Annotated in this window: 44 protein-coding genes (1 of these 44 cut by a window edge); 17 read left to right on the plus strand and 27 right to left on the minus strand. The window is 39.9% G+C overall.

All coding sequences use genetic code 11. From position 1 onward, the window contains the following. Together L1286_RS14840 and L1286_RS14845 are read right to left on the minus strand one after the other, a co-directional pair. Positions 1-242, minus strand: partial view of a hypothetical protein gene (locus L1286_RS14840; protein ID WP_235407839.1) — the 5' portion only. It extends 1 nt beyond the left edge of the window; 242 of the gene's 243 nt are visible here — the first part of the coding sequence; its start codon is at positions 240-242; the stop codon is cut by the window's left edge — 2 of its three bases fall inside, at positions 1-2. A gap of 26 nt (positions 243-268) precedes the next feature. Then, positions 269-541 carry a hypothetical protein gene (locus L1286_RS14845; RefSeq protein ID WP_235407840.1) on the minus strand — a complete coding sequence of 91 codons (273 nt, stop codon included), beginning with the start codon at positions 539-541 and terminating at the stop codon, positions 269-271. A gap of 213 nt (positions 542-754) precedes the next feature. Between L1286_RS14845 and L1286_RS14850 the strand changes: the two genes are divergently transcribed. From L1286_RS14850 to L1286_RS14870, 5 genes are all read left to right on the plus strand, one after another. Then, positions 755-1,258: an RNA polymerase sigma factor gene (locus tag L1286_RS14850; protein WP_235407841.1), complete on the plus strand. Its 504-nt coding sequence runs from the start codon at positions 755-757 to the stop codon at positions 1,256-1,258. After that, positions 1,258-1,815: a hypothetical protein gene (locus L1286_RS14855; RefSeq protein WP_235407842.1), complete on the plus strand. Its 558-nt coding sequence runs from the start codon at positions 1,258-1,260 to the stop codon at positions 1,813-1,815. The genes L1286_RS14850 and L1286_RS14855 overlap by 1 nt, the downstream gene beginning before the upstream one ends. A 637-nt stretch (positions 1,816-2,452) precedes the next feature. Beyond that, positions 2,453-2,647 (plus strand): hypothetical protein, encoded by a 195-nt coding sequence (locus L1286_RS14860; protein ID WP_235407843.1) that lies wholly within the window; start codon positions 2,453-2,455, stop codon positions 2,645-2,647. A gap of 512 nt (positions 2,648-3,159) precedes the next feature. Then, a complete protein-coding gene (locus L1286_RS14865) occupies positions 3,160-6,108 on the plus strand; it encodes a hypothetical protein (protein ID WP_235407844.1) in 2,949 nt (982 codons plus the stop codon). 716 nt (positions 6,109-6,824) lie between these two features. Next, a complete protein-coding gene (locus L1286_RS14870) occupies positions 6,825-7,610 on the plus strand; it encodes a hypothetical protein (RefSeq protein WP_235407845.1) in 786 nt (261 codons plus the stop codon). 125 nt (positions 7,611-7,735) lie between these two features. On the opposite strand, the gene L1286_RS14875 is transcribed toward L1286_RS14870, so the two are convergent. After that, on the minus strand, positions 7,736-8,275 hold the full coding sequence (locus L1286_RS14875) for a TetR/AcrR family transcriptional regulator (RefSeq protein ID WP_235407846.1): 540 nt from the start codon (positions 8,273-8,275) through the stop codon (positions 7,736-7,738). A gap of 139 nt (positions 8,276-8,414) precedes the next feature. Here L1286_RS14875 and L1286_RS14880 point away from each other — a divergent pair, with 139 nt between their 5' ends. From L1286_RS14880 to L1286_RS14920, 9 genes are all read left to right on the plus strand, one after another. Then, complete coding sequence (locus L1286_RS14880; protein ID WP_235407847.1) at positions 8,415-8,933, plus strand: HPP family protein; 519 nt, start codon at positions 8,415-8,417, stop codon at positions 8,931-8,933. 29 nt (positions 8,934-8,962) lie between these two features. Further along, positions 8,963-9,352: a tautomerase family protein gene (locus L1286_RS14885; protein WP_235407848.1), complete on the plus strand. Its 390-nt coding sequence runs from the start codon at positions 8,963-8,965 to the stop codon at positions 9,350-9,352. A 1-nt stretch (position 9,353) separates the two neighbouring features. Further along, positions 9,354-9,758 (plus strand): cupin domain-containing protein, encoded by a 405-nt coding sequence (locus L1286_RS14890; RefSeq protein WP_235407849.1) that lies wholly within the window; start codon positions 9,354-9,356, stop codon positions 9,756-9,758. A 1-nt stretch (position 9,759) separates the two neighbouring features. Further along, complete coding sequence (locus L1286_RS14895; protein WP_235407850.1) at positions 9,760-11,226, plus strand: malonate decarboxylase subunit alpha; 1,467 nt, start codon at positions 9,760-9,762, stop codon at positions 11,224-11,226. A 10-nt stretch (positions 11,227-11,236) separates the two neighbouring features. After that, positions 11,237-12,763, plus strand: a complete 1,527-nt coding sequence (locus L1286_RS14900) for an FAD/NAD(P)-binding protein (RefSeq protein ID WP_235407851.1) — start codon at positions 11,237-11,239, stop codon at positions 12,761-12,763. A 28-nt stretch (positions 12,764-12,791) separates the two neighbouring features. Then, positions 12,792-13,907 (plus strand): pyridoxal-phosphate-dependent aminotransferase family protein, encoded by a 1,116-nt coding sequence (locus L1286_RS14905; RefSeq protein WP_235407852.1) that lies wholly within the window; start codon positions 12,792-12,794, stop codon positions 13,905-13,907. Between the two features lie 503 nt (positions 13,908-14,410). Continuing rightward, on the plus strand, positions 14,411-15,406 hold the full coding sequence (locus tag L1286_RS14910) for a serine hydrolase domain-containing protein (protein ID WP_235407853.1): 996 nt from the start codon (positions 14,411-14,413) through the stop codon (positions 15,404-15,406). A gap of 243 nt (positions 15,407-15,649) precedes the next feature. Then, entirely contained in the window at positions 15,650-16,102 is a 453-nt protein-coding gene (locus L1286_RS14915; RefSeq protein ID WP_235407854.1) for a hypothetical protein, read from the plus strand. A 475-nt stretch (positions 16,103-16,577) separates the two neighbouring features. After that, positions 16,578-17,753 (plus strand): flavin monoamine oxidase family protein, encoded by a 1,176-nt coding sequence (locus L1286_RS14920; RefSeq protein ID WP_235407855.1) that lies wholly within the window; start codon positions 16,578-16,580, stop codon positions 17,751-17,753. A 249-nt stretch (positions 17,754-18,002) separates the two neighbouring features. Here the strand turns inward: L1286_RS14920 and L1286_RS14925 are convergent, their stop codons facing one another. The 9 genes from L1286_RS14925 to ggt form a co-directional block, all read right to left on the minus strand. Beyond that, a complete protein-coding gene (locus L1286_RS14925; protein ID WP_235407856.1) occupies positions 18,003-18,482 on the minus strand; it encodes a hypothetical protein in 480 nt (159 codons plus the stop codon). Between the two features lie 88 nt (positions 18,483-18,570). Further along, positions 18,571-19,143, minus strand: a complete 573-nt coding sequence (locus tag L1286_RS14930) for a tRNA-(ms[2]io[6]A)-hydroxylase (protein WP_235407857.1) — start codon at positions 19,141-19,143, stop codon at positions 18,571-18,573. 81 nt (positions 19,144-19,224) lie between these two features. Further along, positions 19,225-19,860, minus strand: coding sequence for a sulfotransferase (locus L1286_RS14935; RefSeq protein ID WP_235407858.1), 636 nt, complete (start codon positions 19,858-19,860; stop codon positions 19,225-19,227). Then, the gene (locus tag L1286_RS14940; RefSeq protein WP_235407859.1) at positions 19,857-20,231 is read right to left on the minus strand and encodes an MAPEG family protein; all 375 of its coding nucleotides are present in this window, start codon (positions 20,229-20,231) and stop codon (positions 19,857-19,859) included. The genes L1286_RS14935 and L1286_RS14940 overlap by 4 nt, the downstream gene beginning before the upstream one ends. Before the next feature lie 94 nt (positions 20,232-20,325). Further along, a complete protein-coding gene (locus L1286_RS14945) occupies positions 20,326-21,024 on the minus strand; it encodes an SIMPL domain-containing protein (RefSeq protein WP_235407860.1) in 699 nt (232 codons plus the stop codon). A 139-nt stretch (positions 21,025-21,163) separates the two neighbouring features. Continuing rightward, positions 21,164-21,970, minus strand: a complete 807-nt coding sequence (locus tag L1286_RS14950; protein WP_235407861.1) for a hypothetical protein — start codon at positions 21,968-21,970, stop codon at positions 21,164-21,166. A 524-nt stretch (positions 21,971-22,494) separates the two neighbouring features. Further along, the gene (locus L1286_RS14955; RefSeq protein WP_235407862.1) at positions 22,495-23,322 is read right to left on the minus strand and encodes an ABC transporter substrate-binding protein; all 828 of its coding nucleotides are present in this window, start codon (positions 23,320-23,322) and stop codon (positions 22,495-22,497) included. Between the two features lie 130 nt (positions 23,323-23,452). After that, positions 23,453-25,147, minus strand: a complete 1,695-nt coding sequence (locus tag L1286_RS14960; RefSeq protein ID WP_235407863.1) for an NAD-dependent malic enzyme — start codon at positions 25,145-25,147, stop codon at positions 23,453-23,455. A 172-nt stretch (positions 25,148-25,319) separates the two neighbouring features. Beyond that, positions 25,320-27,089, minus strand: a complete 1,770-nt coding sequence (gene ggt / locus L1286_RS14965; protein ID WP_442961735.1) for a gamma-glutamyltransferase — start codon at positions 27,087-27,089, stop codon at positions 25,320-25,322. Positions 27,090-27,171: 82 nt separating this feature from the next. Here ggt and rrtA point away from each other — a divergent pair, with 82 nt between their 5' ends. Beyond that, positions 27,172-27,771 carry a rhombosortase gene (gene rrtA / locus L1286_RS14970; RefSeq protein WP_235407865.1) on the plus strand — a complete coding sequence of 200 codons (600 nt, stop codon included), beginning with the start codon at positions 27,172-27,174 and terminating at the stop codon, positions 27,769-27,771. A 41-nt stretch (positions 27,772-27,812) separates the two neighbouring features. Here the strand turns inward: rrtA and L1286_RS14975 are convergent, their stop codons facing one another. From L1286_RS14975 to L1286_RS15000, 6 genes are all read right to left on the minus strand, one after another. Continuing rightward, positions 27,813-29,072 carry a hypothetical protein gene (locus L1286_RS14975; protein WP_235407866.1) on the minus strand — a complete coding sequence of 420 codons (1,260 nt, stop codon included), beginning with the start codon at positions 29,070-29,072 and terminating at the stop codon, positions 27,813-27,815. 303 nt (positions 29,073-29,375) lie between these two features. Beyond that, positions 29,376-31,862, minus strand: coding sequence for a prolyl oligopeptidase family serine peptidase (locus tag L1286_RS14980; protein ID WP_235407867.1), 2,487 nt, complete (start codon positions 31,860-31,862; stop codon positions 29,376-29,378). Between the two features lie 278 nt (positions 31,863-32,140). Then, positions 32,141-33,097: a YeiH family protein gene (locus tag L1286_RS14985; protein WP_235407868.1), complete on the minus strand. Its 957-nt coding sequence runs from the start codon at positions 33,095-33,097 to the stop codon at positions 32,141-32,143. A gap of 44 nt (positions 33,098-33,141) precedes the next feature. Next, positions 33,142-34,290, minus strand: coding sequence for a 5-(carboxyamino)imidazole ribonucleotide synthase (locus L1286_RS14990; protein WP_235407869.1), 1,149 nt, complete (start codon positions 34,288-34,290; stop codon positions 33,142-33,144). A gap of 1 nt (position 34,291) precedes the next feature. After that, the gene (purE, locus tag L1286_RS14995; RefSeq protein WP_235407870.1) at positions 34,292-34,774 is read right to left on the minus strand and encodes a 5-(carboxyamino)imidazole ribonucleotide mutase; all 483 of its coding nucleotides are present in this window, start codon (positions 34,772-34,774) and stop codon (positions 34,292-34,294) included. Positions 34,775-34,969: 195 nt separating this feature from the next. Continuing rightward, on the minus strand, positions 34,970-35,182 hold the full coding sequence (locus tag L1286_RS15000) for a hypothetical protein (protein ID WP_235407871.1): 213 nt from the start codon (positions 35,180-35,182) through the stop codon (positions 34,970-34,972). A gap of 135 nt (positions 35,183-35,317) precedes the next feature. Between L1286_RS15000 and L1286_RS15005 the strand changes: the two genes are divergently transcribed. Both L1286_RS15005 and L1286_RS24240 read left to right on the plus strand, forming a co-directional pair. Further along, positions 35,318-35,842 (plus strand): TetR/AcrR family transcriptional regulator, encoded by a 525-nt coding sequence (locus L1286_RS15005; protein ID WP_235407872.1) that lies wholly within the window; start codon positions 35,318-35,320, stop codon positions 35,840-35,842. A 111-nt stretch (positions 35,843-35,953) separates the two neighbouring features. Next, on the plus strand, positions 35,954-37,741 hold the full coding sequence (locus L1286_RS24240; protein ID WP_235407873.1) for a sensor domain-containing diguanylate cyclase: 1,788 nt from the start codon (positions 35,954-35,956) through the stop codon (positions 37,739-37,741). A 36-nt stretch (positions 37,742-37,777) separates the two neighbouring features. Here L1286_RS24240 and L1286_RS15015 read toward each other — a convergent pair whose 3' ends face one another. The 9 genes from L1286_RS15015 to L1286_RS15055 all read right to left on the minus strand — a co-directional run bounded on the left by L1286_RS15015 (position 37,778) and on the right by L1286_RS15055 (position 46,052). Next, the gene (locus L1286_RS15015) at positions 37,778-39,394 is read right to left on the minus strand and encodes a PepSY-associated TM helix domain-containing protein (protein WP_235407874.1); all 1,617 of its coding nucleotides are present in this window, start codon (positions 39,392-39,394) and stop codon (positions 37,778-37,780) included. Beyond that, positions 39,391-39,702 (minus strand): hypothetical protein, encoded by a 312-nt coding sequence (locus L1286_RS15020; protein ID WP_235407875.1) that lies wholly within the window; start codon positions 39,700-39,702, stop codon positions 39,391-39,393. Before L1286_RS15020 ends, L1286_RS15015 begins: the two co-directional genes overlap by 4 nt. Before the next feature lie 489 nt (positions 39,703-40,191). Further along, a complete protein-coding gene (locus L1286_RS15025; RefSeq protein ID WP_235407876.1) occupies positions 40,192-41,481 on the minus strand; it encodes a cytochrome P450 in 1,290 nt (429 codons plus the stop codon). A gap of 31 nt (positions 41,482-41,512) precedes the next feature. Next, the gene (locus L1286_RS15030) at positions 41,513-42,787 is read right to left on the minus strand and encodes a condensation domain-containing protein (RefSeq protein WP_235407877.1); all 1,275 of its coding nucleotides are present in this window, start codon (positions 42,785-42,787) and stop codon (positions 41,513-41,515) included. A gap of 4 nt (positions 42,788-42,791) precedes the next feature. Continuing rightward, entirely contained in the window at positions 42,792-43,514 is a 723-nt protein-coding gene (locus L1286_RS15035) for an SDR family NAD(P)-dependent oxidoreductase (protein WP_235407878.1), read from the minus strand. After that, positions 43,511-44,149, minus strand: coding sequence for a cupin domain-containing protein (locus tag L1286_RS15040; protein WP_235407879.1), 639 nt, complete (start codon positions 44,147-44,149; stop codon positions 43,511-43,513). The genes L1286_RS15035 and L1286_RS15040 overlap by 4 nt, the downstream gene beginning before the upstream one ends. Then, positions 44,136-44,789, minus strand: a complete 654-nt coding sequence (locus tag L1286_RS15045) for a non-canonical purine NTP pyrophosphatase (protein WP_235407880.1) — start codon at positions 44,787-44,789, stop codon at positions 44,136-44,138. The genes L1286_RS15040 and L1286_RS15045 overlap by 14 nt, the downstream gene beginning before the upstream one ends. Positions 44,790-45,227: 438 nt before the next feature. Further along, a complete protein-coding gene (locus L1286_RS15050) occupies positions 45,228-45,455 on the minus strand; it encodes a hypothetical protein (protein WP_235407881.1) in 228 nt (75 codons plus the stop codon). A gap of 213 nt (positions 45,456-45,668) precedes the next feature. Further along, entirely contained in the window at positions 45,669-46,052 is a 384-nt protein-coding gene (locus tag L1286_RS15055) for a hypothetical protein (protein ID WP_235407882.1), read from the minus strand. Positions 46,053-46,329 lie beyond the last annotated feature (277 nt).

The following is a 46,329-nucleotide window of genomic DNA, read 5'->3' on the forward strand; positions in this document are numbered from 1 at the left end:
TAGTCACCAAATAAGTTTTTGTATATTGAACGCACAATTTGATTGTGCTTGCCTACATGTTTTGTTAAGGATATCGCGCCTTGGGTCATAATCACTGCAAACAGCAAAGCACCCACTTCAAGAATCGTGAAAGGAGAGAATGTCATCACAAGTGCGGTGTTGAGCCACGAAGCGAGTGTGATCAACCAAGTTAGCAGTAAAGCCTTTTCATTGAATCGTGTATTCTGTATTTTCGTTTTCATGGTTGTTCCTAATAAGTAAGGTTTCGTTAAGCGGTTTTGTTACCAGTCAATTTGTTTTTAATTGCACTCATGATGGCTTTTCTGCTTTCAACAACGGCAACGCCCGTTACCGCGGCGGTGCACCAAATTGCCCCTTCGGTCATAAGCGCTGTTACTGTCGCAGTGGCGACTTGTATGGTTTTGTCTTCTGCTATGAAAAGTACAGCAAACAATGCAATCCAACTTACGACAACGAGTGACCAAATAGCGGTTAACAAGCGTTTTTTATCCAACTTCTTGATTTGATGTGTAATTGCCATGCTTTAAATCTCCTATTCGTTTAAAGTTTTATCTGCTTTGTTCATTTAGTCGAAGGCCGAATAGAACCATTACAACTTTTTATATATTTTTTTAATGGCTGGTTTTTCACTAAAAACACGATATATTTCTCGAGCGAATAATTATTAAAAAAAGATGTAATGATTCTGGAGTCGACACGACTAATAAGAAAAACAACTCGGAGGCAGGAATCGTTGGTAACGTTCACCAAGGACTCAAAAAAAGAAGCTATTATTGCCCAGTATTGGCCGCAAATAAGCCGTGCGGCATCTGGATATGAATGTAGGCCCGCTTTATCAGATGAGCTCGCTCAAGAAATGGCGCTTTCAATATGGCGGTCACTAGACGGGTTTAATAAGCAGTGTTCACTTAATACATATATCTACCGGGTAATACACAATACGGCCATTGATCATATTAGGCGCCATAGTCGCTTATCTGAAGATGAATTTGATGAGGCTACTGCGTGTGAGCAGGCATCACCAGAAACAAGTGCGTTGCAAGCGCAAAGACAAAAGCAATTATTGAATGCGGTGAATAAATTGCCGCTGAGCTTAAGGCAAGTCATGTTATTAAAGTTAGAAGACTTAACCAATGTAGAAATCAGCGACGTGTTGGGCATTAGTGATGCCAATGTTGGGATCAGATTACATAGAGCTAAAGAACAGCTCTCAAAACTATTAGTGGGGATCAATTAATGGACAACAATGAGTTTGAGCAATTGTCATCGTTGTGGCAATCGTCCGAAGAAAAAACAATGCCCCATATGGACAAGCTTTTGAAGCGTCATAAAAGGCAAAGCTTTATTTTGAAGATCAATATTTTGATTGAACTGGCTGCAATTTTGGCAGTGAGCTACATGTTTATTTTATCATTTTTTCAAAATATGTCTTTGATAAAGCAGTTATGGGTAGGCTTCGCCACTGTATGGGGGATGTCATTGTTTGTATTGATGAGCAAAAGCCGTCTCAGCAGCTTAAAGCACCTCAAAAGCGCACAGTTAAGCACATCTTTAGAAGCACATAGACGGCTTATCAAAAATGAAATATTTAGGTGGTCACTGAGCATCAAGGCAACTTGGTTATTTATGTTTGCGTTTACTGTGTTCGGCATTACTAAGTGCTATTTTACTTCTTGTACGGGCAATGAGGGGACCCAATTTGCTATTTCATTTATTGTTTTGTCTGTAGCCCAAGCCTTCTTTATTCGTAAGAATAAAACGGCAAAAGTAGTACTACATACATTGGAGGAGTAACGCTCAGCCCAGTGATGCTTAAAGCTACCCAACTTCGGGACGATGTGACAGTGTTGTAGCAAATGAACTAAGGCGTGGAGCACTTGTTAAACAAGGGAATGTTTAAAATAAGAATGCAAACAATTTCAAAACTTGTATTGCTGCAACAATAGAACCACAGATCAAAAGAAGCGACCCACGCCTTTGCAGTTTTTCTGCACTTGCAGCGGATGAGTCTGTTTTTGTAGACCTTAGTATTTTGCCTTGGAATACCATACCAAGTGATACAAACAATATTAACAACGTTATAGTGAGATCTGTCATTGTATCTGGTGTCATTAATTTCTCCAGTTGAATCCAAGTACGAACACCTTCGCAGGTGCCGAACTTGTGTAAGTCGCGCTAAAATGTGATATTCACGCCAATAATTTGTGTGTAAAGATCGTAAATCAAATGGGCACTCAAATAAAGGTGCCTTTGCGAAGGTTGACCTGTTTTTGGATGTTCTTTGCTGAATTACTGACCAAAAGGGAAGCGTAGGGATGCATATCATTACAGGATGCTCCCATCAATAAAAATGTGTATACAATATATTATTGATAATCATTGGTGCGTTGTTTAGTTTTTATGCTCTTAGATATTTAAAAAGGAGATTTCAATGAAACTTAGAGTCAATAAATCACACATTAAAAACCTATCGAGCAACCAATCACTAGATCAAAAAGCGACACCTGCTGTAGTTGGCGGACGAAGAGGTGGGGGTGAAACAGAATACGACAGAGGTTGTCCATTCTTTACAGACCGTCAAGCAAAAACATGTGGTATGGGTTGGACTTGTGATGGCGTAAACTAATTAGGTTAGTCTGTTGCCATAGCGCCGAAAGGCGCTTTATAAATACATTGATCCATACTCATTGTCTGATTGGTCTTTATTAGTAAATACGCGCCATTTGTTATCTAGCCATTTTACAGGCAATATAAATTGAATTGCGTCATCTTCAATGAACGATTGATAACTAAAAGGATAAAGTAATTAAATCGTATAGATTCATAACAGAGCCAAATCATGAGGCGCTTTGTATGCGAGTTTCATGAAGGTATAGTTTTAAGGGTATATTAAATATTCCTTTTTATACACGAGCGGCAGGTTCTGGCATAGCAAATTTTTTAGTCACGAATACCGCATACCTATCCTAGTCGCTACCTAGTTTGCTAAAAAGATGATTGACTTAGTAAGCCTTTAGATTTCTATACGAATAAAAAAACGCAATAATGTACATTATTTGTACCGCAAATTACAAAAGTTCATCTATTCTTTTTATTGTATGAATGAACATGAAATAAGCATAATAAAAGGAAATGACCGTGTTAAATTACAATCAATTCGACCTACCAATAGAAAGCACTCTCCTAGAATTTATTAAAGCGCAAAGCGAGCAATACAACATTCCAATAACAGAAGCATTTAAACTTGTCGCGTCCGCTGTGAGTGACATACCAAACACTGGAGATGAACAAGCGCGTATTAATGAAGTAAAAGCTAAGATAATCGATCTGGCTGTTAAATCTAAATTCAAAAATGAACTTGATAAACTCGCAAAGTGGGGAATTGGTTTTCACGATGGCGCGTTTTTACTTCCAACACTTGCACGTTTTGCGCAAACGACAAAAAGCACTCAAAACTGGGGAATTCAAAGAAAGGTAAATACTGCGCCAAATATTACCGGGATACCGGTCGAAGTGAAAGGCGAAGTAGGTGCGGCACTGAAAATTCATGTTGCTGACGCTTCGACTAACCACAAAGCTTTTGAAGTAGATATGCCTGAGTTGGATTACGGAATTAACCTCAATGTTGAATTGGCAGCAAACGCAAGTATAAATGCATCTGGTCAAGCTGGTATCGTTTCAGGAAACTTTGCTACAGGTGGCCATTTTGAGTTTGATGTATATTGCTTATATCAGTACGACGGAACCAAACCAGCTTTGGAGGCATTTAGTGATACATTTACAGATGTCGCATCACATAAATTTGTTTACTTCGACCTTCACTCAATAAGTAAATCATTAGCCCCTCCACAATCAGGTAACTTGAACGATTTTAGTGGGTTACGACGAGTCGAAGTAAACTATAAAAATAGTGTAAGTTTAAGTGGCATGCTGAGTTTGGGTGAGTCTATATCCGAGGCGGAAATAATCAACGTTAATGGCAAAGCTCATCATGTTTCGGCGAATATTTCACTCGGTCTATCAGCCAGTTATCAGAGTAAATTAAATGGTAATTTTCGTACATATTGCCAAAAACTCAGTCCAAACAGTTTAGTAATCACATTAGAGTCGCTGGATGAGGGTGAGCAAGTGTTTAACTTCGCATTAGGTGCGGATATGAAAGTCGAGGGTTTAGATGAGCTTGGTAAAACCCTGATAGACGGCTATTTACCTTACGAGCAACAATGGAAAGATGATTTGGCTCAGTGGAGTAATATCGGTGATTTACTGCAAACAAGTCTAACGTCAAAATTACAATCTATGGTTGAAACGGATGCTGTGTGGCAGCAGCTTGTAAAAACAGCACTGGGAGAAGATAAATCGGCAGAAATTGTTACCGATATTCAAAAGCAAATTGATGACGAGCTATCATCGCAGTCAGGAAAGCTATTTAACTGGTTGAATGACGGCACAGCGCAAATAAACAACGCTATTTCAGAGCAAGTCGCAAAACTAGGTCTGCCTACTCAAGTTACAACATATTTGAATGAAATCCTTGCACAAACTGCAGTCACTGCCGTTAACAATGCCAATCAACTTATTCAATCAAAGGTCAATGACAAAATAGAGCGCCTATCTCACCAAGCCAATGCAAATGTAAGAAAATGGCTCGAGCCATTGACTTCACTTGGTGAACAAGTCAATGAAGTGGCCGCTGATATTAACGCTTACAGTGAAAAGGTATTAGAAGCGACGATTGCGTTATTAGGTGAATATCAACAATTTAGACAGCGCTTACTCGAAGGCGCAAAAAAAGCAGCAGAATTTCAGGTTGCTATGCAATTAGGGTGCAGCGCAGCTAATTGGTCCAAAGATAAGGCGCTTTTAGCTCTGATAATTGACCCGAAAAGTTCAGATGAAAGAGTAGCCGAGATATACAAACTCATGATGCTTGGTAAAGCCGGCGAAGCACTAAATCTTGCTCGTATGCTTGAAGCAGAAACATGCCCAGCATTAAAGTCGATAAAAGGGGAATTTGCTACTTGGTCAAAACAAATTAAAGAACTAAAGCTAGGGATTCAGCTTGGAAAAGTTAACTTATTTGATGCATCGACACGTAAATTATCAGAAATAAACATTAAAGTTGACGCTTCAGGTAATTTATTAGTGGGAGACGTTGATGCAAAACTGGATAAAGAAGCAGGATACTTTGCAGAATCGCGTAAGTTGAGTGTATTCAGTACGTCAAACATCATGAAAGCTTCAGCGCAAAATCGGCTACCTTCTATTGGCGGGGTTAGCTTGTCGCTTGACGATAAACACCTAAAGATGGATGAGTTAGAAGAGTTTTTGTATAGCCTTGAAGCACGAGGCTTATTGCATTCGGGTTTAACAAGCAGAACTTTGCAGCTGTATCGTAGGAAAAAAAGTTATCATTCAGCGGCAGTACTAAGCGCGAGTATGATACTTCCAAGCAACTTTTACAAGAAATTGGCCCAGCTCAGCGACGAACAAGCCTACGAATTAGCATGTAATAGTTTTTTTGAAACTGGTTTCTCGGACAAAAACTTAGAAAAAGATTTTTGGGTCTTGTGTAACGGATTTGAGCCTACCAGTGAACGCAACATGTTTATTAAAATGGTTGGTAAAAAGAAACGTAAGTCGCAGGCCTGTGAATACATCAACAGCAACTTTAATGGTGGACAGACTGTGATCCCACATAGTCATTACAACTTTTCACCCAAAGGCTTGGCGCCCGCAGCCATTAGAATGTTGTCTGTTCACAAGTGTGCACAAGCATTTGCCGAAAAATCTGAGTTACTGAATGAACTAGGTGAAATATCTATGGCATTTAAAAAATCAAAACCCACAGATCTTGCTCCTTGGCGTGAAAAGCTTAATGAAGTTGTTGATGAGTTAAATGACAGTGTGGATGAGATGGTGTCTGTTAAGGGGGTGATAGCAGGCCTGTTTGATGAATCGGTAAATTGGAACACGCTGGCGTTTCTATGTTTGCTGTCAGATTTAAACGAGCCCACTCATACTAAACTCACTGTGACATTAACGATCAAAAATAGTGAAACAGAAGAGAGTTTTGTATTGAGTTAATGGTCTTGAAAAGGCTATGTGTGGTTTCGCGCTGCACATAGCCAGATTCATTTTTGGTAAGCGTAATACTTGCTGTAATGATTGCATTCAAACTATCAATAATAGTACTCACTTCCAGTGTTATATCTAATCCGGTGACCCTAATGAACACTAATAAGAACGGCTGAGCCAATGTAATAGGCCGGGTTTGGATTACTGAGCTTTTTGAGCCGTTTTATAGACCTAAATATGTATTTATGCAGTTACATTAACTTATGTTTGCTGACATTATTTATCTCTCGTGTTCAGTTTCAATGGTTTATTGATATCTGGCCAACAATTTATATGATGAGATTAAGTTAGCGTCTGATACATATCAGGGTCGGTCACTTGCCTGCTGTGCAATAGAACAGTCTAATATTAACAAAGACATAAATGATTGTTGATATAAATGTCAAGAATAGCCAGAAATAGTTTTTAAATCAGCGCTTTAGCATTAGGTAGTCCAGTGACGGCTTAGCAGAATAAACACGATGCTTTGTCAGTACCACACTCAACAATAAAAGTGCACTAGGGTAAAACATATGCCATCTTTAAAGTTCAATTCAGGTTAAATTAGACAAAATTAACACCTGTCTGCAAAACTCCGCGCTTACATAGATAATTACACTTACAATCAGCATGGAGTGTGAATTGTCGGCTATACTTTAGTATGAGTTCAGATAAGGAGTATCAACATGAGCACATCAAAATTACTTCTCTTTTTAGTACTTTTTTTCGTGGAGCCAACAGCCGCTCAAGCCAGTAGCTTTGAAGATACATTTTTAAATGGACTATTTAAATATTTGGCTGAAAGAAGAAATATGAACTTAATTGCCTATCGTGGTGAAAAAGTAGCAGAGATCGGTCGACTCTACTATGTCGAAAATCCATCAAATATTAATGAGTTAGAAAGCTGGGCTAAGCATGGTCGAGATATTAAGCTGTTCGAACTGAGCCACGGTTATGATTTTTCGGATCAAGTTGAGTGGCAAAAAGGCACAAGCTATCAAATTCAGCAACGGCTAGCAGGCCATCTTTCATTAGAGCTAAAGGCCTTGCTGAAAAAAAGGGGAATAAAGAGTTCAACATTTGTTAGTGCACTCAAAAAATCTCAAATCAAATTTACGGTCTACCGGAAAGTCGTCGGCGGATTTGAAATTTCAAAACGAATTAATGAGGACAAAGGTAAACTGATCGCTGATTTTGAAGCTTTCGGTTTGGGTACTGGTATGCTCATGCCATTTCAACAGCTGGTACTGACCAATTTTACATATAATGCGCAAGCATCAGCTGAACTAGAATCTTTGTTGGGGTTCGATTTGTTATCCAATGTTAAAGCGAATTTATCGACCGGTGCAGTAAGAAACCACGTAACGAATATTACTTATCCGGGGGCAACGACGATTGCTTTTAAGGCTTTTCCTGTTTATTTCAAAGATAAAGGTAAAAAAATCGGTTGGTTTGGTACTTGGATTTATTAATATGATCAATCAAGTTGATCACAAAATGCCAGTCTGGCTGGTCTGTTATTCTTCGTACAGCGACGGGATCTCGGCTGTACGAAGCGGCACCAGTGAGATTGTTGGGCTTTGAAGCTGGCTGACTATTATGCCAATAGCTTTAGTAGTGCTTTTTCATATAACCCTCTGTTATTAATTATGTTTTCGAATTTTGCACGTATAATGAGTCCTTCAATAAATGTCATAATCATTTCAGGTTTGTCTTGTATGTTGTCTGGATCATTGCTCAGTGCTCTGCAAACTAAACCTAACAGCCAGCGCTTATGATCCAAGGCGATTTGGCTAATGCTTTCATCTCGATTTTTAAACTCCGCTAGGGCGTTCATAAACATGCACCCTTCAAAATGCGGTGTTGAAAACCACTCAAAGTGCCAATTTAATATCGAAATTAATTTTTCTTCTCTTGATTGAATCTCACTCACTGCGCATTCAAGTGAATCTTGAAATCTTAAATGACGCCTATTTAACACGGCCTCTACTAGGCCATTTTTGTCGCCAAAATGCCTGTAAATTGTTGTTTTTGATACTTTTGCTTCATCTCTAATTAAATCAACACCGACAGAGGTGTATCCATTCTTATTAAAAAGATCTTCCGCTATATCCAAAATATGCTGTTCTACTTTCATCTAATATCCTAAAAAATTGCTTGCACGCAAGTGTACAGATCTGTACCTTTTGATTTGTGTACAGATCTGTACACGTAATAATAGCACATTAACGATGAACAATAACGCCTCGTGATGAACGAGGTGTAGGAGAAACGCTATGAGGAAATTTTCTGGAGGGGGAGCTTTGCCACCAAAGGTTAAGTTTATCGAACTACTAAGAGGATTTACTGGAGGAGTAGTCGGAATTTGGGGGTTATTTTTTATCTCTAGTTTGACACAATATCCGCTACTAATGGCGCCATTTGGGGCAACTTGCGTGATCTTATTTGCGGCATCCGCGTCACCGCTAGCGCAGCCTCGCAATGTGATTGGCGGTCATTTTATCTCTGCGCTAATAGGGTTGGTCGCATTTTTAGCTTTTGGAGATGCACCTTGGGTCATGGCTGTTTCAGTTGGATTGGCGATCTCCGCAATGCAATATTTTAGAGTGGTGCACCCACCGGCGGGTGCTAATCCGATCGTGATTATTCTTGCTGGCAGTTATCACTTTGATTTTCTGATTTTTCCAGTCCTGTTTGGCAGTTTATTTTTAGTCGGTATCGCATCCATGATCAACAACATAGGTATAGGGAAAAAGTGGCCGATTTACTGGTATGGATCTTCAAGCAAACAGTAATAAATTACCCAATATAAGGAAATACTCAAATGCCTATCTTAACAGTTAATACTAATCAAACATTATTACCAGCAATTAAAGAAAAGTTAGCAGTTTCATTAAGTGCGTTGACGCAAACCCATCTTGAAAAACGCCCTGAGCTGATCAATGTGGTTATCTTTGAAAATAACGGAGATTGGTATAGTCACGCGAAACCCAGTGACGATTTTCAGTTTTACCTAAAGATTGTAATTACTGAAGGTACAAATTCAGAGTCTCAAAAAGCGGCATGGCTTGAACACACTTGGCGCTTATTTGAAGAAATTTTTATAAATGTAAAAAACCTCCCTAATTACATCAGTATTGAGGAACAACCTTCAATAAATTGGGGATACAACGGGCAATCACAAGCATCAAGGCTGAACAAACAAGGAAAATAAAATGAAGTTTAATTCACCACCCGAAACAAATGACCGTATCGTTAAGCTCGGTTTTTCATCTGATATTGAAATCTCAGATGAGATTGAATTTAGTCCTTATCAACGCGGTTTGAGAGAAGGCGTCGACATAGCAATACTATTTGACGAAACGAAGGCAAACCCAACCGGAGCTGATTGTGCGTTTTTGCGTTACGAAGCCGGCGCATATGTTCCAGGGCATGTTCATATGGGATATGAAACGGTGCTCGTATTGCAAGGCGACTACATTGAAAATGGACAAACGTTTAAACCCGGCTCGTTTATTGTTCGAGCGCCTGGTACTTGTCACAGTATGGCATCGGAAAATGGGTGCTTGATCTTAGCTTCTAGATACAGACCGGTTAAGCAGTTGACGGAGAGTACGTAGAATGGACATCGTCACGGCGAATTATGTCGCAAGTTTGATAGAAAGCAACAGCACAGTGATACCCGGCGGGTTTGGGTGTTGTGGACATCCGGATTTATATACGGAGGCCTTGAATCAAAGATATAAAGATGAGTCATTGCCGAGAGATCTTACTTTATTTTTCGCATCTGGGGCAGGCGATAAAAACGGTAGAGGGCTGGACAAGTTATCCGCAAATGGGTTGGTCAAAAAGGCTATCGGGGGTTTCTGGGGATTTTGTCCTGCATTAACACAGAGGGCTAAAAATGGCGATATTGAAGGGCACAATTGGCCAATGGGTGTGATTAGTCATCTTTTTCGAGATATCGCGAGAGGCGCTAGCGGCCATACAACCCACATAGGCTTGGGCAGCTATATTGACCCGTGTATCGAAGGGGGTGGCATTCATGAAAATACCGATTCGTTGGTCTCTAAAGTTGATCTTAAAGGAGAAGAGTTACTTTTTTATCCAGCCTTACCCATAGACTTTGCACTTTTACGCGGTACTAAAGCAGACAAGAAAGGCAATATTTGCATGAGTCAGGAAGTGGCCTATCACGATGCATTACAGCAGGCAATGGCTGCAAAAAATAGTGGCGGGAAAGTCGCTGTGCAAGTGAAAGAAATTGTTGACACGCTTCCTTTCAGAGATGTTCAGATCCCTGCGCATTTGGTTGACTATGTAACCGTTAATGAAAAGGAAGAGTCACATCCTCCAAGCTATGGTGAGCAGGTCACAGAATCTACTACTTTAGAGCCCATTAATCCAGCAAAAGCGCGCATTGTGTCGCGCGCGTTGGTTGAGCTCCCAACTGAAAAATCTTGTGTGAATTTAGGTATTGGGATCCCTGCTTTACTTGGCAAATTGATCAATGAAAAAAATGGTAAAAACAGCATAACTGTTGAGTCAGGTGTTTTTAATGGTGAGCCAAAATACGATTTGTCGTTTGGCGCAGTATCCGACCCAGAAGCAATTATAGGCCAATCTGATTTGTTTGCATTCTACGATGGAGGAGGGGTGGATATTGCCTTTTTAGGCTTTGCAGAGATTGATGCCAGAGGTTGCGTCAATGCCAGTTTGATGGGCGATAAAGTAAATGGTGTTGGTGGCTTTATTAACATTGCACAATCAGCAAAGAAATTGGTGTTTTGTGGAACACTGACAACGGGTTCTTTAAATGCAGAAATAGAAAACGATCAACTACGCATTGTCAACGAAGGGACTATAAGAAAGTTTGTAAAACAAGCACAACAAATAACCATTGATTTAACACATTCGGTTTATCGAAATAAAGACATCATCATTGTGACTGAAAGAGCCGTTTTTTCTTTCAAAAACAATCGTCTTGAGCTTATTGAAATAGCAAATGGATTTAGTGAGCAAGATATACAAAGCAACATCGAATACCCAATCTATAGCAGCTCATCACTCACAACAATAAATATTTAGCAGGGATACTATGAACTCTACACTAGCAATCATCGGCGGTGGCGCATCTAGCATTGCGTTTATTGACGCCTTTGTCGAAAAACATCAGCCAAATTCTTCTGATTTAATAAAAATTACTGTGTTTGAAAAGTCGAAGGATTTGGGACCAGGCAATGCGTATCAAGGCGACGCACAGTCAAACTTATTGAATACCAAAGCCGGTTATATCACCGTGTTTAAAGATAAGCCAGGTGACTTTTTTGAATGGTTAAACTTGTACAGGTATCGTTGGCAGCCTCTGTATCCTGACTTAGATGTCAGTGAACACACTTATGCGCCAAGACCGTTATTTGGTATGTATATGGCTAATGCATTTGACCGAATCGTCAAAAAAGCATTCATGAAAAATATCATAGTCAAAGTCATAAGAAGCGAAGTTACGCAACTAAAAGAAAGTGCCGATAAAAAATCAGTAACTTTAAAAGTAGCAACTCAAAAAAATTACGATTTTGACAGCGTTGTTATAGCCTGTGGTACTTTATCTAAATCACCATTTTCACCACCGATAAGTTCAAAGGTGCACCATACCCCTTATCCAATATCGACACTGTGCAAGACGGTTGATAAAGAAGATAGTGTGGCTATCATCGGCGCAAGATTAAGCGCCATTGATGCTGTTGTTGGCTTAATAGAAAACGGCCACAAAGGAAAAGTAACCCTGTATTCAAGAAGCCATCTGTTCCCATTTGTACGTGGAACTCAAGGCCGTTATAAAAATACGTTCTTATCTGCTAAGTATATTCGTGAACGCTATACATCTTTGACACTGGCTGATCTTGTTGAGTTATTTCATAAAGAAATTGACTTGTATCATCAAAAGAACCCTGGCGAGCAAATGGAAAACATCATATTTCCACCGCCGCCCATTAAAGATCTAAGCGAATTTTTATCTAATGAAATGAGTAAGGCAACCATGAATCGAGGCTGGCAAGCTGTTCTATATGATACAAACTCAATTTTGGCTTTAGTATGGGAAATGCTGGCAATTGAAGACAAAGAACGGTTTATGACAAGCATGATGTCAGCAGCGATGACTATGCGAGTTTCAATTCCGCGTGAGAACGCATTAAAAATCAAAAACTACTTAGATAATGGCCAACTAGAGTACATTGGTGGGGAGACTAAAATCACTACATGTATTGATAATACGTTGTCAGTGACATCTCCAGTAGGAACCTCGTCAGTAGACTCTATCATTTATGCTGTTGGTAGTCCGAGAGACATCTACTTATCAGATTCTGAGTTACTCCGCCATATGGTAGACAGTGGATTGGCAAAACCTCATAAATTTGGCGGAATAGATGTTTGTACTGAAACATATGCGCTATTTAGCAAAGACGAAGTCATCAGCCCATCCGTGTACGCGATTGGTGAGGTGACTCATGGATGTTTTCTATTCACAAGTGCGTTAGATATCATTGTTAGACACGCAAATAATTGTGCCCAGACAATCCATAGTAAACTGCTCAATAAATCAGCGCAGTTACTTGAAGTCTAATTTAATAAATATAAAAAGGAGAGTGTCTATGCTAGGTGCATTTAATCCAATCCCACGTGTATTGATGGGGCCGGGGCCGTCAAATGTTTCACCAAGAGTGTTGGGGGCTTTAGCTAAGCCCACGGTGGGTCATTTAGACCCACAGTTTATTCAATTAATGGATGAAGTTAAAACATTATTGCAATATGCGTTCGCGACAGAGAATGAATTTACCATCGCCTTGTCAGCCCCAGGTTCTGCGGGTATGGAAGCGTGCATTGTTAATCTAATTGAGCCGAATGATAAAGTCATTGTATGTATCAATGGTGTATTTGGGGGCAGGTTAAAGGAAAATATTGAACGAGTCGGCGCTCAAGCGATTGTAATTGAGGATAACTGGGGAGAGCCTGTTTCTGTAGAAAAGGTAGCGGCTGCGTTTTCTACTCATTCCAATATTAAAGCGCTTGTCTTTGTGCATGCTGAAACGTCTACGGGTGTCTGTTCAGATGCAAAGGCATTGTGTGAATTGGCTAAACATTATGATGCATTAACCATTGTTGATGCTGTTACCTCTTTGGGGGGAAGTGAGCTAAAAGTCGATGAATGGGGGATAGATGCTGTCTATTCCGGTTCCCAAAAATGCCTGTCGTGCGTACCGGGATTATCACCCGTGAGCTTTAGCCCAAAGGCCGTTGAAGCGATTAAAATGCGGAAAACCAAAGTTCAAAGTTGGTTTTTAGACCAATCATTGGTAATGGATTATTGGTCAGGTAATGGAAAAAGAAGCTATCACCATACTGCACCGATTAACTCGTTATATGCGCTACATGAAGCATTACTTATGCTCAAAAATGAGGGCCGAGAAAATGCATGGGCTCGGCATAATAGATTGCATCTACGTCTAAAACAGGGAATAGAACAATTGGGAATCGATTTTCTTGTTGATGAAGCGCATCGACTTCCCCAACTCAATTCACTAGTTATTCCACAAGGCGTTGATGATATCAAAACCCGACAGTATCTTTTAGATACTTATAATTTAGAGATTGGAGCTGGTTTAGGGAAATTGGCGGGTACCACGTGGCGAGTCGGGTTAATGGGGGAAACTGCCAATGAGCAAAACATTGCACTACTATTGTCAGCCTTGACAGACGTTATCAAGTAACATAATTCCTCGTTTTGCCTAGGCTAATTGAATCAAAGAAAGTAATCTATGCAGTAACTTTCTTTTTCATATAAGCACTCTCAAGTGGTTTCTTCTGCGTTGAAATTACCCTAATCGCTTTTTTAATTTCTATCGGTGTCATTAAGTTTAAGTACGTAATTACCTAAGAGGCATTTAAAAAATAGGTGTTGTATCGGTTTTCCATTTTTGAGCTGAGGCAATTATCTTTGTTACCAGTATTTTAGTCAATTCGAAGGGGGTGGTTTTAGTACAAGTCAATCAATGAAAGAGACGTTGTTGTGTCAATTTTTAACTTAACATGCTGATGTTTACATATGCATTTTTACGTGTGACTATGGTGGTTGAAATTTAATACTATTTCTACATATTCATTCTGAGTTTAATAGAAGAATTGCTCAGTTGCATAGGGTGACCGAATGTATAAATTAACGTTATTTATAATATTATTAATGTCTACTAATGTGCTCGCGAAAAAGGTGAGTATGTATGATAACTTAACAAGTTCATTGGAAGATACTCGTGTACAAAATAGTATCCCTGCGATGTCTGTCGCGATCATTACATCTGGTAAAGTAACCTACATAAAAGGCTTTGGCTTTTTGGATAAAGCGCAGAAAATAGCTACTGACCCCAACACGTTGTATCGTATTGCATCTATTACTAAGCTATTTACAGCGCAAGCTATAATGCACTTAGTGGAAAAAAATAAAATAAGTTTAAATGATAGAATAGGCCTTTATTTACCTAGCTTTTCCGATAGTGAAATAACGATTAAACAGTTACTCACTCATTCTTCTGGATTAGAGGATGTGATAAAACCAGTAAACTTCGAAAGAAAGCGAACAATAAGTGCATACCTAGATCTCGTTAGTGAAAATGTATTGTCATATACCGGTAATAATGATTTTTTATATAGTGATGCAAATTATAATATTCTTGGTGCGATTATAAGCTCCGTTTCTGGTATGAATTATGAGGCGTACGTTTATACTAATATACTCATACCATCAGAAATGAATGACAGTGGTTTTTATAATGTCAACAATAGTTATTTTTCTAAAGCAAAACCTACCTACAAAGGAAAGCTTATAGATAAAGGTAATCAGAGGCCCTATGATTTATCTTTTAACCCGAGCGAAGGATTGCTATCAAGTGTTTACGATCTAAGTTTGTGGCTTGAACTGACTCTCGCTCGTGATCCATCCCTTTTGAAAGCTCAAACGTACAAAGACATGCTTGCGCCACAGGTCAAGACGGTTTGGGGACAAATTGATATGGGGTTGGGGTGGCAAGTGTACAAGGAATCAAATGTGCAAATTGCAAGGCATCCCGGCAGTATTAGAGGCTACAAATCACTTGTGCTTACTTATCCTGATAGTAAAAATGCGTTGATTATCCTAACAAATTCAAGTAATACACCACGATGGGAAATTGCAAAATTGATCACGAAACATTTAAAGTCTCATAATGTATGGTAGCGAGCATTAACAAACAGCGATAGACACAATACGCAATCAAACTAGTAAGCTATGACTAAAAGTTATACTATATTGTTGAAACTTCGGCATAACACGATTCGGTTTTAAACAATTACCCTGTCGTAGATTCACACTGCTAGTATATGCTAACGTTTTGCTAGAAGTGTAAACGAAGTTGGGCACAGGGCTTAGCCTGCAACTTCATGAAAGTAGAAATATAACTATGCTATCTACGGAGATTTTATGGAACTGTCGCTTGTTGAATATGGTTTTAAGAAAGTCGAGGAGGCTGAAGTTATGCTTCCTGGATGCTCCTGCCTTCTTAAAAAGCAAACACTATATATGAATCGTGCTGTGTGTGTTGTTGAACTTAGTCAGTTACCAGAAAACTTTTCATCTTTTATTTTTCAGCTGAGAAGAAAGGTTGCATTCAAAATCAGGTTTATCCCTATTTTTTACGTGGTAGGGATACAAGTAATTATTGTTTGTCCTAATATAGCTTCAGCCGTTATTGACCCAAGTAAATACGTTGCAAAATTCGACAATCAATGGGCCATTATTCAAAGTTTATTTCTTGTGGACCCTATGTCAAAGACGTTTGTACAAGCAAGAAGTTGGGGGCAATTTGTTACAGGTGAGTATCAAGAATCAATAAGTAGGCAATTGTCACTCAACTATATGCTAGTTGGAATATAGAAATAAACATCAATACAGAGTAGGGTTCACAATGTACGCTATCACGTGTGACTTTAGTTATATTTTTGTCATGCACAGGATTACCTTAGCGATTTCATTGCATCCATAGTAATAGCTTGGTCATTCTTTAAAACTCAGGGTGAATTTGAATGCTTTTTCATCACTTTATCATTATGTTAAATTGAGTTTTTTATAGTGAAATTAGGATGATTATACGTAACAATAAGGCGGCTTAGGGCTTACTAGACGCAATTTTAAACTTAAGTATCGTTATTTTTCTTTCTATATTTAGTCAGCTATTGGTATGAATTCACAGCAACGATAAGTAAAATGAGTGGCAAAATTGACTAACCAACTAACCTTGAATTTTCAGACTACTCGATTTAACCTTAAGTGGTCATCTTTTCGTTATTCGCATACCAGTCTTCCAATGCGTAAAGGCTCAGTAATAGATTTAATTTACCTGTATTTCTAAATGAATAGAAGAACCTTTATAAAGGTATGCAATGCACTTGGGATTGTATTGCCATTACAGCCTTTTATCAGTGCATGCAGTACCAATAAAACTATTTCTAAAAATGACAATACTAATCCGGTTATTATCATAGGCGCTGGTGCCGCCGGACTTGTTGCTGGATACTTGCTGAAACAGCAGGGCGTTTGTTTCAAAATTCTCGAAGCGTCCACTCAGTTTGGTGGAAGAATGAAACACACGACTGAGTTTGCAAACTTTCCAATTCCATTAGGTGCAGAGTGGATACATGTTGACCCTAAAATACTAACTGAAATCATAAATAATGATTCGGTAGATATTAAAGTAAAAACGAAGATGTATGACCCCAAGATAGACTATGGACTATTTGAAGGGACGAAAGTCAGTCTAGATGAGATGGAAATGAGCGAAGATAGTAAACTTATAAACTCTACTTGGCTGGATTTTTTTGAGCGTTACATTTTACCATCTGTCGAAAATCATATCTCCTACAATGCAATCGTTACTCATATTGACTATTCAACAGACCAAATTAAAGTAGGAATAGCGAATGGGAACTTGATAGCGTCGCAAGTCATTGTAACGGTGCCAGTGAAAAATCTACAGCAAAACCGGATTACTTTTGTGCCTGATCTTCCTGCAAGAAAACAATCTGCTATTGAACAGGTTGAGATTTGGGGTGGATTTAAAGCATTTATTGAGTTTTCTCATAAGTTTTATCCAACGTTTGTTGGTTTTAATCAAGTAAGTCCTTCAGCTGATGGGGAAAAACTATATTATGATGCTGCATACGGACAAGGCACAACTCGACACATTTTAGGATTATTTGCTGTTGGCGATGAATCATTTCCCTATGTAGAAATGAGTGATGATAAGTTAATACAATATATTTTAGAAGAGTTAGACACGCTGTTTGATGGCAAAGCATCAGCGCACTATATCAAACATATTTTCCACAATTGGAATAACGAGCCCTACATAAATAGTGCTTATGTCTCGAACAATGCTCGTTGGCAGACAGTAAAAAGACTTGGTGAAAGTGTTGATGGGCGTTTATTTTTTGCTGGTGAGGCCTATACTGATGGTAGTGATTGGGGTTCTGTTCATGCTGCAGTGTATTCAGCGAAAGATGCCGTGAAAGACATTCTGACTTTATGAAATGATAAAATATTACAAGACTCACAATGTCCGATACCGTCTAGTATTGGACATTGTATGGCGTTTAAAGCTGCCTTATGTTGAGGGGATTAGGGTCAATACTTCGATACTTTTGATATACATTCAATTTAACATAATATAAATTATAGGATGTTATATATATAGGATAGCAGCTTCTTGTATGTTTCGGCGTTATTGTGGTTTTTGTACAAAATGGCTATTCGTCGTTATGTTACTGTGGCACTTCTATTAATGAATTCTATAACGGTCAAATTTCCATGTGTCACTCAACCAAGTAGATAACAAATCAAAAATTTGCTTTCTTTCAATGTGCAGTGTTTTGCAAACCCAATAAAAAACTTCGCAGTCATAGTTACCCTCTTTACTTGGGTCAATATAAACACTGCCAAAACATTTCTTCGAGTCTATACTTGTTATCGAATATGCAAATGCTTTTTGAGTTTCAAACTCCACATGGTGAACTTGTAAGCTCTTCAGGTTTTGTTGGTAAGTCATTTGTGGATCTGGCCAAGGATGATTTTTACCAAAAATACCTGACAGGTTATCTATATTTTGCATCACGGTTGCGTAATCGATTTCTGCAACGGATGGATTCAGCGGCACCAATTTTAATGTGTGCTCTCTCTGTTTTTTGTCTGTTACAACAAACATGTGATTTTCAGGCGCAGATATTTGTTTATTCGATAAATGCTTTGATAATTCCTTCATAACTACACTCAAACGTACTCAAAAATATCTATTTAACATAAAAAGAACACGCGACCTTGTTTGCTGTGGCGTGCTCTTTTTAAAAAATTTAGTGTAATGCTGCACTAAATGGAATGCTTTCACAAATCTGTGCTTCTACAATTAATATTTCTTCTAATCTTGCATCAATCACGTCCTTATCGAAATACTCATATCCGAGCTCGACAAACAAGTTTTTGTGCTTTTCTTCTGATTTAGCTATGGCAACATAAAAGTCTTTATCTTTACCTTCGGGCAAGGCTTCTGCTACTAATGAAAACCTTTCATGCCCCCTAGCCTCTATCACAGCTGCCACGAGTAAACGATCAATCAAAAATTCATCGCTACCTTGTCGAAACAGGCCTCTCATTTTTTTGATATAAGGGTCTTGTTTATCGTTACCTAAAGTTAATCCTCTTTCATTGATCAATTTTAAGACTTGCTTAAAGTGGATCATTTCTTCTATGGCAAGGTCCGCCATCGCTTTTACTAACTTTGTTCTATCCGGATAATGTCCAAGCATAGACATTGCCATACCTGATGCTTTCTTTTCTGCTGCTGCATGGTCCTGTAAAAAAGTGACAAAATCTTCCATCACTTTGTGCGTCCACTCAAATGGTGTGTGGTACTTTAACTCAAACATTCTCTTTTTCTCTAAAACCCTGATGCTCTCTATTGTACTTAACATAGCGCCATTTTTTAAGTTTCATTTTAGTATCGGACATTATGTTTCGAAATGATAGAGTAAAGCATCTTTGTCTACTTTTCCGATTCGTGTTGATTCAATCTTCAGTGGATGTTTAATTTCATTCCAAGCCGTCACTTTCCCCTTTCTATTTATATGTGGGATTTTTATGGAGGACACATTCATAAAGTGAGCAAGCTGGCGGTTACTTTGCTCTTGCGCCAAATCTACAAATAAGCAGTCAGCTTTTGTTATATTTAAAAATTCAGTCACGCGTTGCTTGTGTTGTTGATAACAATCAACTAAATAATCATCATTACTTAAACTCTCATCATCCAAATTAGGGAAAACCTCTAAATAACAACGCTTTAAAGTTTCATTGAAGCCCCCACCTTTTTCAATCAGCTTAGGTCGCATGCGTGTGAGAAGCTGCCGAATGGATGGTACCCATAAAGGCATATCTCTTTCGAGATAGATAAAACGACTATTTGGATAAAGTTGATAAAGTTTTTCAAAGTCATTATACACGGGGGTGTCGGCAATAAGTTGGGCAGTTTTAATTGTGCTTTGTGTGTATGCGGTATGTGCAGTTTTTAAGCCCATGTCTAAGCTTGCCACGCACAGGCTAGTAGTCCCAGTGCGTGGCAAACCTAAAACAAAATATTTATTGTTCATGAAAAGTATAAGAAGCCGTTAAATAGTGCCAGCCCTATAAGCGTTAAAAAAGTCATTAACATGCCTATAACGCGTGTTTGAATGTAACCATTTGTGAGTGCAAGCGCATGTAAAACTCTACCAATTAAAAATGCACTAGCAAATGTCCCCAACCAAATCGGGCTCACATTTTGATACTCGAGAATAAAAATCAATATAACTGCTAAAGGTGTGTATTCTATAAAATTTGCATGAGTACGAATTGCAGTGATTAAATCTTTGTGCCCAGCATCTCCAATACCTACTTTATAACGCCGTCTAAGCTTTATAACGTCAAGACTGAGTTTTATGTAAAAAAGCGTACAAATTGCTGCAAATAAACCTGTAAACATGATGGTCTTCCCTATTCAATATCCATATAATTTTAATCATTATTGTATAGGGGATTGTAAGTTTATTAACAGCGAAAATGAACCCATTTTAGGTTTAATCTATGTAATAAACGGCATACACTTCAGCTTTTAATGTTGTATCACCTACATTATATGCGTCTTTTACGTTCATAGACTCTGCTGCCATCATTTTGCCTCTTGCGTAGGGCTGAACCGGCACGCTCATGGGTGAAAAAGACACAGAATATAGGCCACCAACTTCCACGCCAAAGCCATCTGCTAGCTCCTTTGCACCGAGCTGTGCTTGTTTAATTGCCGAAGCCTTTAATTTTTTCATAACCTCTGCTTTATCTTCGACGACAAACTGTGTGTTGTTAAATTGATTAATACCACTGTCTACAAAAGCTTGTAAAAGCTCGGGATATCTATTTACGTCCTTTAGTTTCAAAGTTAAATTTCTCGATACTTTGAATCCATCAAATTCTTCGACATTGGTTGTTCTGTTGTATCGTGTTTGCTTGTATACATTCAACTGCTCTGCATAAATATGCTTACTTTCAACACCATAAAGCTTGGCAATTTCGATTGCTTTTGCCATAACATCGTCAACTTTTGATTTGGCAAACTGCAGGTTTTTGTTTTTTTCATTTATCGCCACATTGACAATAGCCGTATCCGGCGCAACGGCTTGCTCCGCATATCCTTTTACATATAAATGTGGTGCAGCTGGCAGGCTGCCTGCTACAGCGGAGGTACTTAATAATACAGACATAATGGCGGTTACTAATCGCATGGTCGCTCCAAATATAGTCAAAAACGTTTTAGTATGACCCCTATTGAACCATAAACCCATTAATCAATCCTGAATAATATTGATATTTCACAACGTAAAAAAGGGCCATATAGACCCTTAAGGTTGAGTATCGGACAAATTACTTGTAGCTTGTGTGGTCAACTACTAAGTTAATGTCGTTTTCTCCAGTAATCTCCCAAACTGTTAGACGTTCTGTCGTGCCCGAAGGGTTGTTACAAGAAACTGCTTGTCTGAAAATACGAGAGTTTGAGTTATATATCACGTCGCTTGCAGCAAAGTGGTTTGTATGGAAAAGAGGTGTTGAGTCATAGCCATTAAACACTTTTGAATATGCGCCTTCATCCGCTGTCGCAGTACAATAACCATCTTTAGTACCATTGTTAATATGTAGCGAAGAAGTGTAGCTTACCTGGTTGTACCAACCCGCGCCGCCACAGTGTTGCGCTGGGCCACTACAATCTGGTGTGTTCCATGGCCCGACTCCAACCAACTGTGCATCCCAAGTGATTTTAGGTAGTGCAGGAATTTTGTGTTTTACGACAAATTGTTCACCATTTGCAGACTCACAGTTCATCGCTAAAACACGAGTACGTTGCAGTTGCTCTTCTGTGAAGTTCCCTTGTAGAAAGATAGAATCAACGGTATAAGCTTGTGCACCACCCGGAGTTGTACCAACAGGCGCAATTACTTGACCAGTAATTTCATCGTAAACAACACCTGTTTCACACTTGTCGTATGCATCGTTACGGAACAACCAACCATTAAACGTACGAGCATGTAAAGAATCGGTAACAATGCGATTTACAACACCTTCTGTGTACTTAGACTCACGATTGTAACCATCTAAATCTTCTACTGTTACGCTAGCGACAGCACTGTCTACTGCAAGTAAAGAAACCATGGCTGCGAGAAGTTGGATTTTCATTTTTTATTCCCTATATAACTTTAAGTTACTAAAATATTCCTTTCAATGTAATGAAAGGTGGTTATTAAAAATTAATAAGCGAATGCTTTTAATCTTGTCTGTTTAACACCGAGCAGTTGATATACCCCGTGTTGAGTTCGAGACAAATTTAGCGACTAAAAAATTTCCTGTAAATGGCTTGAAAATGTGATGAACGGCTTAAATTCTTTCTGTTTAGAAGAAAAAAGAGCATATTGTTTTAGTGAGATAAAAAGAAGGGTTAGCCTAATCTGAGTAATTTAAATCTATATATATCAGTACCTTAATAGTCTTGGTAAGAGTGTGAAAATAAAAAAACACATTCAGGGATGCTTAGTATTAGAAAATTAATAAAGTATTGGGGTTATGAGAGCATTATACTAAGTTCGCTTTTTATAAAAAATTTAAGAGGGAAATTAATTTAAAAAATAACCACTAATTTTTATCCATAACCTTTAGAAAAGGAGTTCATATAGCAAGCTTTTGAAGTTTGATTTTTAATGAAATTAATGTTCTTTTTTATCTACTCCAAAAGCGCTCTTTAATGAGTTTGAGATGAAAACTTCTTCTTGGGGGAGGAATAAATTAGCGTGTGCACTGATCACTTGCTCTTGAATAAGCGGTTTTTGTAATGCCCTTTCAAATAAGTCGACTGCTTGTCGACCAAGTTTTGAATCCGAACAGGCGATGTAGCCAAAAATAGTGGCGTGCGTGTCACCTATCGCGTGAAAAGATATATCTTTTAGCACCTCCTCAGACGGATAATCGTTTACAAACACTGAGCTATATTCAATGATCCCATCCAGACGACCTTGGACCAACATTTTTCGTAAACGAAATGCACTGTCATTTCCTTCGCCTATAAAAAGTCGGTCAGAATTTGCTTTGATAAAATCGTCTATTTCGAGCCCATAGGAACGCCCTTTGGTGACGCCAACTCTTAAGCCCAATGACAACGCCTTTTCAAGTGTTACCTCTGCCGATACAAACTTCTTGTTTCTTAGGATTAACCGATTTGATGGAAAAGCCATGAGCGGCAGCGTCACGAAAATTGCTTTTGCCTCTCGCTCAGGTGTTTTTACTTTGTTATATAGACAAATATGGTCATGGTGCTCAAGCTCTCGCCATTCGCGTAATCGACTAGCTGGCACAAAGTCTATGGCCATTTCATCTTTTAAATTACGAGCAATAATTAAAAGCAACTGAGTCGCGAGATCGCCAGGCGACTCTCCGTAGGACGGGTTATAGTCAGAGAGAATTTCTATCTTGATTGGTTTTGCATAAACGAATGTAGAAACAAAAAAACACAGAGAAAACAAGATTTTTAACAGCATACAACTTCCTACTTAGAGCACTCCATGCTGCGGCACACACTTAAAGTGTAGTAAGTAAGTTGTTCTTGCGCTAATTCTTAATTTATTGATCCTTACAAAGCAAAAAGCCCCTAACAAGGGGCTTTAATATTTAGATACTGCAACGCTTGTAGTTTCTGTACTCAGGCATCCAGTAATTTTTTTCAATAGCACGACTAATCAATTCGTCCGGCATATCGAGTGCGACGCCCTCTTCCATTGCCTTTCGGGCAACTGCAAAAGCAATACGTTTACTGAGTTCTTCTATTTCTACCAATGACGGTAATAGACTACCTTTACCTGTATTTGCCCATGGTGATGACTCTGCAAGTGTTTCACTTGCCACCATCAGCATAGATTCTGTAATACGAGAGGCTTTCGCTGCCAACGCACCCAAACCGATACCCGGGAAAATATAGCTATTATTACATTGCGGGATCACATAAGTTTGGCCATTGTATTCAACTGGGTCAAATGGGCTACCAGTTGCAACAATGGCATTACCTTGGCTCCATTCAATGACATCTTTAGGATGTGCTTCAACCTGACGAGATGGGTTGCTTAAAGGGAATATAATCGGTTTATCGCAACCAGAATGCATCGCCTTAATGACCTGTTCAGTGAATAACCCTGGTTGACCTGAAACACCAATTAGAATATCAGGTTTAGCGCAATGCATTACATCAAGCAGTGAAGCGAACTCGCCACTGTAGTTCCAACTTTCTAAATTACCATTTGATTGAACAAGTGCTGCTTGGAAATCTCTTAGACCTTCCATGCCCTCTGTTAACAGACCAAATCTATCAACCATGAATATTTGACTGCGGGCCTGTGCATCCGACACACCCTCTGAAACCATCTGAGCAATGATTTGTTCTGCGATACCGCAGCCAGCAGAACCAGCACCAACAAATACGACTTTTTGATCAGACAGTTTAGCACCTTTAACTCGACAAGCTGCCAGTAACGAGCCTACCGTTACCGAGGCCGTACCTTGAATATCGTCATTGAAACAGCAAATTTCATCGCGGTATCGCTTAAGTAATGGCATGGCGTTTGGCTGCGCGAAATCTTCAAATTGAAGTAACACGTTTGGCCAACGACGTTTAACTGCTTTAATGAATAAATCTAAGAACTCGTCGTACTCTTCTTGATTGATACGCTTATGTCTTGCACCCATGTACATTGGATCATTTAACAATTTCTCATTGTTAGTACCCACATCAAGCATGACTGGTAAGGTGTATGCAGGGCTAATACCACCACATACGGTGTACAACGCCAGCTTACCAATTGGGATACCCATGCCGCCTATACCTTGGTCGCCAAGACCGAGAATACGCTCGCCGTCAGTAACAACAATCACCTTGACTTTGCCTTTCGTTGCATTGCGTAAGATATCGTCAATATGGTGGCGATCTTCATATGAAATAAACAAGCCACGAGAACTACGATAAATATCAGAGAATTTCTCACACGCGTCACCAACCGTTGGCGTGTAAATAATCGGCATCATTTCTTCAAGGTGATCTCGAACTAAGCGATAATACAACGTCTCGTTGTTGTCTTGAATTGCACGTAAGTAAATATGCTTGTTTAGGTTGTCTTTAAAACTTGAAAATTGCTGGTAACAACGTTCTACCTGCTCCTCAATTGTTTCGTAACGAGGCGGAACTAAACCAGCTAGGTTAAAGTTTTCACGCTCACGCTGGCTGAATGCGCTGCCCTTATTAAGAAGAGGCGTTTCCAATAATGTTGGGCCAGAATATGGGATGTAGAGGTAATTAGGATCGGTTTGTTTAGTCATATTTACAAGCTGTGACTCTTAATTTTTAATATAAGGGATAATTATTGCCTAAGTACACAAATTTTCAATGACTTTAGTGCACATCAGACCAATAAAACGACCCTGTAAACAGATGCATAAACCGTAAACAGGGTCGTACATTATAACTGAATAATATTGAATATCCTACGATTTACTCGCTAGATTCACCAAGTGCGACGCCTTCTCTTCGTGGATCTGCTCCGCCAAATAAAAGGCCTTCTTTTATTTCGATTGCATGAATACCCGAGTTTAAGTCAGATATCCTAACCGTATGCCCTTTTGATTCAAGCCAAGGCTTGATGGCTTTGAGGCCTGTTCCTTTTTCAAGTGTTGTATATTTGTTTCTATTGGTAATGCGTGGCAGATTAATCGCTTGCTGTGGCGTCAGCCCCCAGTCAAGTACACCAATCACGGTTTGTGCAACGTAGTTAATAATTCGACTTCCACCAGGGGAACCAACAACTAACTTTAAACTACCATCTTTGTTAAATACCATGACCGGTGACATAGAGCTTCTTGGTCGTTTGTTTGGTTCTACTCTGTTTGCAACCCACTGTCCGCCGATCTTTGGTGATAGCGAAAAGTCGGTTAACTGATTATTAAGTAAATAACCATTGACCATCACTGTAGAGCCAAACCCCATTTCGATGGAACTGGTCATTGACACTGCATTACCTCGGCTATCAACAACAGATAGGTGTGACGTTGACGGTAACTCAAAGCTATCGTCTTTGGCATACGCAACTTGCCCCATTGTAGGGTCACCGACAGGGAAATTTGGGTTGTCTCGCTCTCCGATTAGTTTTGCTCTTGATTTTAAATAAGTAGGATTTAGTAACCCTTGAGTCGGTACATTTACAAAGTCGGGATCGGCAATGAAATAGTTCCTATCTGTAAATGCAAGCCTAGATGCTTGAGTAAATAAATGAACGGCTTCAGGAGAGTTTGGCCTATATTGAGCAAGCTTTTTACCTTCGAGTAATTTTAATATTTGTAAAACAGTTAAACCGCCACTGCTCGGCGGAGCCATTGAACACACCTTATACTCATGGTACGACGTACATACAGGGGCACGCTCTTTACTTTGGTAGTGGGCCAAGTCGTCCATAGATAAATAACCAGGCGCTATTTCAGATTTTTGAACCGCCCTCACCATGTCTTCGGCATATTTCCCTTCATAAAACGCTTTTGGACCATATTCCGCAATTTCTTTATAAATTTTGGCAAGTTCGGGGTTCTTAACAATCGTACCTACCGCGAGGGCTTTACCCTCAGGGTAAAAATATTCTTTTGCAGGAGACAATTTTGTAAGGCCCGGATTGAATTCCTTCTTAAGCAGCATATGCAGTCTTGGGGAAACTGCGAACCCTTTTTCAGAAAGCGCGATTGCAGGTTTAAATAGCTCTCTCCATTTTAGCTTTCCGTATTTGTCGTGTGCTTGTTTCATTGCGTGAATGATACCTGGCACACCCACCGAGCGACCTCCGACGACCGCCTCGAGCCAACGTACAGGCTTGCCTTCTTTATCTAAAAATAATTTATGAGTTGCTTTTTTGGGGGCGGTTTCTCGGCCGTCAAATGTCGTTAGGTATTCGTTGCCTTTGTCGTAGTGCAGAATAAAAGCACCACCACCTATACCAGAAGATTGAGGCTCAACTAGGGTTAGGACAAGTTGAGCTGCAATAGCCGCATCAATGGCGTGACCCCCTTGTTGTAACATCAATTGACCGGCTTTACTCGCATGAGGGTTGGCAGCAACGACCATGTACTTTTCGGATATTTTTTCTTTTTTTAGAGTGAACCCCGTTGAGGCTTCAGGCTCTCTCACTTCACGTACTTTTGAGTCCAGTGCGTATGAGGCAGTTGGGAGTGTAGAGGCTAATAAAAAGGCAATGAGTGAACGCTTATATTTCATATTCATATTTATTAATTTTCAATCGTCGTTGGCATCATAAAAGTTAACAGGCACAATATACAAAACTTGATAATATTGTGAACACAGAATGTTTGGTTTAAACCTGCCACTTAGTCGAAATTATATACTCCCGCCAATTGTCCTTTCGCTTACCGCCATATTGTTGATGGCTTTTGATCTGCGAGATGCACTTGAATTTCATCGCCAACTAATCAGTGAAGGCGAATTTTGGCGTATTTGGAGTAGCCAATATATACACACTAATTGGACTCATTTGGGCTTAAATCTAATCGGCATACTATTTATTTGGATACTTCATGCTGAGCACACCTCTGCGTCTCGCTATTTTACCCATATAATTTTACTGGGTTTGTGGACGGGAATTGGTATTTGGCTATTTTGTCCTGATATTAAAGTATACACAGGCCTCAGTGGATTGCTACATGGAATTATCGTCTGGGGTGCATTAAAAGATATTCAAACAAAAGAGCCAACTGGCGTGCTATTATTCTTAGGTATTGTAGGTAAGCTTCTGTGGGAGCAATATGCTGGGCCAAGTAAAGACGTGGGTGCCTTACTGGACTCACGGGTCGCTATTGAATCTCATTTAATTGGCGCGATAGGTGGGGTTATTTTGGCAATTCCCCTTTTTAAAGATAAGTTTGGGTTCGCCAAGAATAAAAACTAATGTTTGCGCGGCCTTTATATCTTAAAGGCCGCATGTTGCTGTTAGTTTAAGCCAAGCTTAAACAATCTACCATTTATCCCTAACCCCTTCGACTCCCAAACAATTAAATGGTATCCATCACTAACTTTGGTAATCGAGTGAAAATTTTGATTGTCTTGCACTGTTTGCTCTATGGGAAACACGGAAGACTCATCGACATAGTCATCTTGTAAAAATGCAATTATCTTACCTTTGACGCCGACCTTTTCTGGGTATCCATATTGCGTCCAAACAACCAAAGTTTCGTTGGCACTGACCATGGATATGTCGACCGGCTCAGAGCCTTGAACAAAGTGGTCAGAAATCAAAAACTCAGACGCAAAGTTTATAGTGTCTGTATGCGTCAATGTGCCAATGCGCCCTGCAGCATACATCTGATTATTGCCACTGCCATTTTGCTTGTAGCCTTTCCAAGAAAATATGAGTCTGTCTTCGTCCAGAGGAATGACATTTGGATAGAATTGAGCGCGGGCTTGCTCTTGATTTACGGTAAATTCGTTGCCAAAGTTAATGCTCCCCAATGCCGAAAAATCAGCAATACGCGCTGCAATACCCGATCCCTGACTGTCAGCACTTGCATCATTGGTGATCCAAGCAAATACCGCTTTACCTCGAGGCATAGCGACAACGCGGGGGGCGTTTTGCACACTCTGAGAGAGCTGGTTCACCTGAAACTGGCTGTGCGATATAAATACACCGTTGGTATTGACCGCTCCGACAGCTGCTGATATACCAAAAATCTGTTCATCGTATCCAGTCCAAGTTACCAATAATCTGCCATCTGATAAGACTGTCGCGTCAGGTTGCGGGACCGAAGATTGTTGAACCGCTATCTTTTGCTCCGGCCCAAAATTCCAAAGGCCGCTTGGTTCAATAGTCGTTGTGCGAAAGTAAACTTCATAAGTATTGCTCCAAATGAAAGCTACTCGACCGTCATTCAAAAGTCGTACTTCTGGCGGCGTCCAACCACCGAACCTGTAACTATCGGAAATAGTTTGAACGCTTCCTAAGGAAATAGTTTTATTGAAATCAAGCGTTCCGACTCTACCTTTTACTTTATAAGGATAGGAAGATTCGGCCCATGAGAACAAAACTCGATTTTCGTCTAACGCGATAACATTGGGTTTAACACCCTTGCTCCATTCGCCTTCTGTCACTAGAAACTCATCAAATGCCTTGATTTGTTCTGCTTGGGAGGCAGGTGAAAAATGTATAAAACAAACTACCAGGGTATAAAAAAAGAGTGTGTTTAATATATGCATTGAATTTCTCCATTAGTATTCCTTACTACATGATGAATTTCGCTTAAATACATATGCTCAGGTTCTCAATGAATTGTCGAATCTGACTCAGGTAAGCATTATGACTCTAAGTCATAAACATGACAGCTATGTGGTTAAGTTTGGGGAATGTGTGTAAAAAACAAAAATGTGTTTTTGGTGCTTTTAATTTGCATTTGAGGTATTGCGCGTGTGCGCGTTGTTGATGAAGAATATAAGCTTGGTTACTTTCAAAAAGATACAAAAAAGCCAGCTTAGCGCTGGCTTTTTCTATTATTTATAAGATTATAGGTTCTCTTTGAACAACTTATAAATACGACGGTATTCGTCTAACCAACTTGATGGTTGAACAAATCCATGAGGCTCTACAGGGTAGATCGCTGTTTCGTAGTTTTCTTTCTCAAGTTCGATTAATCGCTGTACCAAACGCACAACATCTTGGAAGAACACATTGTCATCGATCATTGGCGCGTTGATCAACATTGGCTTGTTAAGACCTTCAGCGAAGTAAATTGGAGAACTGCGCTTATAAGCAATTGGATCATCTGCCGGGCGGTTAAGGATGTTTGACGTATACGGGTCATTGTAATATGCCCAATCAGTGACTGGACGAAGTGCGGCACCCGCTTGGAATAACTCTGGCTGAGTGAACAGTGCCATAAACGTCATGAAACCACCATATGAACCACCATACGTGCCTACCGCGCCTTCATCAACATTGGCATTGTTTGCCATCCACTTAACACCATCTGCCAAATCTTGAATTTCAGGTGTACCCATCTGACGATAAATCGCGGTTCTCCAATCGCGGCCGTAACCTTTAGATGCACGATAATCCATATCCATGACTACGTACCCTTCACTTGCAAGCAGTGAATGGAACATAAACTCACGGAAGTAACCAGACCAGCCCATATGCGAGTTTTGCAAATATCCGGCACCGTGATTGAAAATAACCGCTTTGCGTTTTTTACCTGTTTCGCCCGGCTTGTAGTCTGCTGGATAATATACCTTCGCGTAGATTGGTTCATCGGTATGGCTTGAAGGCACTGCCACAATTTTTGGCGCGATCAGCTTTTTGTTAAGAAACTCATCAGACACAGTATTGGTCAGGCGCTTAGGTTGAGCACCAGGCTTTGCATCAGCTACATAGAGCTCGGTTGGCATCATGATAGTAGAGTGTCTAAGCAATAACTTCGACTCATCAGGGCTCAATGAGAAATCAGTCATACCATTTAAATCTGTGATGGCTTCTTTTTTCTTTGATGCCACATCGACTGAATAGACTTCGTAGATACCAGGATGGTCAACATTCGCTTTAAAGAAGAACTTACTGTTGTCTTTAGTTAACTTCGGTTCAGATACAACAAATTTACCGGAAGTCAGTTGCTTGGCTTTTCCATCTATTGGTTTTACATAAAGATGACTGTAACCACTTTCTTCTGATAAGAAGTAAAGCGAGTCTTGACCGTTTAACCAGCCAAAGTCATTGTACGCATAGTTAACCCAAGCGCTATCATGTAGTCTATGCTGTGGTGTCAATTCGCCTTTTTCAAAGTCCATTGTAGTAAGCCAACGATCTTTGTTGTCCCATGCTTTGAACATTAACGCAGCTTGGTCGCCCTTACTGTTCCATTGTATTGGAGATTGCGACCAGTACCAGTCACGCATTAGTTTAATAGCACGCGGTGACTTTTCAGATGTATAGCTCTCACCGATCGCTTCTGCGTTCTCTTTTCTTACCGCTGCCAGCACATCTTCATCAAAACCAGGCAGAGTTTCAAAGCCAACTGATTTTTGTGTGTCTTGTGCTAAATCTACATAGATCACTTCTACTTCTACTGGCTTGTTATCAGCAACTCGAGAACGCGCTGGTACCGGGTCGATGTTTCCATCTTGGCCAATATAATTTGGCATCATGTCTTTTTCTGTAGATTGCGAGTAAACATTGTGCTCACTTACGACTACTATCAGCTTGTCACCCTTTGGAGAAAGGCTCGCCTCAACAAGGTTCTTACCTTCACCAAGATAGACATGCTTGTTTGCAATAGATGGGTTCTGACTGTCAATTTCAGCTTTACGTGCTTCTGCGTCTAACGCATTTTTATGAGTCAGCGCGACATAATCGATAAGCTTGTGCTGTTCTTTTGCAATATAAGTACTAGGCGCTTGAGTCCCTTTCGGTTTGTTGCCATTGTGCAGCTTTACCAACTCAGTCGTTAGGCCCGTTTCGACATTAACCGAGAAAAATGTGTTGTCTACACGGAATGCTAGCTCACCTGACAGCATAAATTGAACAATACGCTCTTGAGCAGAGCTTCTTGTTAGTTGCTTTATTTTATTGGTACGAAGATCTTTGACAAAGATGTTGCCTTGGAACGTATATGCCTGAAAACGACCGTCGGTAGAATATATCGCGTTCGCACTGCCGATTTCATGTAAATCAGTTAACGTAACTTGATTGATACCTTTATTACTATCAATTGCAAATGTGTCTCTTAGTTGATTACCTTTTTGCTTTTGATTGAAATAAATAGTGCTGCTATCAGCGCCCCAAAATGCACGCTCTGGTGTACGGCTAATCCAATCAGGATCTGCCATTGCTTGTTCTAATGTTATATTTTCACTACCAAAATCTAGTGGCGTTTGTACAACGGACGCTACCACTGGCGCGTCAGACATGGCAACGTCTGTATTTGATGTTTGGCTTGTTGTTTGACAACCTGTCAGCAGTAATCCTGCCACAGCAATGCTCAAAAGGGATTTTTTCATCAGAGCTCTTCTTTTAATTTATAAATCTGGCTAATTTAATCAGAAGACAAGGCAATATTCGACTGGTTTAAGACAAATAAACAAAGTTTTTAGCTTGGTGGCAGAGATTGGCTGAGCTCAGATGCTTTTTAAACAAAAAAAGGCCAGTAAAGCTACTGGCCAAATACTCTCTGCGCTCACATAGTCGTTGATAGACAACGAGTATGAAATGAGGCATATCCAAGCCTCATTAACTCAGACTGGCATAAAAATAAAAAGTTCAAAAAAATTTAGTGAATTTATTGAATAAATCCGTCAAAGATCAGCAAAAGCAAAATTGAGCTCACAATTATCCACAAAACAGTAGCCATAACAAAAGGTTGCCAACCACACTGCTTGAGTACTTGCTTAGAAATTCCGGCGCCAATTAAAAATAATGTACCAACCAGTAACTCCTTCGCAATGGCATAAAATGCATGCCACACTGTATTAAACTCAGGCATTAATGTGTTGATGGCAGCGGCAAGTAAAAAACCGACAATAAACAGTGGTATGCTCGTTCTTTCTTCTGAACGCCAAAATACACCAGCCAACGCGGTATAAGGCACTATCCACATCGCTCTTGTTAATTTAATTGTAGTTGCCATCGCCAGAGCGACTGGACCATACGCTGCTGCTGCACCTACCACACTGCTGGTATCATGTATTGCCAATGCACTCCATAGTGCGAATTGACTCTCGGTTAGCCCAAAATAATGTCCAAGCCATGGAAAAATAAGTAATCCGACAGCATTTAAAGAGAATACAATGGCCAACGCAACGGCTATTTCATCTTGCTTAGCTTTAATAACGGGTGCCATCGCTGCAATTGCGCTGCCGCCACAAATTGCCGTTCCAAATGAAATTAGCGTGCCCGTATTTCGATTTAATTTAAAAAGCTGGCTGAGAATTTCGCCTAAACCAATGATGGCTGTAATGCTGACGATGGTGAGTACTAGAGAGCTCCTACCGACTTCAATGACCTGCATCACATCTACGTTAAAGCCCAGCCCGACTACAGAAACTTTGAGTAGCCATTTTGAAAGCGTGGCACTTTGCTGCTCGAATGGGTTTTTTAAAAAAATGGCGAAGCCAATTCCCAAAAATAGTGCTAAGGCCGATCCTACAATCGGCGTAACACACACACCAAATAGAATAACAAACGCAATTTTCAAAATATGTGTGTTATTAAAATTTACGAGCTTAGTTTTGAACATACCAATTACACTTGTAAAAAAGCCGAGCTTAAGCTCGGCTTTTCTTAATTAAGAATGAGTGCATGACTGGTCTCTTGCACTCCGGGATAATCATCCTCAGGCAGTAACTCTGCGAGTTCTGCAAGTCGCTCCCCGAGTTGATGAAGGCTCTCTGCCGACACATTGATATGCCCCATTTTTCTGCCTGGTTTTGCGTCCTTCCCATACCAGTGACTCGTGCACCCGGGTACTGCTAGTACCGAATGAGGGATAGCACTTTGTCCTAACACATTAATCATCGCTGTAGGTCTAACTAGTTGTGTACATCCAACCGGTAAGCCTGTGATAGCTCGCATATGATTTTCAAACTGGCTGGTGTGACACCCCTGTTGCGTCCAATGACCTGAGTTATGAACTCGAGGTGCTATTTCATTAACCAGTAACTGCCCGCCAACATCAAAAAATTCAATAGCTAACACGCCAACATAGTCCAATGCTGAAGCGAGTTTTTCAAACGCAGACTCTGCCTGACTTTGAATTGCGGCTTTTTCTTTACCCGCAACAGACAGGGTTAACACACCATTGGTATGTTGATTTTCAGTCAGTGGATAGACCTTGCATTCACCGTCTTTGCTACGAACCCCAATGATTGACACTTCACGGTCAAATGGAATCATTTTCTCAGCTATAATAGAGTGCGGCGCGCTGTGTGTGCCAGAGGCAATAAAGCTTGCCATCTCAGACCAGATTTGTTCAACCTCATCTTTTGACTTTAGTCGCCATTGTCCCTTGCCATCGTATCCAGCCTGACAAGTTTTTATGACTAACGGCATGCCAAGTTGCTCTACTGCAGCCAAAAAGTGGCTCTTTTCTGTGATTAATGCATAAGGAGCACATGGAACTTGTGATTTGTCTAACAACGCTTTTTCTTTGCTACGGTCGCCCCCGGTGGCGATAGATTGCGCCCCTGGATAAAATTTACCGCTTGACTCGCAAACAGCCAGTACGTCGTCAGGAATGTGCTCAAATTCAGCAGTAATTGCGTATGCCCGCTCAACTTCTTGCGCTAAGGTTGAGTTTGAAACGTCTAACGTAACAGGATTAATAACTTGCTTTGTGCCTACATCATAAGCCAAAACTTCTATGCCTAGATGAGTCGAGGAGAGACTCATCATTCTTGCCAGTTGCCCAGCACCTAAGACTAAGACTCTCATATTATTCTGCTGGATTAGGGTTTGCTAGGATTGTGTCTGTTTGCTCTTTACGGAATGCTTCAACTTTCTCGAAGATTTCAGGTTGCTGACATCCAAGAATTTGAGCTGCTAGCAAGCCGGCGTTCGCAGCGCCTGCATCACCAATTGCTAGAGTACCAACAGCAACGCCTTTAGGCATTTGGCAAATAGAGAGTAATGAATCTACGCCATTTAATGTTTTTGATTTCACAGGAACGCCCAGTACTGGCAAGCTTGTAAATGCAGCTGCCATACCTGGAAGGTGCGCTGCGCCGCCTGCGCCAGCGATAATAATTTTGATACCACGCTCTGCTGCCGTTGATGCATAATCGGCCAGTAATTGAGGAGTGCGATGTGCTGAAACGACTTTTGTTTCATACTCGATGCCAAACTTATCTAACATATCCGCCGCATGTTGCATTGTAGGCCAATCAGATTTTGAACCCATAATAATGCCAACCGTCATAATAATTCCTCAATTCTAAATTAAACGATACTTACTACAGCGCTAAAGGGGTTGCGCCGAAAACGTGGCTATTATACCCGAGAGAAAAGTTAAAGCGAACAGCATAAAGGTAAAAAACCGCAAAGTGCGGTTTTAGAATGTAAATATATGGAGCAACGAGCATTTTAATTTAGAACTCACTCGATTGTTGCGCTGTTATGCAACCTCCTCTTGATCAGAAAGCAGGGCCGGTTTTGATGCCGAAGCAGCCGCTTTCCAATGTGCAATGAAAGCGTTTGGTCCGAGTATCAAAAAAAGCAACGCTAACCCACCCGGAACTAGAACAACTTTAAGGACAGGCCCCAGTACATAACTATAAAAAAATATAAAAGGTAAAAAAATTAAAGAACCTAATAATCGTAATATCATCAATATCTCCCTTACAATTGAGCGCGCTCATTTAATTTAGTGAGCGCGCTCAATTTAGTCAAGAAAAAGATTATTTTTTAACTTTGAAAGTGTTTTGTGATATGCTTCCACTATTGTACAAAACATTGATTTAGTATGAAAAAAAGAGAAAAAACAGCACAGAAGATTCTTGATGTAAGCTGGCAGTTATTTCAAGAGCTAGGCTACGCAGAAACCACAACCAGACAGATAGCCAATCATGCAGAAGTAGCCACTGGTACTGTTTTTAGTCATTTCCCAAATAAAATAGACATTTTAAAGTTGGCCATGCATCAGCAAATTGATGCCGTGATCGCCAATGCACATGCAGACAATGAACAGACAAGCCCCAGACTTAGATTGCGACACTATGCTAAATACCTATATCGCTTTTACTGTGAAAACAGAGCATTTAGTAAGGAGCTGCTCAAAGATTTAATGTGGCATAGTCAGTATTTTGATGAGCAATTAGATAGTTTCAAACAGATGTTATTTGAAGGCCACCGCTACGACGATATGAAAGCGTCAGCGATGATGGACTGTTATTTCATGACCTTAATTCAAGGGCTGAATAATGAAACGCTTTCCCCTGTTCAAATGGTATCTACATTAACGGCAAAACTTCAAATGATACACACCTAAACTCTATGTATGATGTGTTCTTTGTGAAATATACTTCGCCACAGGTTTGCTCAAACTACATTCCCTTCCTAAGCTTACAATTGCGCTGTAATACAAAGTTCTACTCCTATTGTGAAAATATTCTTAGTGTTTTTACTATGCTGTGGTTGGGTTGCCAGTGGCAGTGAACTAATAAAAACTAGCCAACCCAAAAAGTATGAAAACCTCAGCTCTCAAAGCCAATATATCCAAGACAATAACTTTGGTATTGTTGACGTACTCTCACTGCCAGAATCTGCTTGGACCGCGAATAATGACGACAATCTAAACTTAGGCTACACATCTCAAAGTTATTGGGTCAAAGTAAATTTTGTCCTACCTACTAGCCCACACCCATACGTCCTTGAAATCGCTTACCCTGTTCTCGATAGTCTTAAGCTTTATTTAATTTCAGCAGACAAGGTCATCAATTATTCAAAGCTGGGAGATAAACAAACTTTCTCAGACAGGCCTATTCAGCATCACAACTATTTAGTTCCTATTGAGTCCGACGTTTCTGGCGAACTTGAACTTTATATCAAAGTAAACTCCTCGAGTGCGATTCAACTACCTGTTAGGCTTTGGTCACAACAAGCTTTTTACGAGTCAGATCAGCTTAACATGCTATTCCTTGGCATCTATTTTGGCTTAATGAGCGTCATGGCAGTTTACAACTTACTTATGTACTTCTCGTTGAAAGATAAAACACAGCTCTATTATGTTGTGTATGTCAGCGCGATAATTGCTTTTTATTTCAGCCTTTCAGGACTTGGCTTTAGATACCTCTGGCAAAATAGTTTGTGGTGGAACGATCAATCAATTTTGTTTTTTTTAATTTCAGCGGTGTTGGCCGGCACCTTGTTTATTGTCAGACTGCTAGAACTGAAAAAACACAGCCGCATTTTGTATTATGGCTGTATTTTTATCGCGTCAGTGGGAGTAATGTTGTTGTTCTTATCTATATTTTTTTCATACGGCGTCATGATAAGAGTCATCATTGCATATGCTTCGCTCGCTTGCTTGTGGGGAGTCATCACCAGAACCGTTCGGCTATTTGAGGGCTCTCATTTTTCTACCTATTACTCGCTGGCATGGAATGCCGCCTTATGCGGGGGTATCATTCTCGCAGCAAACAAATTCAACTTTATACCGAGTAACTGGTTTACTGAACACGCGTTAACAATTGGTACCTCAATTGAGGTAGCTTGCTTGTCTTTTGCGATGGCGGAACGCATTAATTCCGAGCGCAAAAAACGGTTTATCGCACAAGCAAAGAGTATGTCAGAGATTAGAAAGGCCAATCAGTTACTTGAGGTAGAAGTTGAATCTAGAACTAGGGAATTACAAGATGCCTACGACAAACTCAAACACACTTCAAGGATAGACGAACTAACCCAAGTTTTTAATCGCCGAAGCTTAAATGAGGCACTAAATACTGAATGTCTTCGCGCAAAACGGTTTGGACACTCCATCAGTGTATTAATGGTAGATATTGACCACTTTAAAAAGGTCAATGATACGTATGGGCATCAATGCGGAGATAAATGCCTCGCTCATGTAGCTAATTTATTGAAAGACGCATGCACAAGGGCCGGAGATACCATTGCAAGATATGGCGGCGAAGAGTTTTGTATTTTACTCCCCGAATGTAACGAGCATGACGCATTGGAGTTAGGAGAAATTATTCGCAAACGCGCTCAAGCAACTGCCTTTAGATTTGAAAATAGTACAATAAAAATGACGGTTAGTATCGGTGTAACAACTGCTTGGGGACAATCTTTGGAACCTCATATACTGATAAAACAAGCAGACATGGCGTTGTATTTTGCCAAACAGCACGGTAGAAACCAGGTATCACTCGGTTCTACATTAGATACCTAAAAGGCAGGCATTTAAGCCCACCTATTTGCACTGTAGCTAGGCCAGCCGTTTACAAGTTCGTTCAGATGTATATTTTGGACAATACCAAATGCTGTTTTGGGCACCTTCATACACTCTTTGTTGAACCTTTTTAGCGGCTAAAATACTGGCAACAGCAAAACCGATAGCTGCAATTTCGACCCCATAATCCGCTGTAGATGAGGGTGTCCATAAAGGCATTTGTGGTATTAGACCAAGTAATGACGTTATGGGGACCATCAAGCAAAGTGCTGCAAACCCATACAACCCTATAATGCTAAATCGGGCTGCACCGTATCCAAATGCAGTCAGTATTGACGCAAAAAACAACGCATAGTAGACCCACATGTAGGCAATGTTTATATTCACATCAATGAGCATAATCCATTTACTAGCGGCAAATGCACCGGCAATCCCCATCGCACAACCCAAACATACACCCACAGTGAGATTAGCCATAAAATGGCTTGATTTACTTTGCTCGGTGCTTTGTTTTTTTCGGCGTTTTTCTAACCAAATTAAGTTACCGCTATAAAATAGAAATGCGCCACCAAGACCCATTATAAAATATAGCCAGCGACCAAGTTCGCCACCATAGCTTCCAAAATGAAGACCAAAAAATGTGGTGACTACAGCGCCCCAAACGCCTTGTTGTCCATTACCATTGGTAACACTACTGGTATCAATTTCCAAAGTGTATGGGTTCATAAATATAAAATCAGTGTGCGGGCCTCTCATTAATGACTTGTCGTTAACGATTGAGATACTCGCAGATGGGTGCGCTCCAGTGAGTCCACGAAAATTGATGCTACTAACCGAAAAACCAGGCGCATATTGCGCTACTTTGGTATGGATTTCATTTAAACTAGGTAACTCACTCAGTTCGTAGCGAATTTCTGGGTGTTGTTCTTCCCCACCAAAGAGCGGTTTATCGCCGTAAACCTGACTTAACCCACCATAAAACAAGTCATGAAAAGAAAAAACCACCACAGTGATAGCGATTATTATATGGAACGGAAAACTGGCTACCCCTACGAGATTATGGCTATCTAACCAAAACCGATTGGCGCCCTTTTCTTTTCTCAGTGCAAAGAAACTTTTCACTAAACTGGGTAACAAAAAGATTAAACCGGAGATTAAGGCAATGAAATACAAAAATGCCGCGATACCTAAAATGTACACTCCAGCTTGGTCATGTCCAACCTCTCCGATGATACCTGCACTGCGATGTAGATAATCTACTAACATCGACAGTTCATTAACATGCCTAAGCGCTGTAACTAATTCGCCCTGTTCATCCAACGTGCCATGCCACATCGTATCATCAAGAGAAAAACCTCTCGCAGAGCCTTGACCATACCAGTATATTGGCGAACTATCGGGTTCATAATTTATCGTGACATTGTTTAAAGTTTCGGGGTATTGAGTAAAAACTAACTCTAATAGCGTATCTTGTTGTGCTGGCTGAATTTGATTCATTTGGTAATGTGGCGGTGTTGCCCAGTCGTCTATTTCACTGCCAAACATCGTTAATGCGCCAGCAAAAAAGCCAATAAACAACAACAAACCGGCACTAATACCGGTCCATGTGTGCACACTCTGATAGGTTCTTAATACATCGGCTCTTATCTTCATAGCATTTCCTTTAATGCTGCGACAATTGCGATCGAGACACAGGCGGCGCCTCCTAACCAAGCCCAAGCTTGACGGCTGGATTTAAACAGGTACACAAAACTCAAAATGATTAGCCATATTGGCGTAATCATCCACATGTTGAACTGTGTTTTCCATAGCCTTTGCTCTTCAGTAATTTGTTGTGTTAAGCCATCTGGGCCAAGCCAAGCAAAGATACCAACCAGGCCGATACTGAGAAAGAAACCAGCAAAGATACCGGCTAAAGTCTTACCCCACCAGTGGGGTTCAATTTTATTGGCGTTAACCACATTTAACTCCTTTTGAGTACTAAAACGGCCAGGGGGATACTAAAGAGCGCAGTCATTAGAATCATTAAAAATAAAAATATGCCGGCAGACAACGTGAAATATGACAGCGACAAGATAATGCCTAGCAATAACAAGCCAAACCCCGCTTTTTTTAGTTGCTGATTAAAAGGCTTTTTAAGTAGGCGTTGATGCCGATTAGCTAAGTAAAGAAATAACGTACCAACAGCGACCAATAGTACGATAACAAAAGAATACAAAATTGAGCTCCCAGTCCTTCGTCGTCAAAGTAGAATCATAGCCGCGATTATATACATAATAGGAACTAGAGTGCACGCCAAATTGTAATGATAATAGTTATTATTTATAAAGTTGAAAGTTTATGAATTCATTTATGAAGCAAAGACGTCAAAAACACAGCTCCTAAATCATAACCACATCATGATTAATCAAAATGTGGTTTTAAAATACTTGAGTAAACACATCGAATGGCTATGCTGTTGCAAATTTTTTATTGATTTTCATCATCATCCCACCGTAATTGGACAGGGACGCTCGTGCATGAATGTGAATAGGGTCTGTGGATTTATCTATAAACTCAAACCGTGCTGACTGTGTAATGGTCACGAGTATCGTTAGAATTTCTTGTAAAGCAAAATGTTGCCCAATGCAATTTCTATGGCCAGCGCCAAAAGGAATGTATGCCCCCTTTTCATATGACACGACATCGTCTTCCCACCTGCTCGCATCAAATATACTTGCATTATTGAAATGGGCATCTAATCGATGGACCACAAATGGAGAGATGAAAACCTTATCCTTTTTATTAAATTGGTAACCGTTAATTGCGACGTGCTCTGCAACTCTCCTTGCACCAATTAACCATACAGGCGGAAAGAATCTGAGTACCTCTTTGATAAAAGTATGTGTTTTTGGGTAATCACTCAAGTTAATCGACGCGACCGTTTTCATGTTACGCACCTCTTGATAGACCTTTTCAGCTTGATCTTCAAACTTAGCCAAGCAATACCAACTCCAAAGTAACGTATTTGATGTTGTTTCATGACCCACAATAAAATAAGAGATAAGATGATCTTTTATATTCTCATTGGTAAGTGGATGGCCAGCTTCATCTGTCGCCTCTAGAAACGATGACAATAAATCACCATGATCTTCAAACGGCATACTTCGCCGATTTAGAATGATCTCTTCGACAATGTCATCTATCACTTTTCTTGCTCTTTTAAAACGTAAGTTAAGTGGTGAAGGAAACCATGCGGGTAAATTGATAATACCATCAAAATCTTTACTGATCAGCGCATGTAATTCATTGATAGCATTTGATACTTCTGTCGTTCTTTTTAAATCGTCTTTATCTAGTCCAAAAAGTGTCTTACAGGTTATTTGAAGAGACAAACGCTCCATTTCTTTTGCAATATTTATCGTGTCTGCATGATTCAAATCATTAATACAGTCTTGTGCGTACTGTTCGAAAATCGTTTGATAATTGACAATACGCCGCTGCATAAAGGAAGGCTGTGCGACCTTCCTTAAAAGTTTATGTGTTTGCTGATCTGCCGTTACAATGCCATTACCCACCGCCTTACTTAAGATATCGGTATCTCTTTTTGATTTAGGAAACAGCTTTACTTGGCCTATCAAAATTTCTTTGATTATTGCCGGGTTAGAAATCAACACCACCTTAAATGGTCCAAGCTTAAATTGTATTACATCGCCAAACTTCTCTGCGAGCTTCAGTAAGAATACAGCGGGGCTCACCATGAAACTAACCCCTAATGTTCTCTGGTCCTTTCTACTGACAATCGGGATCTTTTTCATTTTCTGTCGCTATACGTTTAATCTTTTCAAACAGGCTGTTGATATGTGCTTCTACCTGAAATTCATTTAAATTAGCAGGGTTATATTCAATTAAAAAATCGATGTGATCAACGCCATGAAAATTAACAATATTCAATTGCAAAGGTAAACTATGATGTAAATGAGATTCATAACTAAAAGACATGGGTAAGCCACGTTGCTCACTGAGTTTTTCAAGCTCTAAATATCCAAATCTAAACTCACTTAACGGCATATAGCTCGGCATATTTAAGTCATCATAGAGTAGCTCGGGGGGTAACCTTTTGTGTCGATAAGCGCGCTTTAACTGAGCAGCAACATTTTTGGCCTGCTCTACAAGGTTAGCATCAGCTTCCAACTCAAACTCATGTACCAACATGTTGGCTTTAAAAATAATGAGATCAGACTCGTTTTTCTTTCGGCCATGAACAGGTAACCCAATGCGAAGTCGATTACTGTCAGACAACGGGTAATCTTCATTCAATTGCCTTTGCCACAAAGTCAGCAATAAAGTTGACAAACTTAGACTATGACGGCTTGCAAGCTCAATAAGTGGCCCAAATGTTTGCCTAGGCAATGTGAATCGAAGTGACTGGCTTTTGGGTTTGTTAGCTTGAGAAAATAACCTAAATGATATTGGTTTACTCAGCTGTGACAGCCAAAAACCTTTGTCTTTTTTGTATTGTTCAGACTCAAGATAACTACGCTGTGCGTGAGCTAGCTTTTCGGGATCAATAAAAGTGCATTGTGGCCTAATGCCTTTATCATAGTATTCAACTATCTGTCGTAAATAGGCGAATGCGCTGTATCCGTCACAGATTACATGGTTCGCTAAAAACACCAACCATACCTGATTGTTTGGCAGAACCAGTACTTCATTGCGATGGAGCGGAAAATCAAATGGGTTTATTGGTGTCGTAAACAACCTTGTGATTGTCTCATTTGCGTTTTTTAATGCCAGTTCATCACTCAACCCTGAAAAATCAGTGATGGTAAAATTGAGGTCTTGCTCAGAGTGCTCGTGCTGTACTATCCCCTGCGCTGTGCGTTGAAAGTAAAACTTAAAGCTTTGATGACAGTGCATTATCTCACGCTGTGCATTTATGAGTCTTTGCGCATCAATGTTTTCAAATCGAATGACACCGCCTACGTTTGCAATCGGTAGTTCTGGTAAACTAGTACAAAAAGACAGCATCATATTTTGCAATAGTGTAATAGGTATATTTTTCATATTCTTAATTTAGAGTAAGCCCACCATCCACTTTAATCACACTGCCTGTTGTCCAGGGCTGATTAAATAGCGTGATGATTATCGACGCGATATCTTCGGCTTTGCCCAATCCCAAAGGGTGAAACTGTTCAAGTTGTTTAAGTCGACTGTCTACGTCTAAGTCATCCGCTCTCTCTTGAGCCAGCATAGGTGTACTTACACAGCCTAATGATAAAGCGTTTACACGAATTTTTTTCTTAGCGCCCGCTAATGCACAGGCTTTCATGACTTGTTCCAATCCCGCTTTAGTTGCACTGTAAATTGCACTAGTAGAGAGTGGTTTATCTGCTAACGTTGAGCTCAGCAATAAGATCGAACTATTACGAGGCATATGCACAACAGCTTGCTCACACAGTATAAAAGCAGACACTAAGTTCACATTTAATTGCTCTGAAATGGCGCGCAACGTTGTATTACCGAACGCTTGGTGATGACAAACACCTGCGGCATAAACCAACCCATTGATCTCTCCAACAGCCTTTTGGATTGACAAAAACACGTCAGGCAGCGCATCTACATTAGCTAAATCACAACACCAAGGCGTAAAGTTTGAATAACCATTAAGAATTTGATTTGATCCTACATACCGACTCAATCCCACAACATGATAGCCAGCTTTTAACAAAGCCAGACAAGTTTCGTATCCTATGCCCGAGCTAGCGCCGGTCACTAAAACAGTTTGTTTCATGTACCTTTACCGCCTACACAATCTTGTAACGTAAATAAATTGTCATTCCCCTTAATCATAATTTCATCACTAGGTATAAATTTAGGGGTATCGATGCAAAGTACGGTTGCCATTTTGTCAGTACGATTTTCATATCCATGTATCACCCCTTTTGGCCAAGAGAACGCATTGCCAATTTCTACAGGTTTGTTGTATAGATATAACCCACTATCTAGAATCAATTCATGCTCCTCCATTTCCAAATGCAGGTGATCTGGTATCGATTTTCCAGGTGCTATGTTCAATAAATATACCCCAAATTGTGATTCTTCAAACAAGATATCTACTCGGCCAAACAGTTGTGTTTCAAAGTCAACATGTTCTTTATTGTACCCTTTGTGAAACGAGGCAGTATGGGTGTCCAATATCGTGATTTCTATCCGTGCAATATGCGGGTTTCGACAAAATAATAAATTTGCCGTTATGTCGGCTAAATCGTTTACAGAAAGGGTCTCAATGTTCTCACATAAAAAGTGCAGTTGTGCTTGAAGTGCCATTTGACTTAAAGGTAAAAAAGCACGATGTGAAATTAAGCGTACAGTGAGCTCGCCCACATTGGTGACAAAAACAGTCAGCGTATGTTCACAGCATTGCATACACCACCTCCGGTGTTTGCATAGGAGTTTGAACAAAATGCTCGCGCTCACCTAGGTGCTTTAAAAGCTGATGAAAGGCTTTTGCGCGAGGGATAAGCATACTCCTTTGCACCAATGAATATTCTGCAAGCGTTTTTGTACTCCCGTTAGGAATAAATATAGGTTCGAATCCGATTAGGTTTTTGCCTTTGGCTCGCCAGCTAATCGTTCCATAAACTTCGCCTAAAAACGAATAAACAACACCGCTTGGCAAAGCAAAGCTTAAGGCACATACCATTTTAGCCTTTCGGCTACTATCAGACTCTAAACGGGTAAGAATATGATCAATCGCTTGAGCATATCCACCCGATTGCTTTGCCCACCTAGCAGTATACAAACCTGGCAAACCATTAAGCGCATCTATACAAAGACCACTATCATCAGCTATGGCAAGACAACCCGTTGCTTTCGCTGCCGTGACTGCTTTGACTTCCGCATTTTCGCAAAACGACTTTCCACACTCTGCTGGTTCGATTAGCCCCCGTGTTTTAGAAGATGTGATGGTTTTGGAATATGGCTTAAATAAGTCAGATAGCTCGGAAATTTTTCCGGTGTTGTGACTAGCAATCACAATATGCTCGTATAAAAGCTGGTTACCCATAGAAGACCCTATCCGGATACAAAGCGAATTTACGCTGAGGTTAGTGTCCAACTGTGGAAGAAATGTGTAACGCCAATGTTAAATATAAAATTTTTAATAAAGAATGTGCTTCATAAAATCTCAAGCTTCTGCTAAGTCAAGTCTATGAACATGTCCTATTAAAATTGCTGGTTTGTTTGTGCTTGTCTCATATAGAACAGAATACTTATCGTCGCCACACAAAAAAGCACGGCGTACATACCGTGCTATTTTGTGATAATAAGATGTCGAAGACAAAGTTATCATTGCTTTTGTCATGCCTTTAAAAACCCACTTAAAACTGGATCTTTTAACAGTGGTCAAAGCGCTTCGTTTAAGCAATAAGTTTGTGCCTGTCCTGTCTTAATTATCGACAAACATATACCGTTAGTCGATGTTCAAGAACATATTTCCAAAAGGTTAAAACCCATTTCCAATAGCAACTATACGAGGCCCATTACTCAACATTTTCTCAATAACCTTTTTCGCAACCACATCATCTTCAATTAAAACTACATTTTTGTTCGAAATATTAACTACAAGATAGTCTGGAGCCTCTTGTTTTCTATCTGCATTTACGTGCAACAGCCCCCAGCCCCCTGAAATATCTTCCCAGAGGTACTTAAACTCTTCTAAGTGCTCAACCACTTATTATTCCTCTTTAATTATTGAATCTAGATATATCAATATTAACATGTACTATCTGAACTTCATTGTGGGTTACCGCGCTGCTCGAGTACTTCTAGCACGCTAATATTGCCATCACTTGCAAAAATGACTTCCTTTGAGATGAGTGTGATGTATTAATATACTGTCTGAAAACAATAATAAATTTGTGTCTGTGCCGTATTGATTACAGATTTAAAGTTTCATTGAAAACACGAGTTCCTTCACACCATTTTTAAATCTAAAGCGCTTGACCTCGTCATTAATAATTACTTCTTCTAGCTTAGTTAGATAAATATAAGAATCCAGAAAGTCAATCTCGCCCGCCTTGTCAACAGACAAGTTCCCAATTTTAAGCAACATATCAAACTCGTCAAAGTCAGGTTTTTGCCATTCGCCTTGGTCCTCGACGAAATTACTCGTCAACTCAAACAAAACTCCCTTCGCGTCTTGTGCTTTAAAATATACTCCTTTATAAGAACTTTCTCGTTCAACAAAACTTACTTTGAGGCTATTTTCAATAAAATGAAGTACTTCACTAAGAAACTGTTGCTCCAATCCAAAATAAATATGTTTCATTATTCCTCACTAAAAAAGCAAATCTAGCACATTGTTTTTCCTCGTCATTTCCTGACGATAATCAAGCATAAAGTTTATTGTCCTACTGGACATTATAGATAGTCACTTTGGTAACTCGTATAACTTTAGCAATTCCATTAATTCAGTATTCAAAGGACCAATACTTCACTAAGCTGCATTAACCGCTCGATTAACCACGTACGCCTATGGTCAAAGTTCTTCCCTGTATATTTGTCATCTCCACACAAAAAAGCACGGCGTACGCACCGTGCTATTA

The sequence above is a fragment of the Pseudoalteromonas sp. SMS1 genome (assembly GCF_021530565.1).
Classification (GTDB): Bacteria; Pseudomonadota; Gammaproteobacteria; order Enterobacterales; family Alteromonadaceae; genus Pseudoalteromonas.

Bases quoted from the DNA above. Each gene is read 5' to 3' on its own strand.
- L1286_RS15015 (WP_235407874.1), bottom strand. From the start codon at position 39,394: ATGAAGATAAGAGCCGATGTATTAAGAACCTATCAGAGTGTGCACACA.
- L1286_RS15040 (WP_235407879.1), bottom strand. From the start codon at position 44,149: ATGCAATGCTGTGAACATACGCTGACTGTTTTTGTCACCAATGTGGGC.
- L1286_RS14975 (WP_235407866.1), bottom strand. From the start codon at position 29,072: ATGCATATATTAAACACACTCTTTTTTTATACCCTGGTAGTTTGTTTT.
- L1286_RS14860 (WP_235407843.1), top strand. From the start codon at position 2,453: ATGAAACTTAGAGTCAATAAATCACACATTAAAAACCTATCGAGCAAC.
- L1286_RS15045 (WP_235407880.1), bottom strand. From the start codon at position 44,789: ATGGGTAACCAGCTTTTATACGAGCATATTGTGATTGCTAGTCACAAC.
- L1286_RS14920 (WP_235407855.1), top strand. From the start codon at position 16,578: ATGAATAGAAGAACCTTTATAAAGGTATGCAATGCACTTGGGATTGTA.
- L1286_RS15005 (WP_235407872.1), top strand. From the start codon at position 35,318: ATGAAAAAAAGAGAAAAAACAGCACAGAAGATTCTTGATGTAAGCTGG.
- L1286_RS14855 (WP_235407842.1), top strand. From the start codon at position 1,258: ATGGACAACAATGAGTTTGAGCAATTGTCATCGTTGTGGCAATCGTCC.
- L1286_RS15025 (WP_235407876.1), bottom strand. From the start codon at position 41,481: ATGGTGAGCCCCGCTGTATTCTTACTGAAGCTCGCAGAGAAGTTTGGC.
- rrtA (WP_235407865.1), top strand. From the start codon at position 27,172: ATGTTTGGTTTAAACCTGCCACTTAGTCGAAATTATATACTCCCGCCA.
- L1286_RS14990 (WP_235407869.1), bottom strand. From the start codon at position 34,290: ATGAGAGTCTTAGTCTTAGGTGCTGGGCAACTGGCAAGAATGATGAGT.
- L1286_RS14910 (WP_235407853.1), top strand. From the start codon at position 14,411: ATGTATGATAACTTAACAAGTTCATTGGAAGATACTCGTGTACAAAAT.
- L1286_RS14890 (WP_235407849.1), top strand. From the start codon at position 9,354: ATGAAGTTTAATTCACCACCCGAAACAAATGACCGTATCGTTAAGCTC.
- L1286_RS14925 (WP_235407856.1), bottom strand. From the start codon at position 18,482: ATGAAGGAATTATCAAAGCATTTATCGAATAAACAAATATCTGCGCCT.
- L1286_RS15055 (WP_235407882.1), bottom strand. From the start codon at position 46,052: ATGAAACATATTTATTTTGGATTGGAGCAACAGTTTCTTAGTGAAGTA.
- purE (WP_235407870.1), bottom strand. From the start codon at position 34,774: ATGACGGTTGGCATTATTATGGGTTCAAAATCTGATTGGCCTACAATG.
- L1286_RS14935 (WP_235407858.1), bottom strand. From the start codon at position 19,860: ATGAACAATAAATATTTTGTTTTAGGTTTGCCACGCACTGGGACTACT.
- L1286_RS14950 (WP_235407861.1), bottom strand. From the start codon at position 21,970: ATGAAAATCCAACTTCTCGCAGCCATGGTTTCTTTACTTGCAGTAGAC.
- L1286_RS14955 (WP_235407862.1), bottom strand. From the start codon at position 23,322: ATGCTGTTAAAAATCTTGTTTTCTCTGTGTTTTTTTGTTTCTACATTC.
- L1286_RS15000 (WP_235407871.1), bottom strand. From the start codon at position 35,182: ATGATATTACGATTATTAGGTTCTTTAATTTTTTTACCTTTTATATTT.
- L1286_RS14945 (WP_235407860.1), bottom strand. From the start codon at position 21,024: ATGCGATTAGTAACCGCCATTATGTCTGTATTATTAAGTACCTCCGCT.
- L1286_RS14930 (WP_235407857.1), bottom strand. From the start codon at position 19,143: ATGTTTGAGTTAAAGTACCACACACCATTTGAGTGGACGCACAAAGTG.
- L1286_RS14980 (WP_235407867.1), bottom strand. From the start codon at position 31,862: ATGAAAAAATCCCTTTTGAGCATTGCTGTGGCAGGATTACTGCTGACA.
- L1286_RS14895 (WP_235407850.1), top strand. From the start codon at position 9,760: ATGGACATCGTCACGGCGAATTATGTCGCAAGTTTGATAGAAAGCAAC.
- L1286_RS14885 (WP_235407848.1), top strand. From the start codon at position 8,963: ATGCCTATCTTAACAGTTAATACTAATCAAACATTATTACCAGCAATT.
- L1286_RS14900 (WP_235407851.1), top strand. From the start codon at position 11,237: ATGAACTCTACACTAGCAATCATCGGCGGTGGCGCATCTAGCATTGCG.
- L1286_RS15030 (WP_235407877.1), bottom strand. From the start codon at position 42,787: ATGAAAAATATACCTATTACACTATTGCAAAATATGATGCTGTCTTTT.
- L1286_RS14870 (WP_235407845.1), top strand. From the start codon at position 6,825: ATGAGCACATCAAAATTACTTCTCTTTTTAGTACTTTTTTTCGTGGAG.
- L1286_RS14880 (WP_235407847.1), top strand. From the start codon at position 8,415: ATGAGGAAATTTTCTGGAGGGGGAGCTTTGCCACCAAAGGTTAAGTTT.
- L1286_RS14905 (WP_235407852.1), top strand. From the start codon at position 12,792: ATGCTAGGTGCATTTAATCCAATCCCACGTGTATTGATGGGGCCGGGG.
- L1286_RS14915 (WP_235407854.1), top strand. From the start codon at position 15,650: ATGGAACTGTCGCTTGTTGAATATGGTTTTAAGAAAGTCGAGGAGGCT.
- L1286_RS14845 (WP_235407840.1), bottom strand. From the start codon at position 541: ATGGCAATTACACATCAAATCAAGAAGTTGGATAAAAAACGCTTGTTA.
- L1286_RS14985 (WP_235407868.1), bottom strand. From the start codon at position 33,097: ATGTTCAAAACTAAGCTCGTAAATTTTAATAACACACATATTTTGAAA.
- L1286_RS14940 (WP_235407859.1), bottom strand. From the start codon at position 20,231: ATGTTTACAGGTTTATTTGCAGCAATTTGTACGCTTTTTTACATAAAA.
- ggt (WP_442961735.1), bottom strand. From the start codon at position 27,089: ATGAATATGAAATATAAGCGTTCACTCATTGCCTTTTTATTAGCCTCT.
- L1286_RS15035 (WP_235407878.1), bottom strand. From the start codon at position 43,514: ATGAAACAAACTGTTTTAGTGACCGGCGCTAGCTCGGGCATAGGATAC.
- L1286_RS14875 (WP_235407846.1), bottom strand. From the start codon at position 8,275: ATGAAAGTAGAACAGCATATTTTGGATATAGCGGAAGATCTTTTTAAT.
- L1286_RS14960 (WP_235407863.1), bottom strand. From the start codon at position 25,147: ATGACTAAACAAACCGATCCTAATTACCTCTACATCCCATATTCTGGC.